The 54735-nt window shown below is 66.6% G+C and carries 60 protein-coding genes, 1 tRNA gene and 2 pseudogenes (1 of these 63 only partly in view); 28 read left to right on the top strand and 35 right to left on the bottom strand.

The window, feature by feature from the left end:
• Positions 1 to 106 carry the end of a rhomboid-like protein gene (locus A5747_RS14180; protein WP_233148046.1) on the top strand. The gene continues 635 nt to the left of window position 1, outside the view, so the window shows 106 of its 741 coding nt (coding positions 636-741); its start codon lies off the left edge, out of view; it ends in the stop codon at positions 104 to 106.
• Here A5747_RS14180 and A5747_RS14175 read toward each other — a convergent pair.
• Positions 54 to 2381, bottom strand: a complete 2328-nt coding sequence (locus A5747_RS14175; protein WP_233148045.1) for an alpha/beta hydrolase-fold protein — start codon at positions 2379 to 2381, stop codon at positions 54 to 56. The genes A5747_RS14180 and A5747_RS14175 overlap by 53 nt on opposite strands.
• Positions 2382 to 2500: 119 nt before the next feature.
• Between A5747_RS14175 and A5747_RS25495 the strand changes: the two are divergent.
• Positions 2501 to 3049 (top strand): annotated as a pseudogene (locus A5747_RS25495) (DUF998 domain-containing protein); the annotation flags it as partial.
• 33 nt (positions 3050 to 3082) lie between these two features.
• Here the strand turns inward: A5747_RS25495 and A5747_RS14165 are convergent.
• Complete coding sequence (locus A5747_RS14165) at positions 3083 to 4222, bottom strand: glycosyltransferase (RefSeq protein ID WP_076125213.1); 1140 nt, start codon at positions 4220 to 4222, stop codon at positions 3083 to 3085.
• A gap of 93 nt (positions 4223 to 4315) precedes the next feature.
• Here A5747_RS14165 and A5747_RS14160 point away from each other — a divergent pair, with 93 nt between their 5' ends.
• Positions 4316 to 5083, top strand: a complete 768-nt coding sequence (locus tag A5747_RS14160; protein ID WP_076125211.1) for a class I SAM-dependent methyltransferase — start codon at positions 4316 to 4318, stop codon at positions 5081 to 5083.
• A gap of 14 nt (positions 5084 to 5097) precedes the next feature.
• Here the strand turns inward: A5747_RS14160 and A5747_RS14155 are convergent, their stop codons facing one another.
• Both A5747_RS14155 and A5747_RS14150 read right to left on the bottom strand, forming a co-directional pair.
• The gene (locus tag A5747_RS14155) at positions 5098 to 6576 is read right to left on the bottom strand and encodes an ATP-binding protein (protein WP_076125209.1); all 1479 of its coding nucleotides are present in this window, start codon (positions 6574 to 6576) and stop codon (positions 5098 to 5100) included.
• On the bottom strand, positions 6573 to 7268 hold the full coding sequence (locus tag A5747_RS14150) for a response regulator transcription factor (protein WP_076125207.1): 696 nt from the start codon (positions 7266 to 7268) through the stop codon (positions 6573 to 6575). Before A5747_RS14150 ends, A5747_RS14155 begins: the two co-directional genes overlap by 4 nt.
• A 1037-nt stretch (positions 7269 to 8305) precedes the next feature.
• On the opposite strand from A5747_RS14150, the gene A5747_RS14135 reads away from it, so the two are divergent.
• Both A5747_RS14135 and A5747_RS14130 read left to right on the top strand, forming a co-directional pair.
• Complete coding sequence (locus A5747_RS14135; RefSeq protein WP_083700426.1) at positions 8306 to 9295, top strand: sulfotransferase family protein; 990 nt, start codon at positions 8306 to 8308, stop codon at positions 9293 to 9295.
• Between the two features lie 68 nt (positions 9296 to 9363).
• Complete coding sequence (locus A5747_RS14130) at positions 9364 to 10002, top strand: cutinase family protein (RefSeq protein ID WP_076125201.1); 639 nt, start codon at positions 9364 to 9366, stop codon at positions 10000 to 10002.
• Here A5747_RS14130 and ligD read toward each other — a convergent pair.
• Entirely contained in the window at positions 9999 to 11033 is a 1035-nt protein-coding gene (gene ligD / locus A5747_RS14125; RefSeq protein WP_076125199.1) for a non-homologous end-joining DNA ligase, read from the bottom strand. The two genes, A5747_RS14130 and ligD, sit on opposite strands and share 4 nt — an antisense overlap.
• 37 nt (positions 11034 to 11070) lie before the next feature.
• On the opposite strand from ligD, the gene A5747_RS14120 reads away from it, so the two are divergent.
• The 3 genes from A5747_RS14120 (at position 11071) to A5747_RS14110 (ending at position 13268) form a co-directional block, all read left to right on the top strand.
• Positions 11071 to 12138 (top strand): ATP-dependent DNA ligase, encoded by a 1068-nt coding sequence (locus tag A5747_RS14120; protein ID WP_076125197.1) that lies wholly within the window; start codon positions 11071 to 11073, stop codon positions 12136 to 12138.
• A 166-nt stretch (positions 12139 to 12304) separates the two neighbouring features.
• Positions 12305 to 12781, top strand: coding sequence for a hypothetical protein (locus tag A5747_RS14115; RefSeq protein WP_142245583.1), 477 nt, complete (start codon positions 12305 to 12307; stop codon positions 12779 to 12781).
• Between the two features lie 121 nt (positions 12782 to 12902).
• The gene (locus tag A5747_RS14110; RefSeq protein ID WP_076125193.1) at positions 12903 to 13268 is read left to right on the top strand and encodes a hypothetical protein; all 366 of its coding nucleotides are present in this window, start codon (positions 12903 to 12905) and stop codon (positions 13266 to 13268) included.
• 13 nt (positions 13269 to 13281) lie between these two features.
• Here A5747_RS14110 and A5747_RS14105 read toward each other — a convergent pair whose 3' ends face one another.
• From A5747_RS14105 to A5747_RS14085, 5 genes are read right to left on the bottom strand one after another with little or no spacing between them, the layout of a single operon-like run.
• The gene (locus A5747_RS14105; RefSeq protein WP_076125191.1) at positions 13282 to 14187 is read right to left on the bottom strand and encodes a haloalkane dehalogenase; all 906 of its coding nucleotides are present in this window, start codon (positions 14185 to 14187) and stop codon (positions 13282 to 13284) included.
• 1 nt (position 14188) lies between these two features.
• Positions 14189 to 14674: an NUDIX domain-containing protein gene (locus A5747_RS14100; RefSeq protein ID WP_076125189.1), complete on the bottom strand. Its 486-nt coding sequence runs from the start codon at positions 14672 to 14674 to the stop codon at positions 14189 to 14191.
• 8 nt (positions 14675 to 14682) lie between these two features.
• Positions 14683 to 16038, bottom strand: coding sequence for a wax ester/triacylglycerol synthase family O-acyltransferase (locus tag A5747_RS14095; RefSeq protein WP_076125187.1), 1356 nt, complete (start codon positions 16036 to 16038; stop codon positions 14683 to 14685).
• A 49-nt stretch (positions 16039 to 16087) separates the two neighbouring features.
• Positions 16088 to 16471, bottom strand: coding sequence for a DUF1330 domain-containing protein (locus tag A5747_RS14090; protein ID WP_076125185.1), 384 nt, complete (start codon positions 16469 to 16471; stop codon positions 16088 to 16090).
• A 10-nt stretch (positions 16472 to 16481) separates the two neighbouring features.
• Positions 16482 to 17339 (bottom strand): SDR family NAD(P)-dependent oxidoreductase, encoded by an 858-nt coding sequence (locus A5747_RS14085; RefSeq protein ID WP_076125437.1) that lies wholly within the window; start codon positions 17337 to 17339, stop codon positions 16482 to 16484.
• Positions 17340 to 17428: 89 nt separating this feature from the next.
• On the opposite strand from A5747_RS14085, the gene A5747_RS14080 reads away from it, so the two are divergent.
• From A5747_RS14080 to A5747_RS14060, 5 genes and pseudogenes are all read left to right on the top strand, one after another.
• Positions 17429 to 18502: a dihydrodipicolinate reductase gene (locus A5747_RS14080; RefSeq protein ID WP_076125183.1), complete on the top strand. Its 1074-nt coding sequence runs from the start codon at positions 17429 to 17431 to the stop codon at positions 18500 to 18502.
• A pseudogene (locus A5747_RS14075) lies at positions 18499 to 19001 on the top strand (VOC family protein). Before A5747_RS14080 ends, A5747_RS14075 begins: the two are co-directional and overlap by 4 nt.
• Positions 18998 to 19771 carry an SDR family NAD(P)-dependent oxidoreductase gene (locus tag A5747_RS14070; protein WP_076125181.1) on the top strand — a complete coding sequence of 258 codons (774 nt, stop codon included), beginning with the start codon at positions 18998 to 19000 and terminating at the stop codon, positions 19769 to 19771. The pseudogene A5747_RS14075 and the gene A5747_RS14070 overlap by 4 nt, the downstream one beginning before the upstream one ends.
• On the top strand, positions 19768 to 20388 hold the full coding sequence (locus A5747_RS14065) for a TetR/AcrR family transcriptional regulator (RefSeq protein WP_076125179.1): 621 nt from the start codon (positions 19768 to 19770) through the stop codon (positions 20386 to 20388). Before A5747_RS14070 ends, A5747_RS14065 begins: the two co-directional genes overlap by 4 nt.
• A 4-nt stretch (positions 20389 to 20392) precedes the next feature.
• On the top strand, positions 20393 to 21274 hold the full coding sequence (locus A5747_RS14060; protein WP_076125177.1) for a PfkB family carbohydrate kinase: 882 nt from the start codon (positions 20393 to 20395) through the stop codon (positions 21272 to 21274).
• On the opposite strand, the gene A5747_RS24865 is transcribed toward A5747_RS14060, so the two are convergent.
• The 7 genes from A5747_RS24865 to A5747_RS14030 all read right to left on the bottom strand — a co-directional run bounded on the left by A5747_RS24865 (position 21271) and on the right by A5747_RS14030 (position 26666).
• Positions 21271 to 21426, bottom strand: a complete 156-nt coding sequence (locus tag A5747_RS24865; RefSeq protein WP_139333546.1) for a hypothetical protein — start codon at positions 21424 to 21426, stop codon at positions 21271 to 21273. The genes A5747_RS14060 and A5747_RS24865 overlap by 4 nt on opposite strands.
• Positions 21427 to 21513: 87 nt before the next feature.
• Positions 21514 to 22485 (bottom strand): LLM class flavin-dependent oxidoreductase, encoded by a 972-nt coding sequence (locus tag A5747_RS14055; protein WP_076125175.1) that lies wholly within the window; start codon positions 22483 to 22485, stop codon positions 21514 to 21516.
• Between the two features lie 9 nt (positions 22486 to 22494).
• The gene (locus tag A5747_RS14050) at positions 22495 to 22974 is read right to left on the bottom strand and encodes a VOC family protein (protein ID WP_076125174.1); all 480 of its coding nucleotides are present in this window, start codon (positions 22972 to 22974) and stop codon (positions 22495 to 22497) included.
• A 16-nt stretch (positions 22975 to 22990) separates the two neighbouring features.
• Positions 22991 to 23740, bottom strand: coding sequence for an SDR family NAD(P)-dependent oxidoreductase (locus tag A5747_RS14045; protein WP_076125172.1), 750 nt, complete (start codon positions 23738 to 23740; stop codon positions 22991 to 22993).
• A complete protein-coding gene (locus A5747_RS14040) occupies positions 23737 to 24975 on the bottom strand; it encodes an MBL fold metallo-hydrolase (protein ID WP_076125170.1) in 1239 nt (412 codons plus the stop codon). The genes A5747_RS14045 and A5747_RS14040 overlap by 4 nt, the downstream gene beginning before the upstream one ends.
• Before the next feature lie 14 nt (positions 24976 to 24989).
• Positions 24990 to 26258 (bottom strand): sulfotransferase, encoded by a 1269-nt coding sequence (locus A5747_RS14035; protein ID WP_076125167.1) that lies wholly within the window; start codon positions 26256 to 26258, stop codon positions 24990 to 24992.
• Positions 26259 to 26279: 21 nt separating this feature from the next.
• Positions 26280 to 26666, bottom strand: a complete 387-nt coding sequence (locus tag A5747_RS14030; protein WP_076125165.1) for a DUF2237 family protein — start codon at positions 26664 to 26666, stop codon at positions 26280 to 26282.
• 196 nt (positions 26667 to 26862) lie between these two features.
• Here A5747_RS14030 and A5747_RS14025 point away from each other — a divergent pair, with 196 nt between their 5' ends.
• Together A5747_RS14025 and A5747_RS14020 are read left to right on the top strand one after the other, a co-directional pair.
• On the top strand, positions 26863 to 27354 hold the full coding sequence (locus tag A5747_RS14025) for a TM2 domain-containing protein (protein WP_076125164.1): 492 nt from the start codon (positions 26863 to 26865) through the stop codon (positions 27352 to 27354).
• Between the two features lie 131 nt (positions 27355 to 27485).
• Complete coding sequence (locus A5747_RS14020) at positions 27486 to 28640, top strand: 1,4-beta-xylanase (RefSeq protein WP_076125163.1); 1155 nt, start codon at positions 27486 to 27488, stop codon at positions 28638 to 28640.
• Here the strand turns inward: A5747_RS14020 and A5747_RS14015 are convergent.
• On the bottom strand, positions 28637 to 30148 hold the full coding sequence (locus tag A5747_RS14015; protein WP_076125161.1) for a serine hydrolase: 1512 nt from the start codon (positions 30146 to 30148) through the stop codon (positions 28637 to 28639). The two genes, A5747_RS14020 and A5747_RS14015, sit on opposite strands and share 4 nt — an antisense overlap.
• A gap of 126 nt (positions 30149 to 30274) precedes the next feature.
• Here A5747_RS14015 and A5747_RS14010 point away from each other — a divergent pair, with 126 nt between their 5' ends.
• Positions 30275 to 30889, top strand: a complete 615-nt coding sequence (locus A5747_RS14010; RefSeq protein WP_083700438.1) for a M15 family metallopeptidase — start codon at positions 30275 to 30277, stop codon at positions 30887 to 30889.
• 859 nt (positions 30890 to 31748) lie between these two features.
• Here A5747_RS14010 and A5747_RS14005 read toward each other — a convergent pair.
• The 3 genes from A5747_RS14005 to A5747_RS13995 all read right to left on the bottom strand — a co-directional run bounded on the left by A5747_RS14005 (position 31749) and on the right by A5747_RS13995 (position 32844).
• Positions 31749 to 31838 (bottom strand) — tRNA-Ser (locus A5747_RS14005).
• Between the two features lie 29 nt (positions 31839 to 31867).
• The gene (locus A5747_RS14000; protein WP_076125159.1) at positions 31868 to 32326 is read right to left on the bottom strand and encodes a nucleoside deaminase; all 459 of its coding nucleotides are present in this window, start codon (positions 32324 to 32326) and stop codon (positions 31868 to 31870) included.
• Positions 32323 to 32844: a tRNA adenosine deaminase-associated protein gene (locus A5747_RS13995; RefSeq protein WP_076125156.1), complete on the bottom strand. Its 522-nt coding sequence runs from the start codon at positions 32842 to 32844 to the stop codon at positions 32323 to 32325. The genes A5747_RS14000 and A5747_RS13995 overlap by 4 nt, the downstream gene beginning before the upstream one ends.
• A gap of 131 nt (positions 32845 to 32975) precedes the next feature.
• On the opposite strand from A5747_RS13995, the gene A5747_RS13990 reads away from it, so the two are divergent.
• Entirely contained in the window at positions 32976 to 33920 is a 945-nt protein-coding gene (locus A5747_RS13990; RefSeq protein ID WP_233148051.1) for a prephenate dehydrogenase, read from the top strand.
• On the opposite strand, the gene A5747_RS13985 is transcribed toward A5747_RS13990, so the two are convergent.
• The 5 genes from A5747_RS13985 to A5747_RS13965 are packed head-to-tail and all read right to left on the bottom strand — an operon-like array spanning position 33883 to position 37969.
• Positions 33883 to 34482 (bottom strand): putative glycolipid-binding domain-containing protein, encoded by a 600-nt coding sequence (locus A5747_RS13985; RefSeq protein ID WP_076125151.1) that lies wholly within the window; start codon positions 34480 to 34482, stop codon positions 33883 to 33885. The two genes, A5747_RS13990 and A5747_RS13985, sit on opposite strands and share 38 nt — an antisense overlap.
• Positions 34483 to 34486: 4 nt before the next feature.
• The gene (locus tag A5747_RS13980; RefSeq protein ID WP_076125148.1) at positions 34487 to 35233 is read right to left on the bottom strand and encodes an ABC transporter permease; all 747 of its coding nucleotides are present in this window, start codon (positions 35231 to 35233) and stop codon (positions 34487 to 34489) included.
• Positions 35230 to 35919, bottom strand: a complete 690-nt coding sequence (locus A5747_RS13975; protein WP_076125146.1) for an ABC transporter permease — start codon at positions 35917 to 35919, stop codon at positions 35230 to 35232. Before A5747_RS13975 ends, A5747_RS13980 begins: the two co-directional genes overlap by 4 nt.
• A gap of 2 nt (positions 35920 to 35921) precedes the next feature.
• Positions 35922 to 37025 (bottom strand): ABC transporter ATP-binding protein, encoded by a 1104-nt coding sequence (locus tag A5747_RS13970; protein ID WP_076125143.1) that lies wholly within the window; start codon positions 37023 to 37025, stop codon positions 35922 to 35924.
• Entirely contained in the window at positions 37022 to 37969 is a 948-nt protein-coding gene (locus A5747_RS13965) for an ABC transporter substrate-binding protein (RefSeq protein ID WP_076125140.1), read from the bottom strand. Before A5747_RS13965 ends, A5747_RS13970 begins: the two co-directional genes overlap by 4 nt.
• A gap of 93 nt (positions 37970 to 38062) precedes the next feature.
• On the opposite strand from A5747_RS13965, the gene A5747_RS13960 reads away from it, so the two are divergent.
• Positions 38063 to 38413, top strand: a complete 351-nt coding sequence (locus A5747_RS13960; RefSeq protein ID WP_076125137.1) for a lipopolysaccharide assembly LapA domain-containing protein — start codon at positions 38063 to 38065, stop codon at positions 38411 to 38413.
• 3 nt (positions 38414 to 38416) lie between these two features.
• Here A5747_RS13960 and A5747_RS13955 read toward each other — a convergent pair whose 3' ends face one another.
• Together A5747_RS13955 and A5747_RS13950 are read right to left on the bottom strand one after the other, a co-directional pair.
• On the bottom strand, positions 38417 to 39463 hold the full coding sequence (locus A5747_RS13955; protein ID WP_076125135.1) for a phosphotransferase family protein: 1047 nt from the start codon (positions 39461 to 39463) through the stop codon (positions 38417 to 38419).
• A gap of 9 nt (positions 39464 to 39472) precedes the next feature.
• Positions 39473 to 40081 carry a histidine phosphatase family protein gene (locus tag A5747_RS13950; protein WP_076125132.1) on the bottom strand — a complete coding sequence of 203 codons (609 nt, stop codon included), beginning with the start codon at positions 40079 to 40081 and terminating at the stop codon, positions 39473 to 39475.
• Positions 40082 to 40157: 76 nt separating this feature from the next.
• On the opposite strand from A5747_RS13950, the gene A5747_RS13945 reads away from it, so the two are divergent.
• From A5747_RS13945 to A5747_RS13920, 6 genes are all read left to right on the top strand, one after another.
• The gene (locus A5747_RS13945) at positions 40158 to 40841 is read left to right on the top strand and encodes a class I SAM-dependent methyltransferase (RefSeq protein WP_076125130.1); all 684 of its coding nucleotides are present in this window, start codon (positions 40158 to 40160) and stop codon (positions 40839 to 40841) included.
• A gap of 64 nt (positions 40842 to 40905) precedes the next feature.
• The gene (locus A5747_RS13940; RefSeq protein ID WP_076125433.1) at positions 40906 to 41952 is read left to right on the top strand and encodes a phosphotransferase family protein; all 1047 of its coding nucleotides are present in this window, start codon (positions 40906 to 40908) and stop codon (positions 41950 to 41952) included.
• Between the two features lies 1 nt (position 41953).
• Complete coding sequence (locus tag A5747_RS13935) at positions 41954 to 42718, top strand: SDR family NAD(P)-dependent oxidoreductase (RefSeq protein ID WP_076125128.1); 765 nt, start codon at positions 41954 to 41956, stop codon at positions 42716 to 42718.
• 71 nt (positions 42719 to 42789) lie between these two features.
• A complete protein-coding gene (locus A5747_RS13930; protein WP_076125125.1) occupies positions 42790 to 44073 on the top strand; it encodes an acyl-CoA dehydrogenase family protein in 1284 nt (427 codons plus the stop codon).
• Complete coding sequence (locus A5747_RS13925) at positions 44054 to 44677, top strand: TetR/AcrR family transcriptional regulator (RefSeq protein ID WP_076125123.1); 624 nt, start codon at positions 44054 to 44056, stop codon at positions 44675 to 44677. Before A5747_RS13930 ends, A5747_RS13925 begins: the two co-directional genes overlap by 20 nt.
• Positions 44677 to 45645 (top strand): NADPH:quinone oxidoreductase family protein, encoded by a 969-nt coding sequence (locus A5747_RS13920; RefSeq protein WP_076125121.1) that lies wholly within the window; start codon positions 44677 to 44679, stop codon positions 45643 to 45645. Before A5747_RS13925 ends, A5747_RS13920 begins: the two co-directional genes overlap by 1 nt.
• A 119-nt stretch (positions 45646 to 45764) precedes the next feature.
• On the opposite strand, the gene A5747_RS13915 is transcribed toward A5747_RS13920, so the two are convergent.
• The gene (locus A5747_RS13915) at positions 45765 to 47645 is read right to left on the bottom strand and encodes an alkyl/aryl-sulfatase (protein WP_198938192.1); all 1881 of its coding nucleotides are present in this window, start codon (positions 47643 to 47645) and stop codon (positions 45765 to 45767) included.
• 166 nt (positions 47646 to 47811) lie between these two features.
• Here A5747_RS13915 and A5747_RS13910 point away from each other — a divergent pair, with 166 nt between their 5' ends.
• The gene (locus A5747_RS13910; protein ID WP_076063435.1) at positions 47812 to 48285 is read left to right on the top strand and encodes a lipoprotein LpqH; all 474 of its coding nucleotides are present in this window, start codon (positions 47812 to 47814) and stop codon (positions 48283 to 48285) included.
• On the opposite strand, the gene A5747_RS13905 is transcribed toward A5747_RS13910, so the two are convergent.
• The 6 genes from A5747_RS13905 to A5747_RS13885 form a co-directional block, all read right to left on the bottom strand.
• On the bottom strand, positions 48278 to 49795 hold the full coding sequence (locus A5747_RS13905) for a cell wall metabolism sensor histidine kinase WalK (RefSeq protein ID WP_076125116.1): 1518 nt from the start codon (positions 49793 to 49795) through the stop codon (positions 48278 to 48280). The two genes, A5747_RS13910 and A5747_RS13905, sit on opposite strands and share 8 nt — an antisense overlap.
• Entirely contained in the window at positions 49773 to 50477 is a 705-nt protein-coding gene (locus tag A5747_RS13900) for a response regulator transcription factor (protein WP_076125114.1), read from the bottom strand. Before A5747_RS13900 ends, A5747_RS13905 begins: the two co-directional genes overlap by 23 nt.
• Positions 50478 to 50599: 122 nt before the next feature.
• Positions 50600 to 50755 (bottom strand): DUF6131 family protein, encoded by a 156-nt coding sequence (locus tag A5747_RS25280; protein WP_175611381.1) that lies wholly within the window; start codon positions 50753 to 50755, stop codon positions 50600 to 50602.
• 26 nt (positions 50756 to 50781) lie between these two features.
• Positions 50782 to 51006, bottom strand: coding sequence for a hypothetical protein (locus A5747_RS13895; protein WP_076125112.1), 225 nt, complete (start codon positions 51004 to 51006; stop codon positions 50782 to 50784).
• 114 nt (positions 51007 to 51120) lie between these two features.
• A complete protein-coding gene (locus A5747_RS13890) occupies positions 51121 to 51531 on the bottom strand; it encodes an MmcQ/YjbR family DNA-binding protein (protein WP_076125111.1) in 411 nt (136 codons plus the stop codon).
• Positions 51524 to 52468 carry a class I SAM-dependent methyltransferase gene (locus A5747_RS13885; RefSeq protein ID WP_076125109.1) on the bottom strand — a complete coding sequence of 315 codons (945 nt, stop codon included), beginning with the start codon at positions 52466 to 52468 and terminating at the stop codon, positions 51524 to 51526. The genes A5747_RS13890 and A5747_RS13885 overlap by 8 nt, the downstream gene beginning before the upstream one ends.
• 82 nt (positions 52469 to 52550) lie before the next feature.
• Here A5747_RS13885 and A5747_RS13880 point away from each other — a divergent pair, with 82 nt between their 5' ends.
• Genes A5747_RS13880 through A5747_RS13870 form a run of 3 tightly spaced genes read left to right on the top strand, consistent with a single transcriptional unit; the run spans position 52551 to position 54512 of the window.
• Positions 52551 to 52898: a nuclear transport factor 2 family protein gene (locus tag A5747_RS13880; RefSeq protein ID WP_076125107.1), complete on the top strand. Its 348-nt coding sequence runs from the start codon at positions 52551 to 52553 to the stop codon at positions 52896 to 52898.
• A 29-nt stretch (positions 52899 to 52927) separates the two neighbouring features.
• The gene (locus tag A5747_RS13875; RefSeq protein WP_076125431.1) at positions 52928 to 53926 is read left to right on the top strand and encodes a phosphotransferase family protein; all 999 of its coding nucleotides are present in this window, start codon (positions 52928 to 52930) and stop codon (positions 53924 to 53926) included.
• Between the two features lie 19 nt (positions 53927 to 53945).
• Entirely contained in the window at positions 53946 to 54512 is a 567-nt protein-coding gene (locus tag A5747_RS13870; protein WP_076125105.1) for a hypothetical protein, read from the top strand.
• Positions 54513 to 54735: the final 223 nt, after the last annotated feature.

The following is a 54735-nucleotide window of genomic DNA, read 5'->3' as shown; positions in this document are numbered from 1 at the left end:
CGTGCTCTCCGGGCCGTCGATGGTCGCGCCGGTCGCAGGCGTGGCGGGCGCGCTCATCGCGGTTCTAGCCGGCCACGCCCTAAGGCCCCGCCCGCAGCAAGCGTGATCCGGTGTCGCCCCTGTGGCACCGCGACGGTCGTATCCGTAAACGCACCATCGATCCGCGCGACGGTGCCGGGCGCCAGCTTGTCCAGGGTTAATTGCACCGGGCAGTCGGTGATGACCGTGACCGTGCTGTAGGGCAACGCCGCAACCCCAGCCCGGCCGGCGTCGACAGTCAGGGCAGCGACACCGGTGAGGCGCAACGTCAGCCGGGGTTGCGGTCGGGGGTGCGGACCCAGCCGCCAGGTCCGCTCCGCGTAAAACCCCGGGGTCGGCTTGAAATTCAGGATGAGGCCGCCACGCCGGTGCGTGCTCCGCGTCCGATCCGGTCGGGCGTATGACCGGGCGTCCACTGTGGCGACCGCGCCCCGCTTGGAGGCGGTCTGCGGATCCGCCTGCAGACCCGATATCCACCAAACCCGGTGTGGCCCAATACCCAGGTCGGTGCGCACCAGCTGCGGGTACCAGGAGAAGGTGATATGGCCGGGGTCCGGGTGACGGTTTGCGGTGCCCATATGGGCGACCGCGTCGTCGAACTTGCCCTGCGCCGCAAGAACGATGTGGTCTTCAGCCAGGTACGCCACGAAGCGGTAACGGTACCCAAGCCGGTCGAGCCGCAGCACCTGCGGCACTACCGAGAAGATTGGCACCAACTCATCGAGCACACCGTGGGCGATGACGAAGGGCAACCATCGGGCGTTGTGGAGCAGCGGCCAGGTTTCGCCCTCACGCGCGCAGTGCGAGTCCGGGTTTCGGTCGGCCGCCATTTTGATCCCGGGCAGTAGGCGCACCCCGCAGGTGGGAGCCCCGGCGAGAACGACGGCCTGCGCAAACGCCGTCGGGTATGTCAGCGCCAGCCGATAGGCCGCATAGCCGCCCATCGAAAAACCGGCAATCACAGTGCGATTGGGATCCGTACCGAGCTGTTCGGCGACCCGCGCCCAGACCTCCCACAGGTCGAGCTCACCCTCGTCGAGAAACCAACACGCCGGGCCACGACCCAGCGGCGTGGCGACCACCGAGTCGCGCCCGTCGCAAATCTGTTGCACCAGGCGGGGATTCACCGCGGCGAACTGGTTCTTGCCCATCGCTATCGAGTGCAGGAGCAGCGTCAGCGGCAGCGCCTTACCCGGTGCGAAGGTCTTCGGCAGGCAGATCGAGTAAGGCTGTACACGCCCGAGGAACTGCGGCTCGGTGGACAACAAGTCCGCGTCGGCGATCCCCTGCCCAAGCTCCACCGAGGAGACGTACCACCGCGTCGACGGGCCCGTCACCACTGGTTCGTCGGTCGTTGTGCCAGCGGCGAGTTCATCCCACGCCACCGCCAGCGAGAACTGCGACACGTCGCCGTCGTCGAGCGCCTCAGCCTGCGCCTTGTCCAGCCAGAAGTTGTAGCGTTGCGGCTCCTGCTCGTGGCGGCGGAACGCGATGTTGTAGACGTTGGGTTGACGCGGCCGCGCCCCACGCTCGGGAGGCACTTCCGCGAACCCGTCACCCGCCGGGTTGGCCAGGCCGGACACCAGCCGCACCGTCCATTTCCCGGCCGGCTCCACCAGCTCGCGCGGAATCTGCGCCAGAAACGACCGCGCGTTCCCGTCGACGGAGTGTCCGACCGCTGTGGTTGTCCGCGTCACCAGGTCGATCAGCCACGCGCCCGCACCCGAAATCAGCAGCGCCGAGTCGATACCGGCCGAGCGAACACCCGCGCCTGCGGGCCACTGCCCAGTGCCACCGGGATCCCGGCCGGTGTCGAATGCGAACAACGCGATCGGCACCGACGGATCCTGCAGCGTGTTCCAGTCGACCCGCCACCAGGTGTGGGTTTCGGTGAGGCCGACCGCGACGCGGAAGATATCGGCGCCGTTGCGGCCCGCTGCCCCGTCGGGATAGAGATAGGTGCCCTTGGGCGGCACGATGCGTCCCGCCGCCGGCAGCCTGACGCGCGTGCCGGTCGCGCCGTGGTCGTCATAGAGGAAATCCGTCCAAAACGACGCGCCAGCGGCCAAGCGGCCGGTGCCGCAGGTGCGCGGAAAGTGCTCACCGAACGGCCAGCCGACCGGTGACGGTAGCTGCGGCTCGGGCCGCCGCGCCGCCGGAGGTGCCCCCTCGGGCATGCCGTCGACCACCACCAGGGGGGCACCCGGCGGCGGTTCCACCTGCGCCTGATTCGGCGCCGCACCGAGGAGCCGGCCCACAGAGCGCACGGGTAGCTGCGCTACATCAAACAACGACACCGGCAGTCGACGGCTGATCCAGCGGGCCGGGGGTTTCATCACCATCCAAGCGCTAGGCATCCTTTGCGGTGCCTACCCGGTACCGCGGTTCGCAACCTTGAGGAAGGCTGAGAACCGTGCCGCCGATTCTGTTCGGCGGGCGTCAGCCCGGGTAACCACCCACAATGGCAAGGCGGGTGACAACGCCTTGGTGGGCTGTGGTATCGGCGGCGGCTGCGCCGACCGTCCTGCTGGCGTGCGCCAGCATCGCGCGCTCGATGCGGATCGATTCCTACGACCCGTTCACCCAGACTCTCAGCGCCCTGGCCCTGACCGGCCGCGGCGACTGGATCATGACGGCGGGGTTCGCGGTCAGCGCCGGCTGCCTGATCGTCACCGCCGCCGGGCTACGAGTGCTGCCCGGCCTGCCCCGCATCGCGTTGGCGATCGCCGGTTGCTGCGGTCTCGCGACCGCCGCGCTGCCCGATCGGCTTGGCACCGCCACCGCTCACATAGCGGCCACCGGGCTGGGCGTCATCCTGTTGGCAATCTGGCCGGTGCTCACGGTTTCGCCGGACCCAACGATGCCTTGGCCGCGGCGCAGGCGTTGGGCCATTTCGGTGTCGGCGCTGCTGTTCGGACTGGTGGTCTGGCTGTGTTGCGACGCGTGGAGCGGCATCGATGTGGGGCTGAGCGAACGCGCCGCCGCGACGGCGGAAATGCTTTGGCCGCTGGTCGTGGTTGTCAGCGTTCGCCACTTGACCGAACTAGGCACGGCGACCCAGGCGGGCGGCGTCTTCCAGCAGATCGGCAGCGGCGGTGACGCTTTCGGCGGGTGTGGTCATCTGGGCGGCGACCTCGCGGGTCCGCCTGACGCGGTGCGGAGTGAGGATGGACCGCAGATCTGCGACCAGCAGCTTCTGGGTGGTCTCGAAGAAGGGGCGCGCGGTCCCGACATCTAGTCGGCTGACCGCGGCACCCCACATCGGCTGATCGACCGAAACCCAAAGGATCAGCGTCGGGGCTCCGGCCCGGATGCCCGCGAACGTGGTGCCGGGTCCCCCGTGGTGGACGACCGCACGGCAAGCGGGAAAGACGGCCGAGTGGTTCACCGCGTCCACAATCTTGACGTGCTCGGATTGCGAGATGTCGGTGAAATCGCTTGCGCCACTGCAAATCAACGCCCGCTCGCCTAGCTCGGCGCAGGCCGCGCTGATCATCGCGACCGCGTCATCGGGAGACGCGACTCGCACGCTGCCGAAGCCGAAGTAGATCGGCGGCGTGCCCGCGTCAATCCACGACGCGACCTCGTCGTCGACGTCCATCCGCAACTCCAGCGTCAGCCCGCCAACGAAAGGCCGCCGGAGGCCCCGCTTCGCCCATTCGGCGGCCAGCCCGGGAAAGAACAGCTCGTCGTAGGCCTGGATCTCCAGCCATTCCGAGGGCCCTGTTTCCTCCGGCAGGCCCAGTTCCCGCCGATGGGCGTCCTCCGCGTCTTTGGTTATGCCCGGACCACCGGCCTCGATCGGGTAGAAGTGCAGGGTGGCCAGCGGAATGCCGTAGTACTCCCCAACATTGGCGGCCAGCCCTTGTTGACTTGGGTCCGCCAGCAGCAGATCGGCCCCGTCTGCCAACGACGTCAGTGCCGTACCCACCTCCGGCCAGTATTGGGTGACATCCCGCAAGATTTCCCACATCATGCTGATCGGATTCGGCATCGGCGCGAATTTGCGGACCAAGTTCGCGCCGTGGGGAACCGCGGCAAGCCCGGCCGATTCGACGAACTCGAGATAGGCGGGCGGGACCGCCATGCGTACTTCGTGACCTCGACGCTGCAGCTCCCGACCGACGGCTGCGTACGGCTCGGCATCGCCCCGACTTCCCAGGGTTGCCAGCGCAAATTTCATCGCGGCAAATGTAACGCAGCGATGCCCTTCGCCCCAAAAGATCGCTGCGAGAACCCGTTTCAGTGCACAGCGCCGAGTTGTACGCTTGCATCAATGCTGAAGCTCGAGACCGCCGCACGATATGCGCGCGCGTCCGCACAAATTCCCGGCTTCTTCTACCCCGCCGACTTCATGCTGTTTGATTTCATCCTGGGCCACCAGCTCGACGGCGGAGTCGCGGGAGACATGCTCGAGATCGGAGTCTACCTGGGTAAATCGGCCATATTGATGGGCTGCGGCCTGCGCCCGGATGAGCGCCTCATCGCGTGCGATCTGTTCGAAAAGGTGATGTCGCAGGAGGACATTCCCATCCAGGACCGGGAACCCTACGACGGTCTGGATGTCGCGGCGTTCCGGCGCAACTGGGAGCAGTTTCACAGCCGACGACAACTCGACATCAGAATTTGTGACTCAGCGCAATTAACCGACCTCCCGCCGTTGCGTTTCGTGCACATCGACGGCGGCCACAGCTATCAGCGCGCCAGGGGCGACATCAAGCTCGTCGCCAAGCACGCCGGCCAGCGGGGCGTGATCAGCCTGGATGACTACCGGATAACGGAAAAACCCGGCGTCGCGACGGCAATCGCCGAAGCCGTCGCCGCCGGCGAGCTTTTTCCGTTCTGCGCGTCAGACATGAAGCTATACGCCGCCACCAACAACGACGATCAAGCACATTGGGCTGCCGTCTTGAAAACGATGCCGGGAGCAGGCGTGTCCACGTTCCCCGACTATGACGTGGTGACGGTGGCCATGCAGGTAAGCCAGCCCGTCGTGTTCGCAAATCTGTTGTTTTGCATGTCCGGCCGTCGCGGCGACGTGTGACTGAGCAGCCCCGCTTATGGCGCTCCGGGATGCGGCGGCAAGGTGAGCCGGAACCGCGCCCCTCGATCGTTGGGCACGCAGACGAGATCTCCGTGATGAGCGCGCGCCAGCGCCCGGGCGATCGGCAGGCCGAGCCCGGCGCCGCCGTGGTCGCGATCGCGGGCTAGGTCCAGACGGACAAGCCGGTCAAAGATCCGCTCACGGTCGGAGTCTGCGATACCGGAGCCCGAATCGGTGACGGTCAACTCGACATGCGGCCCAGCCCTGCACACATCGATCACGATGTGCCCGCCGGATGGGGTGTGTCGGCGGGCATTGTCGACGAGATTCGACACGATCTGGGCAACGCGGGTCCGGTCGGCGCGCACGGGCACACTCGGCTCACCGGTGCGCGTGATGGCGATATCCGGAGAGAGCACGGCCACTCGCTCGCATTCGGCTTCGGCGATCTCGACGAGGTCGGTATCGGAGAGGTCCAGTGTCACCCCGGCGTCGATGCGGCTCAGATCCAGCATGTCGGCGACCAGTCGACCGGCCCGTTGGGATTCGGCCAAAAGCATTGCTGCGCGGCGGTATTGGGCTTTCGCGCGAGCATCTTCGCCGCCTTGGGCGGCGGCCCCCATCAGCTGTTCGGCAGCGACGCCGATTCCGGCCATGGGTGTGCGCAGTTCGTGGGCGGCATCGGCCAGGAACTGGCGAGTGCGCTGTTCGGATGCTTCCAACGCGTCGAGCATTCCGTCGAAAGCCGCTGCTGCGCGGCCGAGTTCGGTGCCGACGCGGTCGGGTCGCAGTCGCCTGCCGCGGTCGCCGCTGGTGATCGATCGTGCGACGGAGGTAAGCCGATCCAGAGGCCGCAGGGCGGCGCGGGAGACGGCGGTGACCAGTAGACCGGCCACCATCAGCGTGATCAGGCCGCCGGCCAGCAGAACTTCGCGCAGCCGTCGGATCAGCGCGGTGGTTTGGGTAGTGTCCGCGACCAGGATCACCCGGCCGCCCGATGTCAGTGAGTGCACCACCACGGTGGCGGTGGCGTCGGGTGGCGCGACCGGTGGTGGTGGGGGCGGGGGCCACCCCGGTGGTGGCGGCCAGCCCGGTGGTGGCGGCGGCCAGCCCAATGGTGGTCCCGGCCAACCCGGTGGCGGCGGCGGAGGCGGAGGTTCCGTGGGTCCGCTGGTCGTGTCGGGGTGGATGCCGTGATCACCGTAAGTGGTTCCGTCCGCGGCGACGAGCAGCGCGCGAATTCCTCCGCCCTCGAGCTGAGCCACCAGGCGATCGGGCGGGACATTGGCGGCGGCCAACGCGTCGGCACGGGCGGCGGTGGCCATCAGCCGATCGTGGAGATCGCGGCGGGTCTGCGCCCCGAGCATCAGGTCAATGGTCAGGCCCAGCACCAGCAAAAGGACGCCGAGCACACCGAGGACCATCAGGGCGACCCGCCGGTGCAACGAGGGCGTGCGGGTCTGCGCCGGGCCCGCGGCGCGCCGGCCACTCATTGCCGGACTGGTTGCAGGCGGTAGCCGATGCCGCGCACCGTCTGCAGGATGCGGGGTCCGTGCGCCTCCAGTTTGCGGCGCAGTCCGCTGACGTGGACATGCACCAGGTTGGCGTCGTAGGCGTCATAGCCCCAGAGGGCGGTCAGGATCTGCCCGGTACTCACGATGCGGCCGCGCTGCTCGACCAGGAACCCGAGCAGCCGCAGTTCGGTGGCGGTCAGGTCCAGGGGCGATCCCGCCCGAGCGGCGACCGAGGCGCCGAGGTCCAACGTCAGGTCGCCGCATTGGATAACGGCGGGTAGCCGGCCGCGGCGGCGCAGCACCGCGCCGACACGCGAGATCACCTCGGCGAGCTCGAAGGGTTTGACCACGTAATCGTCGGCGCCGCCGTCGAGCCCGCGCAGCCGGTCGGGCAGCCCATCACGGGCAGTGAGCAACACGATGCCGGCGTGGCCCCAGTCGCGGATGACATCGATCAACGCGAAGCCGTCGCGCCCGGGCATCATCACGTCCAGGACCACCAGATCGGGACGAAATCCTTCCAGGACATCCTCCAGCCCCGCCCCGTCTGTACGGGCCGCGGTGATGTACCCGACCTCGGTCAGCGCCTCCCGCACCATTTCGCGGATCGTCTCTGAGTCCTCGACGACCAGCACGCGGGCCCCTGCGCCTGGGCGGGATGTTTGTTTCATGCCCTCATTCTCGGCCGCTTCCTGAAATCCACCTGAAGAAACCGGGCTCCTGCGCGATGTCTTCAGGTTGGCTTCAGATTCGCTTCCTAGCTTCGCCCGCATCGCAACAATTCGCACACCGGGAGGAAGCTATGGCCGACGAGCAACCGTTACACACACCCGAGGCGCCGAGGGGCTCTGCGCCCCCACCGTCCGTCGTGCAACGGCACCCCGTCGGCGTCGCGGTCGGCGCGGGCGTCGGCGGCCTGATCGTGGGGGCGATCCTGACCGCGCTGTTGCTTCCGTTGGCCTGGGGACCACCGCCCGGTCCCTTCGGCATGCCACCGCCACCGCCACCACCGGCGTGGGCAATCCCACCGGGCTGGGGCCCACCACCGCCCGGGCCGGCCTTCGCACCGCCCCCGCCAGCGGGGCGCCCGCAACTGCCGGAGCCCGGCCTTCCGCCGGCTGGACCGCCGCCAAGCGCGTCCCAGCCCGCACCAGTTGGACCGACAAGCAGATAGGAGTAACGGCCGAACATGAAGATCAAACAGGTAATCGCTGGTTCCTTGCTCGCGGGTGCCCTTGGGATAACCGCGGCGGGCTTCGGTATTGGGATAGCCAGTGCGGATCCCCCGCCCCCACCGCCGGGGCCCGGCCAACCTTGGCTGCCACCGCACGGGCCTGGTGGTCCGGCTGGACCGTTTGCGCCACCGCCGCCGCCTGGCCCGGATGGGCCGCCACCGCCTGGAGCGCCGCACCCGCCGGGCTTTTAACTTCGGCGTGCGGTAGCTGGATCGAGGATGGCCGTCCCAAGCGCTGTTGAGGGGCGGCCACCGCTCACCAGGAAACTGAGCATCATAGTTTTTGTGCCAAACAAGACAAATTGTATTAATTTCACCGTTACACATGCATCGTAGTATGTAAATGTTTACTTCAGACACAGCGGCACCAAACACGGAGGGCTTGGTGGGCAAATGTCGTCCCGCGCTGTTTTTCATGCGAGCGGCTATCGGATTGGGCGCAATCGGCGCGCCACTGCCGGGCGGCCACGCTTAATGCCAAGCCGGCAGTTGACCACAGTCGCCGCGCAGAGCGGGCCTGCGGCCCGCTCGGTCATTCTGTTCGTGTTGGGGATGAACCGATCCGGAACGTCGGCGCTCACGCGGGTTCTCTCGCTGTGCGGTGGCGCACTGCCCGACAAGTTGGTGGGCGCCATGGCGGACAATCCGGTCGGCCATTGGGAGCCGCGCGCGGCCAATTACCTCAACGAAACAATTTTGCGGCGCCACGGCAGCACCATGTTCGACCCGACACTACGCCTGCACGAGGACGGTCCGTTCGATGCCGAAGCGAAGGCCGCCTGCATCGCCGAGATCCGGGCGTTTTTGACCACGTTGCCGGCCGCGCCGCTGGTGCTGATCAAGGACCCGCGGATCACGGTGCTGTCCAGTGTGTGGTTCGACGCGGCACGTCAGGCCGGATTTGACGTCGTGACCGTGATCGCGGTGCGCCATCCGCAGGAAGTCATCGCCTCGGTCGCGGCAAGCAGTGGAGCCTCGGCGGAGCTATCGAGCGCCTTGTGGCTGAAATTCAATCTGGTGGCCGAAAGACACACGCGCGGCATGCCGCGAGTGTTCGTCGATTACGCCAACCTTCTCGCGGATTGGCGCCGGGAGGTAAAGCGGATTTCCGTGGCGCTTGCCATCGACCTCGATGCCCGGGACGAGGACGGCGCAATTGAGGAGTTCCTCCAAGACGATCTCCGTCGGCAGCGACACTGCGGCCCGGTCACAGACTCCTTCGGCACGGACTGGATTTCCACCGTCTACGAAACCTTGGGCGCTGCCGCGCGGAATGAGTCCTGGGATGAGTCTGCGTTGGAACGCGTTTACGCGGAGTACCGAGCGAGCGAACAGGATTTCCGAACGGCATTCGAGGATTTCCGCCGCTTCCATAAGCTCAACCGGCTGGTGCGGCCATCCATTTTTAAGCTGATCATGGAAGCCTGGGCGCTGGCTCACCGGCGCAAAGGCACTTGGGCCTAAACTGGCCCGGACGGGCCGACTACACTTTCATTCGGTCCCAACGAATTGCAGCGATACGGCATTTGGCAATGCGCGCACGAACCGTCGCTCGCATCCTGTGTGCGGCGGTGGTCATCACATGGACGCCGCTGAGCGCGTTCATCGATACCCGCTACGCCTTCGCGGGCCCGTGTTCCGACGTCGAGGTGGTATTCGCTCGCGGCACCAACGAACCTCCCGGCGTCGGAGGGGTCGGCCAGGCATTCGTGGACTCCCTTAGGTCGCGTGTTGGCGGCCGGTCCGTCGGCGTATACGCGGTCAACTACCCCGCCACCGACGATTTCGTGCGGAGTTCGTTGGCCGGGGCCGGCGATGCGGGCGGTCATGTCCAGTCAACGGTTGCGAACTGTCCCAACACCAGAATCGTGCTCGGCGGGTACTCGCAAGGCGCGGGCGTGATCGATATGACCACCGACAACCTGCCGCCCCAGGCAGCGAGTCATGTCGCCGCGGTGGCCGTCTTCGGCAATCCAGAAAGTAACTTCGCGAGAACGCTTGGGGGCGGCCGGCTTCCGACGATCAGCCCGCTCTACCGCCCCAAGACGATTGACCTGTGCGTTCCCAACGATCCGATCTGCTCCGAAGGGAGAAACCCGACCGCACACGTTTTGTATGTTCAGTCCGGGATGACCAACCAGGCCGCGGCATTTGCAGCCGATCGGCTCTAGTTTCGCTGGCCCTTGAGATCGGTGTCGCGGCTCGGCTGAACACGTTTCGGTTCGCCCGGCATTTTCGGGTAGTTCGGCGGGTAGGGCATATCGCCAAGGCCGCGTCGTTCGTCGGCCTCGACCATTTCCAGCAGCGGCGCAATGGACTGAGCAACGGAATCCATTGCGGCCCAAGGGTCGTCGCGGCCGGCCACGAGATCGGGCACCGTCGCCATCGTGTAGTCGTCGGGCTGGGCGCCGGCCAGCTCGTCCCACGCCAGCGGCGTCGACACGGTGGCGATCGGGGTGCGCCGCACCGAATACGCCGACGCCATGGTGCGGTCCCGGGCGTTCTGGTTGAAGTCGATGAAGATACGCTCGCCGCGCTCCTCCTTCCACCATGAGGTGGTGACCAAATCCGGTGCACGGCGTTCGACCTCACGGGCCAGCGCGATGCCCGCCCGGCGGACTTGAATGAAGTCCCAGTCGGTGGCGATCCGTAGGAACACGTGGATGCCGCGGCCCCCGGACGTCTTGGGATAACCGATCAGACCCAGCTCGTCGAGCAGGGGCCGCAGCACGTCGACCGCCACCGTGCGGGCCTGCTCGAAGGCGACGCCGGGTTGCGGGTCCAGATCGATGCGCAGCTCGTCGGGGTGCTCGGTGTCGGGGCAGCGCACCTGCCATGGGTGCAGCGTGACGGTGCCCATCTGCGCGGCCCACACAATCGCCGCCGGGTGGGTCACCTTCAACGCGTCGGCGGTTCGTCCCGACGGAAACGTCACCCGGCAGGTCTCGAGGTAGTCGGGATGATGCAGCGGCACCCGCTTTTGATAGATCTCCTCGCCGTCGATGCCGTCCGGGAAGCGCTGCAGGTGGGTGGGCCGATTGCGCAGCGTGTCCAGCATCGGCCCGCCCGCCACGGCGCGGTAGTACTCGACGAGCCGCCGCTTGGTGCCGTTCGACCCGAGTTGGGGGAAATACACCTTGTCCGGATTGGTCAGCCGAACCGCGATGCCGTCGACGTCGACCTCTTCTGCTGGTGCGGCCACACCACGATTCCAACATGCCGCAGGCCACAATGAACCAATGGACTTGCCCGTGATGCCGCCGATCTCGCCGATGCTGGCCAAGTCGGTGCGGTCGATCCCGCCCGATGCGTCATACGAGCCGAAGTGGGACGGGTTCAGGTCCATTTGTTTCCGCGACCACGATCAAGTGGAGCTGGGCAGCCGGAACGAGCGGCCGATGACCCGCTACTTCCCCGAGCTGGTCGCGGCGGCACAGGCCGAGCTGCCGCAGCGGTGCGTGATCGACGGCGAGATCGTCATCGCCACCGACCACGGCCTGGACTTCGAGGCGCTGCAGCAGCGCATCCATCCCGCCGATTCGCGAGTGCGGATGCTCGCCGAGAAGACGCCGGCGTCGTTCATCGCGTTCGACCTGCTCGCCGTCGACGACGAGGACTACACGCAGCGGCCGTTCGAAGAGCGGCGCGCGGCCCTCGTCGACGCCCTGGCCGATTCCGGGCCCGCGTTCCATGTCACGCCGGCCACCACCGATCTCGGGACGGCAGAGCAATGGTTCGAGGAATTCGAGGGCGCGGGCCTGGACGGCGTCGTCGCCAAGCCGCTGGCGATCACCTATCAGCCGGACAAGCGCGTCATGTTCAAGGTCAAGCACGAGCGGACCGCGGACTGCGTGGTCGCCGGGTATCGAGTCCACAAATCCGGCGGCGACGCCATCGGCTCGCTACTGCTCGGGTTGTATCAGGACGATGGCCAGCTGGCGTCGGTCGGAGTCATCGGGGCCTTCCCGATGGCCGAGCGGCGGCGGCTGTTTTCCGAACTGCAGCCGCTGGTCACCGACTTCGACGACCATCCCTGGAACTGGGCGGCCCACGAAGCCGGCGAGCGCACGCCGCGCAAGAACGAGTTCTCCCGCTGGAACGCCGGCAAGGATCTGTCGTTCGTCCCGCTGCGGCCCGAGCGGGTCGTCGAGGTGCGCTACGACCACATGGAAGGCCAGCGCTTCCGCCACACCGCCCAATTCAATCGCTGGCGCCCCGACCGCGATCCACGGTCATGCACCTACGAACAACTCGAACAGCCGGTCAGTTTCAGTCTGGGCGACATCGTTCCGGGCCTGGGGCACTGAGCGCGCGTTCGGAGTCGATGCGCCGCCTGAGGCCGCCGCAAGAATCGCACAAGGATTAGGCAAGGCGGCTGCCAGACTCTTTCCACGAATGGCCGTCACATGCGGCAACAGCTAACGACCCGCGCCTGGCACGGCACATCCAGGAGCTACCCAGAAGGGACATTCCATGGCGAAAATTACTGCCCGCTCGATCGTGGCGCTCACCGCAGCAGCGGCCGCCCTCATTACGGGTGCCTCGGTCGCCAACGCCGATCCGGCGGACATCCCGCCGATGCAGACGTCGCGTGGCGACTACGTCGGAGACTGGCAGAGGCACCTAAGCGCGATGACGATCGCGCCCGACGGCACCGGAACAATCCTGCTCGGGTCCAGCGCCCGCGACGGCGAGAGGTGGACCATGCGCTGGACTCAGGGCGACGGCCCGGGACTCGCGATCAGGTTGGAGCAGCGCATCGGTGCCTGGGGCGACGGACTGGACGGCGACATCAACGAGCAGACCGCGTGGAAGGCCGAGCTCGTCGTGGCCCCAGACGGTGTCACCGTCCTCCACTTAGCCCACAACGACGCCGAACTCACCGATGCGCACGCAGGTGACATCTGGTGCTCACAGAAGTATGGCCACAGCCGCTTCTGTGGCGCCTAACGAGCGTTGCCGGCCCAAAATCTCTTCAGCAAATGACGCCCACCTGTGAATGAAGCGCCAACTGTGGATTAACCGAGCAACCCCGGGTTTAGCCCCAAGGCGCGGCGGGCACGCGAGGTACATGTCTGTAACCGCGTTCAAGGATCTGCCGCTGGCGGACCGCGACCGCAAGTGGGACGGCGGCGCCGCCGAAAAGCGCGTCCGGAAGTGGGCCGGAGCGGAACACAAACCGAACCAGAAGTACCGCGATGCCCACATCTGGTACGACGCCGGCAACAAAGATAACTTCACCGCGTACAAGCTGCTGTTCGCCGACGTCATCGGCGGCAAGCTCAAAGCGGTACCGCGAGGGGTGATGATCGCCGGCGCGATCATGGACGGCGCCCGGGGCGGCATCGACTTGCCCAAGAGCGACATCGACCGGGTCCGAAGCCACCTGGCGAAGTACTACAAGAAGATGGACGAAAGCGCGCCGTGGGAGCGCTGAAACTTCGAAAGCCCTAGCGGCTCAAGAATTCCGCGATGTGGTTGGCGAGCTCTTCGCCCGCATCCTCTTGCACGAAGTGTCCGGCGTCGCGAATCAGCGGATGGTCGACGCCCTGCGCGCCGCGCATCGCATGCCGGAAGATCTCGCCCATCGGCCCCGTGATGGGGTCGCTGTCGCTGAAGGCGACCAGCATCGGCGTGGGGCTCACCGACAGCTTCGCCCAGGCCTCTTTGTTGGCCGCGGACGCGGGATCGTCCGGTGCGGTCGGCACCAGGCCGGGCATGGCGCGCGGTCCCGCGCAATACTCGTCGTCCGGAAACGGCGCGTCGTAGCCCGCGCGCACCTCGTCGCTCATCGGGCGGCGACAGCCACTCTGGACGAACGCGCCGATGTTCAGCTCCGGTGCCGTCGTGATGGCTTCGCGAAAACGCCACCAGACCTCGGGCAGTGGCTGCTCGCCGTCGGGCAGGCCGGTGTTGGCGACGACCAGGCGGGAAAACCGTTCGGGATGCTCTGCGGCCAGGCGCAATCCGATCAGCCCGCCCCAATCCTGCCCGACCAGGGTCACGTTGCGCAGGTCCAGCACATCGAAGGCCAGCGCCCGCATCCACTCGACGTGGCGTGCGTAGCTGTGGTCCGCGCGGCGGGTCGGCTTGTCCGAACGGCCGAACCCGACTAGGTCGGGGCACACGACGCGATGCCCGGCGGCTGCGAGTATCGGAATCATCTTGCGGTACAGGTAGGACCACGACGGCTCACCGTGCAGCATGAGAACGGGGTCGGCGCTCTCCGGGCCATCTTCGACCCAGGCGACCCGCAGCGTAGCGCCGTCGCCATCGGGGATGTCGCAATACCTTGGGGCATAGGGGAATTCGGGCAGATTGTCGAATCGTTCGCCGGGTGTCCGTACCGTCTGCATTTCAGATCCCTTCGTCCAAGCCCGCCAACTCGGGCAGGGTCATCAATCGCTCCAGAAACGGCCGCTGTCCCTTGAGCAGCTTGGTGCGGGCCTGCGTCACCGGGAACCAGCCGACGCGATCGACTTCGGGGAACTCCCGCAACTTGCCCGAGCCCTTCGGCCATTCGAGTTCGAAGGTGTTGCTGCGCGTATCGGTGACGTCGAGATCGGCCCGCACGCCGAAGGCCGTAACCACTTTGCCGCTGGGCTGTTTGAGCCGACCGAAATCGACGCGCGGCCCCGCGGGCGTCGGCAGCCCGAGCTCCTCGGAAAACTCCCGCTGCGCGACCGTCCAGGGGTCCTCGCCGTCGGTGTACTCACCCTTCGGGATCGACCACGCCGCGTCGTCCTTGCGCGCCCAAAACGGGCCGCCCGGATGCACGATCAGAACTTCGACGACGCCGTCGCTAACCCGGTACAACAGCACACCGGCGCTGAGTTTGGGCATCTAGTTACTCAGACCCCGACGGCGCGTTCCAGGTCTTTGAGCGACGACTCCAGGTGGGCGAGCAGGCGCTGCAGGTGCGGCACGCTGCGCCGGCATCCGGTCAAACCGAAATCGAGATTGGCGCCGTTGCTGACCAGGGTGATGTTCAGCGCCTGGCCGTCCACGATCGCCGATAGCGGATAGCTGCCGTCCAGCCGCGCACCCCCGTAATACAGCTGCTCGTGCGGCCCCGGCACGTTCGATATGACCAGGTTGAACGGCGGCGACGTCGACGACACCCACCCCGGAACCGCCGCCAGAGCCAGGGCACCCATGTTCATCGCGGACAACGCCAGCGCCTGGAACCGGGGCAATTCAGAGAACACCTTCTTGTTGTTGCGCATCGACTCGCTGACGATCTCCAGCCGTCTGGCCGCATCCTCGATGTCGGTGGCCAGGTTGCACAGGATGGCTCCGACGAGGTTGCCGCCGGCGTCGGCCTCGTGTTCCTTGCGCAGGCTCACCGGAACCATCGCGACCAGCGGGGTGTCCGGCAGCGCGTTCTGCTCGAGCAGGTAGTAGCGCAGCGCTCCCGAGCACATCGTCAGGACCACATCGTTGAGAGTCACGCCCGCGGCCTTCTTGACGTTCTTGATCCGATCGACCGACCACGACTGCGCCGCGCACCGCCGGGCGCCCCCGATCTTGACGTTCAACATGGTGCGCGGGGCTCCGAACGGCAGCGTCACCCGCTGCTCGAACAGCGCCGCGCGAGCCAGTGAGACCGTCGAAGGAGCCAGTGCGGCAACGCCTCCCGCGGTCCGTTTCAGCGTGCTCAACGGCGACGACGGGACGGACTTGCGTTTGGGTTTGAGCAGGCCCCATGGCGCCCGGATCTCGCGATCGTCGGGGTCGGACGACAGCGAGCGTTGCATCAGCTTCAGGGCCGAGACGCCGTCGATGAGTGCATGGTGCATCTTGGTGTAGACCGCGAAGCGGCCGTCCTTGAGACCCTCGATCACGTACGCCTCCCACAGCGGACGGTGGCGATCGAGCAGGCTGCTATGCAGCAGCGAGGTCAGTTCGAGCAGATCGCGAACCCGCCCCGGAGAAGGCAGCGCCGAGCGCCGCACGTGATAGTCGATGTCGAGGTCGTTGTCGTAGGACCACGCGAGATTCGCGATTCCACCGAAGAACGTCGCGGGACGCTTGAGAAAGGTGGGCTGGAAATCCTGCTGTGCGACCAGCCGGTCGTAGAACTCGCGGACGAATCCCCGATCGGCGCCGGGCGGCGGCTCGTATAGCGCTAGGCCCCCGACGTGCATGGGGTGCTCACGGGATTCCCCCAGCAAAAACACCGAATCGGTGGGCATCATCAGTTCCATCCACCAATTAGACCCCCACGGGGAAGCAACCCGCTAGCGCCTCAGGAGATCACTCCGACGCGACCGACCACGCCGACGTCGCGATCAGGTCCCCGCGCTCCAAGCCCGCGGCACGATTCTCGTGGATCTTGGCGTACTCCTGAGTGGTCACCATGTCGATGAACGCCTGGGGCGACGGGTATTGGACGACGAGAACCGCGTCCCACCAAGGCCGTTCGCCGTCGCCGATGACCACCGCCGGCGCGCCTCCCGCGTAGAGCACCGCGGCGCCGACGCGTTCGAGGTGCGGGATGACGTCACGGCCGTACTGTGCGTAGCGCTCGAGGCCGCCGTCAGCCTTGAACGTCAGCAGGTTGACCATCACCACCGGTTCGTCCGCCGGCCGCGCGGCCAGCGCGGCGAACTGTTCGGGAGTGGGTTGCAGGCTGCTCACGTGAATCTCCTTACAGCAGATCGGTGATCGTCTTCAGGCCCGCGTCGTAGAGCACGCCGGGCAGCATGCCGCCGTCGTGCTCGATCGTCGTGCCGTTGACGAAGTCCGCGTCCCCGCTCGCGAGAAAGACGCACACGCGGCCCACCTCCGCCGGTTCCCCCGCGCGGCGCAACGGGACGGCGGCGAAGTACTTTTCGCCGGTCGGATCGTCTTTGGGCAGCACGAACGACCGGAAGTTCTCGGTCATGGTCGGGCCCAGCGCGACGCAGTTGACACGAACCTTCGGTCCCCACTCCTCGGCCAGCGACCGCGTGAGGTGATTGAGCCCGCTCTTGGCCGCGCCATAGGAGACCAACGTCGGTGACCCCGCCGGATGCCCGGCACCGCTGGAAATGTTGATGATGCAGCCGGTGCCGTCCTGGGTGGCCATCTGCCGGTACACCCGGATGGCGAACCACAGCGGGCTGATGAGGTTCATCTGCACCGCATAAGCGTGAAACAGCGCCGTGCGCTCGAAGTCGTCGTCGCTTCGCGGCGCGCCCTGAATGCGTTGGACGAGTTCGGGAATGCTCTCCACATGCGGCGCCGGGACGGTGCCGCCGGCGTTGTTCACCAGGATGTCGATTCGGCCGTGGGTCGCCACGACGTCGGCGACGAGAGAGTCGATCGAGTGGTAGTCACCTTGGTCGCACACTCGTTGCGAAGCTCGGGCCGCCCAGCCGGCTTCCACGCCGGGGATGGTGTCCAGTGGCGAGCGTGAGCATCCGACGACCGTGGCGCCGGCGCGGAGCAGTTCATGCGCGATCCCGACACCGACACCGCGGCTGGTCCCGGTGACGATCGCAACCTTGCCGTCGAGAACGCCCACCGACCGACCTTCCTCATTGACAGTCACTGCCAGGTAGTCATACCGTGCCATCTCGTTGGTGCGATGTAAAGGCGTGCGGGAGGTCAGCCATGAGCAAGCTTCGCGTCATCCAGTGGGCGACCGGAGGTGTCGGCAAGGCCGCCATCGAATGCGTCGTGAATCATCCGCAGCTCGAGCTCGTCGGGTGCTGGGTGCACAGCGCGGAAAAGGACGGCGTCGACGTCGGCCGGATCATCGGAACGGACGACCTCGGCGTCACCGCCACCTCCAGCGCCGACGAGGTGCTCGCCCTCAACGCCGACTGCGTCGTGTACAGCCCACTGATCCCCAACGACGACGAGGTCGTCGCGATTCTGCGGTCCGGCAAGAACGTCGTCACACCGGTCGGCTGGGTATATCCCGACCTCGACAACCCGGCCGTCAAAGCAATTGCGGACGCCGCGGTCGAGGGTGGGGTGACGTTGCACGGGTCCGGCATCCATCCCGGCGGCATCACGGAGCGATTCCCGCTGATGCTGTCCGGACTGTCATCAGCGGTCACCCATGTGCGCGCCGAGGAGTTCTCCGACATCCGCACCTACAACGCGCCGGATGTCGTGCGCCACATCATGGGCTTCGGCGGCACCCCCGAGGAAGCCATGCAAGGGCCCATGGCCACGCTGCTCGAGGCGGGCTTCAAGATGTCCGTGCGAATGGTGGCCGAGCACATGGGTTTTCGCATCGATCCCAACATCAGGACCGTCCAGGAGATCGCCGTCGCGACCGCCGACATCGACTACGACCCCTTCCCAATCACCGAGGGAACCGTGGCCGCCCGCCGATTCCGCTGGCAAGCGATCGCCGACGGCGAACCGGTCATCACCGCGGCGGTCAACTGGCTGATGGGTGAAGACAACCTGGAACCGGACTGGAACTTCGGCGGGCTCGGCGAACGCTTCGAGGTCGAGATCACCGGCGACCCCACCGTGTCTCTGACCTTCAAGGGCCTGCAACCACCATCCATCGCCGAAGGGCTCAAACGAAACCCCGGTGTCGTCGCCACGGCCAACCACTGCGTCAACGCGATTCCCGACGTCTGCGCCGCCGGCCCCGGCATCAAGACCTATCTCGACCTACCGCTTTTCGCCGGACGCCCCGCCCCCAAACTTGCTGCGCCGCTATGACATCCGGCGTCCTAGACGATGTGTCGTTCTGCCACCTCGTCATCGGCGTGACCGACATGGACCGCTCGCTGGCGTTCTACCGCGACGTGATCGGCATGGAGGTCATCTTCGAGACCCTGATCTCCGGGGAACCCTTCGACGCGGTCCTGCATGCCAAGCGAAAGCAGGAGGGCCGGGTGGTGGGCGGCTTGCTGGGCGGGTTGATGGTCGAGCTGCTCTCCCTCGGCGCCAAGCCGCCCGCGGACCAGCCGGAGCGCCGACGCGTCACCGGCATCCACAACGTGTCGCTCTCCGTCCCGGACCTCGACGACACCCACCGTCGCATCACCGCCGCGGGCTGTACGCCCGACCAGGATCCGTTCGAAATAGGCGGGTGCGAATGTTTTTCGTCAAGGACCCGGACGGAACGCCGGTGGAGTTCATCGAGCTGCCCGGCGGCGCGCGCAGCACCTACGAGATGCACCGGGGCGTGCCGCTACGGATGGGGCCCGTGACATGACCTACACCCATCCCGAGTCGATGCGCGGCCACGTGGCAATCGTCACCGGTGCCGCGCAGGGCGTGGGCAAGGGCATCGCCGCCGCGCTGCTCGAACGCGGTGCGGCGGTGCTGCTGGTCGACATCCAAGCCGATGTCCTGAGCACGACGACCGACGAGCTGGGGTCGACGGGCCGGGTCGAGAAGTTGGTCGCCAATCTGCGCGATCCCGACAGCGCCCAGCGGATCGTGGCGGCTGCGATCGACGCCTTCGGTACCGTGCATGGCCTGGTCAACAACGCCATCGCCACCAACGAGCCCAAGGCGTTCGTCGACATCACCACCGAGGACCTGGCGCTCGGCTACGACGTCGGGCCCCGGGCAACATTCCTGCTCATGCAGGCGGTGCACCCGGTGATGGTCGAGGCCGGCGGCGGATCGATCGTGAACCTCGGCTCGGGGACGGGCACCGGGGGCGAACCCAGGTGGGGCGGGTACGCAACCGCCAAGGAGGGCATCCGGGGACTGTCGAAGGTCGCCGCCCTGGAATGGGGGCGCGACAACATCCGCGTCAACGTCATCTGCCCGTTCGCCGAGTCCGACGGCGTCAAGCTGTGGAAGCAATACGCGCCCGACGATTACGCGAAGGCGGTGAGACGCGTTCCGATGAAGCGCATCGGAGACGTGCGCACCGACGTGGGCGCGCTGGTGGCGTTCCTACTCAGCAGCGACGCCACGTTCATCACGGGTCAAACCATTCACGTCGACGGTGGTATCGGCAGCTTCCGATGAAAGAGTCGCTGCGCGATCGACAGCGCGCACAGGTCCGGGCCGACATCAGGCGCGCGGCGTTCCGGCTCTTCGTCGAGCGTGGGTACGACGCCGTGACGACCGAGGAAATCGCCTCGGCCGCAGGCGTTTCGCCACGCACCTTCTTCCGGCACGTGCCAACAAAGGAGGATCTGCTGCTTGCGCCGGTTCGCCACGGTGGCGCCGCGATCGTGAACCTGCTCGAACAACGCCCGGCGGGAGAGGCGCCGGATGTCGCACTGATCAACGCCATCATTGTCCGAACCCGGTCATTCGACGAAGCCGACTGTGAGGAGTGGCGCGAAGCCCTGCTGGTTGCGCCTAATCTGCTCGGCAAGGTCACGCTGCACACACCCGCGGACAAGGAACGGGCGACGAAACTGATCGGCGAGCGCATGGGCGCCAACCCCGACGCCGATATCCGACCAGGCCTTCTGGTCCAACTCGGCTTTGCCGCAGGCGATTTCGCATTCCAGACCTGGGTGCGCCAGTCGAGCAAGAAGCCGCGCCCGCTGGACCGCTACGTCACCGACGCCCTCGAAGCGATCAAGAGCCATCATTGGCAGCGCGCATACGTTGGGCGGAAACGGGCACAGTAACCCAATGAGTGTTGTGGTGATCGGCCAGATCGGCCGGGACCTGGTACTACGCACCGATGGGCCACCGTCGGCGAGTGAGTCCAGAACAATTCTGCAGCGCGAAGAGCTGCTGGGCGGCAAGGGCGCCAACCAGGCAGTCGGTCTCGCCCAGCTCGGGGTACCGGTCGCACTAATCGGCGTGGTGGGCGACGACACAGCGGGAACTTTCGTGCTTGAGGAAGCGGAAGGTGACGGTATTGACATAGGGGGCGTCGTGCGACGCGGGACCACGGCACTGCTGGTTGATCTGGTGGCACCGCCGCCGGAGCGAATGCTTCTCGAACACATACCGGAAAGCTCGCTCGTGCGGGTCGACGACCTCGACCGGTCGGCCGAGCGGTTAAACGGGGCGGAGATCGTTTCAATTCAGCTGCAGCAGCCGGCGGAGACGGCGCTGGCGGCCGCGCGCCGGGCCCGGCGGCGTGGTGTGCGCGTCGTCGCGGATGGTGCACCGCCGCAGGATATTCAAGCCGATTTGCTTGCATCCGTGGACGTGATACGGGCCGATGCCACAGAGGCCGCGCTTATCGGTGGAAAAGCCGTTGGCACTGTGGACGAAGCGGCCGAGCTGGCCGACAATCTTTTGACGTGCGGGCCTGAGCTCGTTGCGATTGCGGTTCCCGACGTGGGCGACCTCCTGGCGTGGCGTGGAGGCAGCGAGCTATTCGAATTCGCCGACGTAGACGTGGTCGATCCGACCGGCGCCGGCGATGCCTTTGTTGCCGGGCTTATTTCCGCATTGCGTGACGGCGCCGGGCCTCAGCATGCAGGACAGCAAGCCGCTGCCGCCCCCAGCTCCACGGTGCAGCGCCTTGGCGGACGCCCATCCCTTGACGAAATCGGCTAGAACCAGACCCTTCTGCCGGCCACCGGGCGCCCGACCGCGCCGAGGATCCACAAGATCACACCGATGACCACCAGGATTCCGCCGATCGTGTACAGGATCGACAGGCTCGTGAAGTAACCGATGATCAAGAGAATGATGCCCAGGATGATCACAGCACACTCCTCTCCATTACGCGCACGTTGAATTAGCCCGAAATGCCCGAGTACCCGCCCCGGAGGGCTTCAATCAGGACGACAGACTTAGTCGAGCGCCGGCAGGACCACGTCGGTGAGCAGCTGAACCGACTGCCATGCTTCGTCGACGGGCATGCCGCCGACCAGCGGATGCATCACCAACGGCCCGTAGTGTTCGGACTCGCGGACTTCGGCGATGAGCTGCTCGGGAGTCAGGAATCGGTATCGTCCCGATGCCTTCACCTCGTCCAGCGTCCGGACTCCCGGCAGGTGCATGAGTGAACGATGGTCGGTTGCCCATTCGCCGTAAGTGACTGCCTCCCAGAGGATGTGCTCGCCGAGTTCCGCCCACGCCCGGTCCGGATCCTCGTGCAGGTAGATCATGCCGCGGTTGATCGGGCCGGGCATGATGACGAACGGCGTCAGGCCGACGTCGGAACACAGCTCGCGGTAGTAGTCGGCGATGTCGGGCAGGTGGTCGGCCAGGCTGAGCGGTAGCCGGAAGCGCGCGGCCCGCCGCGCTGTCGCACGCGCGCCCCCGCCGATATACAGCGGTGGGTGCGGCCGGGTCCAGGTGCCGGTGCAGATTCCTGAGTCCGGGTCGCCGCCGGACCACACCGACAGCATTCGCTCGATCAAGCCGTCCATCAGCTCGCCCCGCCGGCCGAAATCGACCGCCAGCGCGTCGTATTCGACGGTCCGGTAACCCAACCCCACCGTGGTGTGCAGCCGTCCTCGGCTCATGTTGTCAACCAGCGCGATGTCCTCGGCCAGGCGCACGGGATTCCACAACGGGCCAAGCGCGCAGTCCACGCTGGCGATCAGAGTCGTCGTTCGCGCCAAGAACATCGACGCCGCCATGATGGGGTTGCAGCTCCATCCGTGGCCGGTCGCGTGGTGCTCGTCGACGCTGACCGTGGTGATGCCTCGGGATTCGCCCCACTGCGCCAGTTCGAGTGCGGCGGACAAGATCCCGCTCTGCGTCCTCGGCTCGCCCTGCGGCGAGGCGAAGTTGAAGCGCAGCACGGTCAGCACCATGTCCGGCCCTCAGCCCTGGACCGGCGCCGCCGCCGACCGCAGGAACGCGGCGAAGTCGGGAAAAAGTGCGCGGTCGACGATTTCGATGCGGGTGCCGAAGGCGTCGACGTAGTACGCGAACAGCGCCAGGCCCGGCGGTGAGACATCGGCGGTGGCTTCGAAGGTGAAGCCGTTGGCCTCTAGCATCTCTGCGCTGCCGGCAAGGTCGTCGGTGAAGTAGCCGAGGTGATGAGCGGAGTTGCCGGGCGCCGCCTTCCACGGGCTATCGGGAACCTCTTGGATGAGTTCGAGGTGCGGGCTCTGCAGGGAGTAGACGAATGTCGAGGTGAGTTCGTGTGTTTCGGTCGCGGTGCGGAAGGGCAGCGTGTAGGTCAGCGGCGTGATCCATCGGTAGCCGGCCAGCGTGCTGAGCCGGGCCATCGCGGCTTCGAGGTCGGGCACGACGATGCCGGTGTGGTAGAAGTCCTCGGGTCGAAGCGCGAGTGCCATGGTCTTGTCCTTAATCTCAGACGCAGTCCGACGCGCCGTCGACGACGAAGACCGCGCCGCTGGTGTAACTGCTCTGCTCGGTGCACAGGAATGCGATCGTGGGAGCGATCTCAGTGACGGACCCGAAGCGGCGCAACGGAATATGTGCCAGCTCGGATTCCACGATGTCCGCCGCGGCGTGCATGGGCGCGGTCATCGGCGTGTCGATGGTTCCCGGTGCGACGGCGTTCACCCGGATTCCCTTGGTTGCCCACTTGACCGCGAGATTCCTGGTGATGTCGACGATCCCGGCCTTCGCGGCCCCGTAGCCGGGCACCAAGGGAACCGCCCGCAGCGCAGACATCGACGCCAGATTGACCACGCTGGCGCCTCCCGCCGCGGTCGATGCCCTCAAGGCTCGGTACAGTCCCACCGTAAGCCGGTATGGCCCAACGAGGTTGAGGCCCACCGACGCCTCGAAACCCTCCGGCTTCGATTCGTCCAGGCCGCCTGGGAAATTCGCGCCCGCATTGTTTATCAAGACGTCGAGGCTGGCGAAGCTGGCGGCCAGCGCATCCACCGAGTCATGGTCGGTGATCTGCAGCGAGCGGTAGGCCATGCCGGCCAGGTCGGCGTCATAGTCCGTCGCCGCCGGTTTGGTGCCGGTGATGGTGACCTCGGCTCCGGCATCCCGGAACAGCACCGCGGTGGCGTGCCCTATCCCGCTGGTGCCACCGGTGATCAACGCGGTCGTGCCGGTGAAGTCGAAGCCGACACGGGCCGTCATGAGTTCCTCGCTATTTGTTCGGAGAGCCATGCTCGTTCCCAGAAATTGGTGCTGTCCGCGAGCAGGACTTCGTGTGCCTCCCGCAGTACCGCCCGGGCCGCGGGATCATCCGACGAGACGAGCTCGGCGAGATGGATGGCGTGCAGGGGGCGGCCTGCGGCAAGATGCTCCCGCGCGCGATCCACGAGGGCCTCGGCGCCGGCCAGTTCGATCACGTCGGCGCCGACTGCATCGAAGCCGACTGGGTAGAGCTCGGTGGTCGAGCGGTGGTGGAACCAGCCCGAGTAGTTCTCCCAGATCGCTCTGACATCCCAGGCGACCTTCCCATAGCCTTGTCCCACTTCGTATTCCGCGGGCAGCGTGATCTCGCGCATCAGGGTCTGGACGTCCTTGCCGGCGTTCATCCCGGCCACGGTCTCGTCGTGGACGTACTGGATCGCGTCGCGCAGCCTCGTAAGCTCGACGTCGATCAGATCGGCGCCCGCGATAGGTGCGAAGTGACCGGTCACCAGCAGTTCGGGCCGAAGTGCGCGTACCCGCTCGACCGATGCGATGGTGGTCAGGGCGTCGCGGTAGCGGTCGCCTCGTATGGTGACGAGGTTGGGAATGTGTCCGAAGATCGGACCGAAGGTGTTTCCGCACAGGCAAATTCGCTCGTCGGGCAACCAGACCACCAGCGAGTCGGTGGTCTCGCCGCCGGGCACCGAGATCAGCTCCAGCCGTCGACCGCCCACCTCGAGGGAGAGGGTGTCCTCGAAGTCGAGATCGACGGCAGGGACACTCTGGCCGGGCAGGTGCTTGGTTCCGAGGCGCCGCTGGATCGCCCGAATGCCGGACGTCAGCGTGTCTTTGAAGGCGAATGCGCTGCGGCTGGCGCGGTACGGGATCAGCCGCTCGTTGTCGTCCCGCCACGCCGTCCAATTAGCTTGCGCGACAACCGTTGTTTCCGGATCGCGGACGCTGTCCAGGCCGCCGACGTGGTCCACATGGCCCTGCGTGAAGATGATGTAGCGCACCGGCGAGGAGTCGACGGCGTCGAAGTTCGCGCGGTGCACCGGCCCCTCGAAGCCCATCCCGGTGTTGACGATCACCCGGCCGTCGGCGGTGGTCAGCATGTACGCGTTGGACAGGCCCGGCGAGCACCACAGCCCCGGGGCGAGCCGCTCGGCTTGTTCGGCCGACGCCGGGCGCATGGCCTCGGCGCCGGGCCTGCCGCGATAGACCGGTCCGGGCATCGCTGTTGACTCCTTCATTCGGGGCGGACGTCGAATCTATCGAAATAGAAGTCGAACCGCCCACGGAGTTCGTCCGCCGAGATGCCGAAGTGCCGTTGCAGGTCGTAGCGGATGCGGCCGTGCTTTCCGCGAGGGTTGCCGTCCAGGTAGCGCCGGAACCGTTCGCGCACCTTCGGTGTCAAGTCGACGTTGCCGCGGCGGTAAAGCTCGTCGAGCAGCGGCATTTCGTTGCCGTTGAGGTGGTGGAAGCTGACGTCGAGGCTGCGATCGGCGGGCACCAGGTCGCGGTCGCGCACGCACGCGCTGAGCAACCGGTGCACGCGGTCGCTCCAGTAATCCAGGAGCCAATCCGGGTCGATGCTAGTCCGGCGCAACCGATCGGAGTAGGCCATCATCGTGATCGCCGATTGGATCACGGCGACGGGATCGCGGTGTGTGAAGGCCACCGTCGCGTCCGGAAATGTTGCCACCAGCGGGCCGAGCTGCTCACAGTGCTGCGGGCTCTTGAGGATCCAGGTCCGCGGGCCGCGCAGGAACGTCAACGCCTGCAAGACTTTCTTCATGTACGCGTAGTGCTGGGTTTGGTCGAGCGCCAGGTAGAAGTCGCGCCAATCGGGAACGCGCGCATGCCATTCCAGCACATAGGCGGCCAGATCGAGGTCGAGGAGCTCGACTTCCTCCTCGATCGCCTCGGGGAACCGGTCGTGCATGGCGGCCACCACCGGGGCACTGGCCATGAGCGCCTCGTGTTCGGATTTGGCCCGCGCGTAGCGCGGGTCGACCCCGAAGATGTCGGGTCCTTCGCCCCGCGCGGGTATCGGCTCCTGGCTTTCCCAATACGGCAGCGCGCGTCGGCGCGGGTCGGCCGCAATGAGATTGACCAGATGGGTGGTGCCGGATCGCGGCATCCCGACGACGACGAACGGTCTCTCGATCGGGATCGACTCGATCTCGGGATAACGCTTGACGAGTTCGGTCAACGACAACCGGTTGCGCAACAGGCGAACGACCCGTTGGCGCAGTGAGGACCGCGTCAGCTCGCGCAGGCCCTCGTCGGCTTCGATCGCGGCCACGTGCGCGCGCAGGCGGTCACCGAAGCCGTCCGTGTCGTCCAGGTCGCCGACACCGGCCATCTCGACGGCCTCGGCCATCATCCGATCGATGTCGAAGTCGACGCGCTTGGCCTCGGTGAATTTCAGAATCTGGCGCTGTACATCGGTGAGCTTGGGCGCCGTCAAGTCGTCGAAGTCGATATCCGCGATGTCGGGGCCCGCAGAGCCCATGCGAGCGCCTCCTAGCGGGCTCTACAAATTGGCCAGGTCGTCGGGAACGTCGACTTTGTGTTCCTTCAGCGCCTCGAGAGGCACGACCTCCAGTGTGCGCTCGTGAGTCGACGCCAAGACCACGGGGGCGGCGCAACCGTCGTGATGGGCCCGAAGCCAGTTCAGGGCGGTGACGCACCAGCGATCGCCGGGCAGCAGGCCGGGGAACCGGTACTCGGGCACCGGCGTCAACAAGTCATTGCCGATGGAACGCTGATGCTCCAGGAATTCGGCAGTCATCACGGCACAGATCGTGTGCCGGCCCCGGTCTTCGGGCCCGGACGAGCAGCAACCGTCGCGATAGAAACCAGTCAGTGGGTCGGTACCGCACGGTTCCAGCGGCCCGCCCAGCACATTGCGATCAGGCACTTGCTCAGTATCGCGCTCCCGGGCACGAAGTTTGCGGGAAATGCGCCATCCACGCCGCGAAAATTGCCCGCCGGATCGCGCCGATCAGGCTGGCGGCAGTTTGCCGCCGCGATGGCTGGGCTCGGCTGAGCACACTGCGGCCAGCTTCGGCCGTTTGCCGGAGTCGACGACGGCTTGCGTGGGCTATGTTCTTGGGATGGCGAGCCCGAACCCACCCGGAAACCCCTCCGACGAACCACCCCAGGGGTGGCAGCCGCAGGGCTATGGTGCGCAGCAGAATCCCCAAATCCCTCCGCCGCCCGGATATCCGGGCCAACCGGGGTACCAACCGGGCTATCCGCAGCCGCAGCCGTACCCGCCCCCCTACCCCGGCTACCCGGGGCACGTCGATCCCCAAGCGCCATTTGGTCGCGATCCCGCCACGGGCGTACCGCTTTCGGACAAATCCGCCACCACGGCCGGCCTCCTCCAGCTGTTCCTGGGAGTGTTCGGCATCGGCCGGTTCTATATCGACTCGACCCAGATCGCGATCGCTCAGTTGTGTGTGGGCATCTTCGGATTCGTCTTCACCCTGTTCTGCCTATTCGGCTTCCCGGTGCTGCTCGGATCGGCCATCTGGGCCATCGTTGACGCCATCATGATGTTCACCGGCAGCGTCACCGACAGCCACGGCCGCAAGCTGCGCTAGGGGATGTCATCGACGGGACGCGCCCGCTCAACACCGCTTGATGACAATGAAATAACGATTCTCAGCTAAACGTATCGCGACGCGCTAAGTAAATACCGGGTTACGGGGCTCGGCCAACTTATCGTCAATTCGTGTACCGCCGAACGGTCTTGAAGCTACCGCTGGTGTTGGCAGCGGGCAGTGCGCTGGCCCACGCACCCCGTGCCTCCGCCGAACCAGCACCCCGCTCGTCCGGGGAGATAACCCGGTGGTCGGCCGAACGCGCCAATCGCTGGTATCAAGCCCAAGGTTGGCTTGTCGGAGCGAATTTCATCACTTCCAACGCCATTAACCAGCTCGAGATGTTTCAGCCCGGCACCTACGATCCCCGGCGCATCGACACCGAACTTGGCTGGGCCCGCGCGGCCGGGCTCAACAGCGTGCGGGTCTTCCTCCACGATCAGCTCTGGGCCCAAGACGCCCGCGGCTTCCTGATGCGTCTGGCGCAGTTCGTCAATATCGCCGCGCGCCACCGCATTAAGCCGCTGTTCGTTTTCTTCGACTCGTGCTGGGATCCGTTACCCAGACTGGGTCCGCAACACGCGCCGAGGCCCGGCGTGCACAACTCCGGATGGGTGCAGAGCCCTGGAGCCGAGCACCTCGGCGATCCCGCCTACGCCCGCCTGCTGCGTGACTACGTCACCGGGGTGTTGACCCAGTTCCGCACTGACGACCGGGTTTTGGGCTGGGACCTGTGGAACGAGCCGGACAATCCGGCGAAGGTGTACAGCAAGGTCGAGCGCCCAGACAAGCTGGACCGCGTGGCGGAGCTGCTCCCCCAGGTGTTCCTGTGGGCGCGTGCTGTCGATCCGAGTCAACCGCTGACGAGCGGTGTGTGGCGAGGTGACTGGGGTGAGCCGGCGAGACTCAGCGCCATCAGCGCCATGCAGCTGGACAACTCCGACGTGATCACGTTTCACTCCTATGCCGAACCCACGGCCTTCGAGTCCCGGATCAACGAGCTTGCCCCCCTTGGGCGCCCGATCATTTGCACCGAGTACATGGCGCGGCCGCAGGGCAGCACCGTCGAGTCGATCCTGCCCGTGGCGAAGCGCCACAACGTCGGCGCGTTCAACTGGGGCCTGGTGGCCGGGAAGACCCAGACCTACTTTCCGTGGGACTCGTGGGATCACCCGTACACGGCACCGCCGAAGGTATGGTTCCACGACCTTCTGCTGCCCGACGGGCGGCCATACCGGGAGAGCGAAATTCAAGCGATCCGCGGACTTACCGGCGCGCAAGGCTAGTGCTGCCGAAGGGGTTTCGGCGTCGATGACGACGGTGCACTGCCATACAGGCCCAACCCCCGGGCGGCCTCCGTGGCCACTTCGCCGCGCAGATCCGAGATCGGGGAGCTGCCGCGCACATGGATCGCGTTCGAGAGCAGGATGACGTAGGTATCCGATTCCGGATCCAGCCACAGCGTGGTTCCGGTGAACCCCGTATTGCCAAAGCTGCCAACGGGAAAGATCGACCCGCGGGGTCTGGAAAAGGGAGTGTCGATGTCCCAGCCGAAGCCGAACAGATTCTGTCCGTTGATGGCCGGATAGCTCGGAACGGTGGCCCTGCGGGCCGCATCGTTCGCCGCTTGAAGTTGTCGGGCGCTATGCCCGGGCTGCTCCGGCGTCGTCATCATCTCGAGAGTCACTTGCTGCAGCGGAAACTTGCTCGGGCGGCCCGCAAGTCGATCAAGCAGGGCCTGCGCAAAAATGCTGACGTCGTGCGCCGTCGCGAACACACCGGCATTCCCGGCCACTCCCCCCATGCGGCGCGCCGTCGGGTCGTGCACGGTGCCGCGAAGCAGGTGACCGTAATCGGGATTCTTGCTTGGATCGGCTCTGTTTTCCTCGTCGAGCGCCGTCGGTGCGATGCGCGGCAAGAGACTGGCCGGAGGAAGGTAGCGGGTGTCCTCCATGCCCAGCGGCCCGAATACGTTTTGCTCTACGTAGACGTCTTCCGCCTGGCCCGTGATCTTTTCGAGCAGCGCCCCGAGTAGCAGGAAGTTGATGTCGGAGTAACGGAACACCTCGCCGGGACCCGACTGCAGCGGCGTGGTGAGCGCACGACGGATGCCCTCCGCCTTGTCGGGTCCGTCCAATCCCCATGGGTCGCCGAGGTTTACGTCTATCGGTTCGCCCGAGGTGTTTGTCAGCAACATGCGCAGCGTCACCCCGGCGCGCTGCGGGTCGTTGCCCGCGTTGAACTCGGGCAAATAGTTCTGAACCGGATCGTCGAAGCCGACCTTGCCTTGTTCGTAGAGCTGCATGACGGCGATCGCCGTCGCGAGGCACTTCGTCAACGACGCCAAGTCGAAGATCGTGTCCTCGGTCATCGGCTCTGCGGGTGCGGGCGATCCGTCCAGCCCCTGTTCGCCCGCAAGCTTGCGCGAGCCAAACGCCTGATGGAAGACGACGTTGCCGGCGTGCCCGATCACGACCACGGCACCCGGCAGCCTGTTTGCGGCGACCGCATTGTTCATCAGCTTGGCGACGGCTGCGAAGTCCCCCGCGGCCCCCGCAGCCGGCGGCGGGGTCGCCTGCGGTGGCTCCGTCGCCTGTATCGGCGCCGTTGCCTGCGGCGGCTGCATCGCCTGCGTTGGCTGCGTCGCCTGCGGCGGCTGCATCGCCTGCGTTGGCTGCGTCGCCACCGCGCTGCCGTGGGCTGCCAGGTGGCCCGGATAGCCACGCGAGGAAGGCAGAGCGAGGATAAGCAGGACGGCTCCAACAGTGATGGCCGTCCGCACGGGCCACGCCATCGACCCGAGTTCGGGCATATCGCAAGGGTAGGCCGACGGTCCAGAGCCGAACGAGGTGGAACCAAGCGTGAGGACTCACCCCAGTTGACGTCTCGCAGGCGGGGGATTGCCGTGCTGGCGAGCGCGATGGCGGCGGGGGTCATGCTGGCGCAGTGCAGCGCCGCGCCCCTGGCATTTGCCGATGACTCGGTTCAGCCGGTCACCGCGGAGGAACTCGGTGCGAGCTGGCGGCCGGGTTGTCCGGTCGAACCCGCGCGGCTGCGGCGGGTCGGCGTCGACCACATCGGTTTCGACGGCCAGACCCACCGCGGCGAGCTGATCGTGCACGAAGACCTGGTGCCGCAGGTCATCGCGATCTTCGAGCAGCTTTACCGACTGCGCTTTCCCATCGAGAAAATCCGCACCGCCGACCACTATCCCGGCGCCGACGACGAGCTATCCATGGAAGACGACAACACGTCGGCGTTCAACTGCCGAGGCATCCCGGGGTCCAGCGAATGGTCTCAACATGCCTACGGTCGGGCCATCGACGTCAATCCCCTTCTCAACCCGTGCGTCTACGCAAGCGGCGTATTCGAACCGCGGAACGCGGCGCCGTATCTCGATCGCAGCCGCACGGACCCGGGACTCCTGCACAACGGCGACCCGGCCGTACGCGTCTTCACCGACCGAGGCTGGCAATGGGGCGGCCATTGGTCGAGTCCCGTCGACTACCAGCACTTCGAGCTGCCTTCACGATGAATTACGCCGGCTCAGATACCGCCGCAGATCGATACAAACGGTATGGGCGCACAGATGCCGATAGAGACGTATGGTCGCGGGCCGTAATACGCGGGCGGAGATGGAAGCGCTGGCGGCGGAGGTGGTGCCTCTGGCGGCGGGGGCGGCAAGGCTGGCGGCGGGAGTGCTTGTGCGAGAACGACGCACGTATCGGATGGCGCGTCATAGGTCCAGGTCGCGTGACCGCCTAGGCATGAGCACGGTCGATGCCCGCGAGCATCCGGCCCGGTTCCAGCCGATGGCCGGCAGGGCGGCTGGTTCTGATGGTTGCTGAAAGCTGCCCGTAATTCTCCTGCGTACTGGCTGCGTACTAGCCACATCACCCGGGCGGCAACGTCACAAAGTGGGACAATTTGTAGGTGACGACAACAACGCGGCTATTAGGGGGGCAGAAAAGGAACAACTAATTTGAAGAGGGCAATATTGGGCGTGTCAACTGCAGCAGCCATAGCACTGGCACCCCTCTGCATTCCACCAGCACAAGCGCACGCCGACGATCCCTGTGTCAGCATCACCGATCCCGCCGCCCACCAGGCTTGCATCGACAAATCCCGGCGCGAGAACCCCCTGCACAGATACCAAGGCAATTGCGATGCCACCGCCCTTTATGGACAGATGGGCCAACTTTGTCGGGACTTCTGGATCCGAAAGTCTGCCCCCCAATGGAGGGTGGGCTGAAGTCAACCCACCGCCCCGGCTGATCAAGAGATCAGGCCCCGGCGGGGCAACTTTCGGGCGGCCTCGTCATCCACGACCGATCGGCTAGCGCTTGCAAATAGAAAAGAAGCCGTTTCACCCGTACTAATGCCCGGCTAGTTTGTGGCGGTGGCGGAGGGATTTGAACCCTCGGACGGTGTTAGCCGTCACACGCTTTCGAGGCGTGCTCCTTAGGCCGCTCGGACACGCCACCGCCGAGCAGCTTACCGAACCGTCCGCCGCTCACCCCAATCGCTGGCGGGCGAAGAAGGCCTCCAGCGGTGCGGCGCATTCTTCCGCAAGCACGCCGCCCCGCACGGCCGGGCGGTGGTTGAGCCGACGATCGCGGACCACGTCCCACAGCGATCCGACCGCTCCCGTCTTCGGCTCCCAGGCGCCAAAGACCAGCCGCTCGATGCGAGCCAGCACCAGCGCGCCCGCGCACATGGTGCAGGGCTCGACGGTCACCGCCAGCGTGGTCCCCTGTAGCCGCCACCCGTCGCCCAGCACGCCGGCCGCCGCCCGCATCGCCAGGATCTCCGCGTGCGCGGTCGGATCACCAAGGGCCTCACGGGCATTCACCGCCCGGGCTAGTTCGGTTCCGTCGGGGCCGACGACCACCGCCCCGATGGGGACGTCGCGGGGTCCCGCCGTCGCGGCGACCGACAGCGCGGTACGGATCAGATCTTCGTCAGCGATCACCGACCGAGGCGGTCGATCACCGCCGACAGCTGGTCGGCAAAGCCCATCTCCCGGGCGATGCGGCCCAACTGCTCGTCGGCGTAAAGGTCGGACTCATCGAGGATGACACCGAGTACCGCCTCGGGCAGGCCCACGTCCGACAGCAACCCGAGATCGCCCTCCTCGAACGGCTCCACGTCCTCGAGATCCTCGGGATCGATATCGGCGTCGAGATTGTCCAGCACCTCGGCCGCGATGTCGTAGTCCAGCGCGGCCGTGGCGTCCGACAGCAGCAGCCTGGTCCCCGACGGAGCCGGGCGCACAATAACGAAGAATTCGTCGTCGACATCGAGAAGCCCAAACACCGCTCCGGCGCTGCGTAGTTCACGCAGCTCCGTCTCGGCCGCCGACAGACTCGTCAACGACTTGGTGGCCATTGGGTAGCAGCGCCACTGGCCCTCTTCGCGCACGACCGCGACGCCGAAGCCGTCCGGCACGTCCGCGGACGGGCCCTGTGCGGAGGCCCGTTGTGCTCCCATGGCCGCATACGCTAGTCGCTGACCAGGCCCCTTGACCAGACAGACGCACCCGTGCGAGCGAACCTGAACCACCACGGCGCGCGGAACTGTGCCAACCTTGGACTGTGGCTCGGACTGCAACGAAGACACCGATATGCGTGCTCGGTCTGGGACTGATCGGCGGCTCGATCATGCGGGCCACCGCAAAAGCCGGCCGCGAGGTATTCGGCTACAACCGGTCGGTGGAAGGCGCGCAGGGAGCCGTCGCCGACGGCTTCGACGCCACCACCGACCTCACCGAAACGCTGACCCGCGCCGCCGACCTCGGCGCACTCATCGTGCTGGCCGTGCCGATGCCGGCCCTGCCCAGCATGCTCGCCCACATCAGCGAATTGGCCCCCGACTGTCCGCTGACCGACGTCACCAGCGTCAAACGCGCGGTGCTCGACGAGGTCGCGGCGGCCGGTCTGCTGCGGCGCTTCGTCGGCGGTCACCCGATGACGGGCACCGCCGAGTCCGGTTGGCCCGCCGGCCATGCCGGGTTGTTCACCATGGCCCCGTGGGTCATCAGCGTCGACGACCATGTGGATCCCGAAGTGTGGTCAATGGTCATGACGCTGGCGCTGGACTGCGGCGCGGCGGTGGTGCCGGCCAAGTCCGACGAGCACGACGCCGCCGCGGCCGCCATCTCACACCTGCCGCATCTGCTCGCCGAGGCCCTCGCCATCACCGCCGCCGAGGTGCCGCTGGCGTTCGCGCTGGCCGCAGGGTCTTTCCGAGATGGCACGCGGGTGGCCGCCAGCGCGCCGGACCTGGTGCGCGCGATGTGCGAAGGCAACTCCAGCGAACTGCTGCCCGCCCTCGACCGTGCCATCGAGCTGCTGAGTCGTGCGCGCGACTCCCTCGACCGGGACATCTCGGTGGCCGAGCTCGTCGAAGCCGGCCACGCGGCGCGAACCCGTTTCGACAGCTTCCCGCGCTCCGACATCTTCACCATCACCATCGGCGAGGACAACTGGCGCGAGGAATTGGCCGCCGCGGGCCGGGCCGGCGGGGTGATCAGATCCGCTCTGCCAACCCTGGATAGTCGACGATGAACCCGTCGGCGTCGACGCTCACGTTGGTGTCGGCGACCGGCGAACGCAGCTTGATCCCGTCGAGACTGCCCGCGCTGGTGTAGCTGACGACGGCCGCGGTGACGGTCATCTCGGGCACGTTCACATAGACCATCGGCAACGCGATCGACTCCGCATGTTCGTGCAGCCCGAGCCGCCGGATCGGCAGGGCGTTGAAAAACGGGCTGAACACCACGTCGACGTCGAGGGCACCGTTATACCCCGCGCGCGACTCGCCCTGATGGTCGGTCACCAACCACATGTTCTCCTCGTCGCGGGCAATGGCCAGCTGCCGTTCCCGCTCGGCCAGCGTCACGGTCAACCCGAACCGCTTGGTTGCGCCCGTCTCGTCGGTCTGCACCTCGTAGAAGGCGCCGAACGCCGGATTTGTCTCGGTGGCCGCGGCCACAATGCGGCCGTGGGCCCTGATTCGCTTGCCGGACACCTGAATTCGCACCGACTCCATCCGGGAGACATCCTGTGCACGCCAGGTCAACATCGCCGTCACGACGCGGGGAGTCGGATCCGTGGGGCCTGCGTTCACCCCCCTACCGTAAAGCGTGTCCACCAACCGCGGCAGGTTTGTCCGGAAGTGCGGCCACCGTCACCCGCTCGCGCCCCCGGGTAGCCCGGCGCAGCCGCCCGGTGCCGGGCACCGAGACCCACACCGCCGACGCCAGCAGACCGTCGAGGATCAGCGCCAACGCCGCCACCGCCAACGCACCGACCAGAGCGAGCTGGAATTCGCGCTGTTTGATCCCGTCGATCAGGTAGCGGCCCAGCCCGCCGAGGCTCGCGTACGCGGCGACCGTCGCGGTAGCGACGACTTGCAGCGTCGCGCTGCGCAGCCCGCCCAGGATCAGCGGCATCGCATTGGGCACCTCGACGCGCAGCAGCACCTGGGTTTCGGTCATGCCCATCGCGCGGGCCGCGTCGACCACCGTCGGCTCGACGCTGGCGATGCCGGCGTAGGTGCCGGCAAGTAGGGCGGGGATGCCCAGCAGCATCAGGGCAACCAGCGGCGGGCCCAGGCCCAGCCCGAACACGAGCACCCCCAACAGCAGCACCCCGAGCGTCGGCACCGCGCGCAGTCCGTTGACCGCGCCGACCACCAGCAGTGTGCCGCGACCGGTGTGCCCGATGATCGCGCCCAGCGGAATGGCGACCAGCGCCGACGCGCCCACCGCGAGCGCGGTGTACTCCAAATGCTCCAAGATGCGCGACGCCAGTCCTACCGGGCCGGTCCAGTTGGCGGCGGTCAAGAGGTAGGAGAGCGCCTGCTGCAGAAAGTTCATCGCGCACCGCCCGCTATCGGTGCCGGCACCGGGCGGCGACGGCGGGCCGGACGCGCGGCGCGCTCCCAGGGTGTGACGAAGCGCCCGGCCAGCACGATCCCCAAGTCGATGGTGATTGCGAGCAGGAGCAACACGATGATCCCCGCGAGGATTTGATCGCTCTTGTTGGTCTGGTAACCCATGGTGAACCAGGTGCCCAGTCCACCGATGCCGATCACCGAGCCCACCGACACCATCGCGATGTTGGTCACCACCACCACCCGCAGGCCGGCGATCATCACCGGAATGGACAGTGGCAGTTCGACTTTCACCACCCGCTTGAGCGCCGGATAGCCGACCGCGGTCGCGGCGTCCCGCACTTGGGCCGGCACCGCGTCCAGCGCGTCCAGCACCGCGCGAACCAACAGCGCGGTCGTGTAGGCGGTCAGCGCGACGACGATGTTGGCCTCGTCGAGGATTCGGGTTCCGATGATGACCGGCAGCACGACGAACAACGCCAGCGACGGGATGGTGAAGACGACGCTGGCCGTCGCCGTCGTCAGCCGCCGGGCAACCGGGGCACGCTGGACCAGCACGCCGACGGGCACCGAGACCGCCAAACCGATCAGCACCGGGAGCAGCGACAGCCGCACGTGCACGATGGTCAGAGCCCAGGCGTCGTGGAGATGGGTGAGCAGGTAGTGCATGGTCAGTCCCGCCGCCGGGCTTCCACCGCGGCCAGCACATCGGCGGCCAAGATGCCGCCGACGACCTTGCCGTCGCGGTCGACGGCGATGCCGACGGCCGACGGGGAGGACAACGCCGCGTCGAGCGCCTGGCTCAGGTTGCCGTCCGGACGCAGCTGCGAACCAATGGCGCTGATGCTGTCCGACAAGGACGCACCACCGCGGTGACGCCGCCAGCCGTCGGCGTCGATCCAGCCCAACGGCGCGCCGTCGTCCTGGACCACCAATCTCCAACCGTGCGTGATAGGCGCGCCGCCACCATCGGCCAGAGCGCTCGGCGAGATCCGCTCGATGTCGTGCAGCGGCAACCCGGCTGCGTCGATGAGCTGCAGCCAGCGATAGCCGCGGCCCAGACCGATGAACCTCGCCACAAAGTCGTTGGCGGGCCGCGACAGCAGGCGAGCGGGTTCGTCGTACTGCTGCAGGACGCCACCGTGTCCGAACACCGCGACCTGGTCGGCCAGTCTGAGCGCCTCGTCGATATCGTGGGTCACGAACACGATGGTTTTGCGCAATTCGCTTTGCAGACGCAGTATTTCGTTTTGCAGCTCGTGGCGGACCACCGGGTCGACGGCCGAGAACGGCTCGTCCATCAGCAGGATGGGCGGGTCGGCGGCCAGGGCCCGCGCCACCCCGACGCGTTGTTGTTCGCCCCCGGAAAGTTGCGCGGGATACCGGGTGGCGTGCTTGGCGTCCAGCCCGACGCGCTCCAGCACCTGATAGGCGGCTCTGCGGGCGGTTCGGCGGCCCTGCCCCTTGAGTACCGGCACGGTCGCGACGTTGTCGATCACCCGCTGATGCGGCATCAGGCCCGCATGCTGGATGACGTAACCGATTCCGAGACGCAGCTTCACCGGGTCGACCTTGGACACGTCCACGCCGTCCACCGTGATGGTGCCGGAGGTCGGTTCGACCATGCGGTTGATCATCCGCAGCGCCGTGGTTTTGCCGCTGCCGGAGGAGCCGACGAAGACAGTCAACTTGCCGTCGGGCACGTCGAGGCTGAGCCGGTCCACGGCGGTCCCGCCGCCAGCGAACACCTTGCTGACGTTGTCGAAGCGGATCATCCCTGCCCCAAGGGGTGATCGAAGCCGTTGTCCCGCACCCAGTTTCGGGCCACCTGGCCCGGATCTCTGCCCGAGTTTCCCGCCACCGCGGCGTTGAGCGCGGCCACCCCCGGTGAGGTCAACTTCGCCGAGACGGCGTCGAGTACTTCCTTGAGGCGATCGGACTTCTTCTGCGAATTCACCAGCGGCACAATGTTACCGGCTAGGAAGTTATGCTCGGGATCCTCGAGTACCACCAGGTGCTCCTGGGGGATGGCCGGTGACGTGCTGAAGATGTTGGCGGCGTTCACCCTGCCCTCGACCAGCGCGCGGACCGTCACGGCGCCGCCGCCGTCCTCGATCGCGACGAAATTGCCCGGGCTGATGTCCAGCCCGTACTTCTGCTTCAGGCCGGGCAGCCCGGACGGGCGAGCCTGGAAGTCCGAGGGCGCGCCGAATTTCACGTCCGGCGAGTGCGCCGCCAAGTCGGCGATTGTCTTCAGGTGCCAGTCCCCCGCGGTTCCACCCGTGACGGTGACGGTGTCCGTGTCGGATGCCGGCGAGGGGGTCAGAATCGACAGATCGCCGGGCAGCCGCTTGTAGAGCTCCAATTCGACGGCATCGAGCATGGTCGCCGTGGACTTGGGCTCGAAGTACTGCAGGAGGTTGCCGATGTACTCCGGCACCAAATCGATGGAATGGTCCTTCAGCGCCGGGATATACGTCTCGCGGCTGCCGATGCCCATCCGGCGCCCGACGTCAAACCCGTTGGCCTGCAACGCCTGTGCGTAGATCTCGGCCACGATCTGGGATTCCGGGAAGTCGCCGGAGCCCACGACGATGGATTTCATGCTGCGGGTCTCTTCGCCCAGCGGGTCCGAATTGCTGCATGCCGCAATCAGGCACGCCGTCGCCAGCAACGCCGTCGCGGAGCGGGTCGCGCTGCGCACGCGCAGCATCCTCATACTGGTGACCCTATCGGCAGAAACGACGGGACGCCGCAAGGTTTCCTGCGTGGTGTGGTTTCAATCCGGGCGCGATGGGTCAAAGATGACACTATGAGCAGCCAAACGCCTGACTCGCCCGACCAGCCGGCCCCCAAGCCCTCGCCACCGGCCAAGGGCGGCGCCAAGTCGGCAGAACCCGCCATCGGCTTCACCCGCGCCGGCGCCCTGTGGACCGCATTGATCGCCGGGTTCCTGATCCTGATCCTGTTGCTGATCTTCATAGCCCAGAACACGGCGTCGAGTCAGTTTCAGTTCCTGGGCTGGCACTGGAGCCTGCCGCTCGGTGTCGCGATTCTGCTGGCGGCCGTGGTCGGCGGCCTGATCACCGTCGCCGTCGGCACCGCGCGGATCCTGCAGCTGCGTCGCGCGGCCAAGAAGCATCACGCCGCGGCTTCGCAATAGCTCCTAGCCGGGCAGCTTGGCAAGTTCGGCCAGCCCGCGCGAGATCAACGGCGCCACCACCTCGGGCGTGAGCTCGGAATCCGTCCCGCGGGCCTGGTCCGACATGCGCCGGCGGAAGTCGATGCCCGCCGCGATGATGGCGAGCTTGAAGTAGGCCAGGGCCATGTAAAACTCCCAGTGCGCGAGCGACAATCCGGCGGCCAGGGAGTACCGGTCGGCAAGCTCGTCGGCCGTGGGCAACAGCGGTGACGTCCAGGCGGCCTGCGCGTTGACGATCAAGTCCAGCGCGGGATCGCGGTACACGCACATCAGCGCCGCGTCGGACAGCGGGTCCCCCAGCGTCGAGAGCTCCCAATCCACGACGGCGCGGACCCGCGTCGGGTCGTCGGAGTCCAAGATGGTGTTGTCGATCCGATAGTCGCCGTGCACGATCGACGTGCGGCTCTGCTGCGGAATCGCTTCGTGCAGACCGGAATGCAACCGTTCCACATCGGCGTCGCGGTGGTCGTCGGGCAGCCGCACCAACTGCCACTGCGAGCCCCATCGGCGCACCTGGCGTTCCAGGTAGCCCGTGGGCTTGCCGAAATCACCCAGGCCCACGGCGTTGGGGTCGACGTTGTGCAAGTCGACGAGCACCCGGATCAACGCGTCGACGCAGCCGTCGATGACGGTGTGGCTGAACGCTTCCAGTTGGGCGCGGCGGCGGACCACTTGCCCGGCAACGAATTCGACGATCTGGAACGGCGCGCCGAGCACCGAGTCGTCCTCGCATAGCGCGATCGCGCGGGCGACCGGTACCGGTGTGTCCTGCAGCGCCGCAACCACCTTGTACTCGCGGGCCATGTCGTGCGCCGACGGCGTCAACCCATGCAGGGGCGGACGCCGAACGAGCCAATTGGTTTTGTCGTCGTAGACCCGGAACGTCAGATTGGAGCGGCCACCGGAGATGAAGTCCGCCCGCAGCTCGCCGTCGCGGTCGATGCCGAGCGAACGCAGATACCGGTCCAGCGCGGGCAGGTCGAGCCCGTCGAGTCGGTCAGCCGAAGTCACCGAACTTGTTTACCATCGCTGGTTGCGCGGCAACAGGTCCCACACGTGTTCGACGGCGTTCACCGTCGCCACGGTTGCCTGGCCGGAGCGCGAGTAGAGCAGGCGCGTGAACGATGCGTAGTCCACGGGGAACGACAACAACCGGGCCGTCCCCAGAATGTGGTGCAGGAGCAGGTTGATCACTCCGCCGTGGCTGAACACGGCGACGGTGTCGTCGGGATCAGTGGCGGCGACGAGATCGTCCACGCCCGCCAGCACCCGCGCCCGGAAGGCGTCTTCGTCGACCGCGCTGGGCAGATGGCCCTGCGCCAGCCGCGCCCACTCCTGAGGGTTTTCCGCGCGGATCTGCTCGACGGGGATGTACACCGGAAGGTCGCGGTCGTATTCGGCGAATCGCTCGTCGATCTCGACGGCCAACTCCCGGGCCGCCGCGACCGGTTCGGCGGTCTGGATCGCCCGGCGCTGCGGGCTGCTGACCACCCGGGAGATGGGAAACCTGGCAAGGGCGTCGGGCAGGCGTGTGACCTGTGCCTTCCCCTCGTCGGACAGATCCGGGTCCGAACCCTGCCCGTGTTCGCTGCGCAGCGGCAACGCGTGCCGGACCAGCAGCACTTGCATGTTTGTTCCCGTCGTCGGATGGTGGGCAGCGCCAGTTTCTCATTGCGCGCAGGAGGCTCGACCTCGAGGAGGACAGATGACCCAGCCGGGCATGGATTGGGACGCCGCCTACCGACAAGAATCGCCACCCCCGTGGAGCATCGGCCGGCCACAACCCGAGCTGGCGGCCCTCATCGATCACGGCAAGATCCGCAGCGACGTGCTGGACGCCGGCTGCGGCCACGCCGCACTATCGCTGGCCCTTGCCGCGCGCGGCTACACGGTTGTCGGCCTGGACGCCAGCGGCACGGCGATCGAGGCGGCGGCCGCGGCCGCGGCCGAACAAGGGTTCACGACAGCGACTTTCGCGCAGGCCGACGTCGCGAGCTTTCGTGACTACCCGCCCGGATCCGAAGGCCGCTTCTCCACCATCCTGGACAGCGGGCTGTTCCACGCGCTGCCGCCCGAGAGGCGCCAGGACTACATGCAATCCATCTTTCGTGCCGCGGCGCCGGGGGCAGCGCTCTACATTCTGGCGTTCGTCGCGGGGGCCCTGGGCCACCAGGGCGAGGACGACGCGCCCGGCCCGCGCGGCTTTACCCAAACCGAGTTGCACGACGCGGTCTCGACCCTGTGGCGGGTCGATGACATCCGACCGGCGAAGCTCTACGGCAACGCCGATGCCGTCGGGTCCGGCACGGTACCCGACGTCGAGCGCGACGACGAGGGCCACTTCATGGCGCCAGGGTTCCTGCTCAGCGCCCACAAGGCCGACCGCTGACGCGGCCCCTTCCCAATCCCGTGGAGAATGCTATTCTCCATACGGAGATTGGGGTGTGCGGATCATGACTGCTGCCGGCGAAACGCAACTGGACCCGGGTGTTCTCGGACGTTGGCTCGACGCCAACGACGCACCGGGCAGCGGCGAAGAACCACTGCTGAACCAGCTGAAGGGCGGTTCCCAGAACACCCTGTACCTGATCGAGCGTGGCCCCGAACGCATGGTGCTGCGGATGCCCGGCGCGCGCGCCGATGCCGCCCGAATCGACGGACTGCTGCGCGAGATCCGGCTGGTACGCGCGCTGTCCGGCACCGACGTACCGCACGCGGAACTCATCGCCGCCGACGACACCGGCACCGTGCTGGGCATGCCGTTCTACGTCATGCGGGCCATCGACGGGTGGAGCCCGATGGACGGCGGATGGCAAGCGCCGTTCGACACCGACCTGGACGCACGCCGCGGCCTGGCGTTCGAATTGGTCGAGGGCGCCGCCAGGCTGGGCCGGGTGGACTGGCGCGCCCAGGGGCTCGAAGGGTTCGGCCGACCGGACGGATTTCACGAGCGACAGGTCGATCGCTGGCTGACGTTCCTGGACGCCTACAAGGTCCGCGAGCTGCCCGGCCTGGACGAGGCGGCCGACTGGCTGCGCCGCCACCGGCCCGCGCACTACAAGCCGGGCATCATGCACGGCGACTACCAATTCGCCAACGTGATGTTCGCCCACGGCGCGCCGGCACGACTGGCCGCGATCGTGGACTGGGAGATGACCACGGTGGGCGATCCGCTGCTGGATCTGGCGTGGGCGCTACTGGGCTACGACGGCGAAAACCCCAGCGACGACGGGTTCTACCTGGACATGAAGGGCATGCCGACGCGCAGCGAACTGCTCGAGCACTACGAGAAGATCAGCGGGCTGTCCACCGAGAACATCGACTACTACCTGGTGCTGGCCAACTGGAAGCTGGGCATCGTGCTGGAGAAGACGTACGCCGCCGGGGTGCGCACGGGCAAGGTTGACCCCAAGATCCAAGACACTTTCGGGGCGATGATTCCGCGGCTGATCGCCACCGCGGCCGAGCTCGCCCGGTCCCTCTCGACAGGAGGCCGCTGAAATGGGTTATGCGGACGACATTTTCGACCTCACCGACCGCGTGGTGCTGATCACCGGCGGCAGCCGCGGACTCGGCCGCGAAATGGCGTTCGCCGCCGCACGTTGCGGCGCCGACGTGGTGATCGCCAGCCGCAACATGGACAACTGCGTGAGCACCGCCAAGGAAATCGAGGCCGAGACCGGCCGCTCCGCCATGCCCTACCAAGTGCACGTCGGACGCTGGGAACAGCTCGACGGACTGGTCGAGGCGACCTACGACAGGTTCGGCAAGGTCGACACGTTGATCAACAACGCGGGCATGTCGCCGCTGTACGACAAGCTGACCGACGTCACTGAGAAGCTCTTTGATGCGGTCGTCAACCTGAACCTGAAGGGGCCCTTCCGGTTATCGGCGTTGGTGGGCGAGCGGATGGTGGCCGCCGGCCGCGGGTCCATCATCAACGTGAGCTCCACCGGGTCGCTGCGACCCAACGGCGGCATCATCCCCTATGCCGCGGCCAAGGCCGGGCTCAACGCCATGACCGAGGGCCTGGCGCAGGCGTTCGGGCCCACCGTGCGGGTCAACACGCTGATGGCCGGGCCGTACCTGACCGACGTCAGCAAAGCCTGGGGTCTGGAAAACGACGACACCAACAGGTTCAGTCACCTCTTCTTGGAGCGCGCGGGAGACCCGCGCGAAATCGTCGGTGCTGCACTGTTTTTGGCGTCCGATGCGTCCAGTTTCACCACCGGTTCGATTCTGCGGGCCGACGGCGGCATCCCCTAGCGTGGCGATCGCAAGCGCGGCGTAGCCGGGCGCTGCGGGCCGCCACCATATGAACGAGACAGGAGTATTCGATGGCTTGGGACTTCTCCACCGACCCGGAGTTCGACAAGAAGCTGGACTGGATCCGCGAGTTTGTGCGTGAAGAGGTGGAACCCCTCGAGGTGCTGTTCCCGGGGTGCGAGTTCCTCCCGCTGAACGACGAGCGCCGCCGCATCGTCGACCCGCTCAAGCAGCAGGTCCGCGACAACGGTTTGTGGGCACCGCATTTGGGCCCCGAGCTGGGCGGCCAGGGCTTCGGCGCGGTCAAGCTGACACTGATCAACGAGATCCTGGGCCGCAGCCCGTGGGCGCCGATCGTGTTCGGCACGCAGGCGCCCGATACCGGCAACGCGGAGATCATCGCCCGGTTCGGCACCCAGGAGCAGAAGGACCGCTATCTGGCCGGGCTGCTGTCCGGGGAGATCTTCTCCTGCTTCTCGATGACGGAACCGCAAGGCGGCGCCGATCCGCGGGTCTTCACCACCCGTGCCGTCCCGGACGGTGACGGCTGGGTCATCACCGGCCGAAAGTACTTCTCCTCCAACGCTTCCGTCGCGTCGTTCTTCATCGTCGTCGCGATCACCAATCCCGACGTGGCCGTCCACCACGGTGCGTCGACGTTCCTGATCCCGGCCGGTACCCCGGGCCTCACGGTCGAAGCCACCCATCACATCGTCGGCGCGGAGCCGCACGAGCCCGGACATTCCCTGGTGCACTACGACGGGGTCCGGGTGGGTTCGGACGCGCTGCTCGGTGAACCCGGCCAGGGCTTCCTGATTCTGCAGACCCGCTTGGCCGGCGGCCGGTTGCACCACGCGATGCGCTCGATCGGAATGGCGCAGCGCGCCGTCGAGATGATGTCGCGGCGGGCGAAAAGCCGGTTCACACAGGGCACCTCGCTGGCCGACAAGCAATTGGTGCAGGAATTCGTTGCCGACTCCTATACCGAGTTGATACCGTTCCGGCTCACCGTGCTGCACGCCGCGTGGCTGATCGACAACGGCGACGAGCACGCGGCCCGCGCCGAGATCGCCGCCTGCAAGATCCTGGCATCCCAGGTACTGAAATCGATTGCGCTGCGCGCCATTCAAGTACACGGCGCGCTCGGCCTCACCGACCAGCTGCCACTGGTCAACGTCCTGCTGGGCGGCATCGCGCTCGGCCTGGCCGACGGGCCGACAGAGGCACACAAGGTCAACCTGGCCCGCATGCTGCTCAAGGGATACGACGCCGAAGACGGCGAGTGGCCCAGTGAAATGCTGGGCGTTCGGCGAGAGGCCGCCCGCGCCAAATACGGTGAGCTCGTTGACCAATAGCCGAGTCACGGCCGCCGTCGAACGGGCGCTCGACGAACGCCAGCGGGAGGCCACCGAGGAGGTGGAGCGCATCCTGGCCGCCGCGGTGCGGGTGATGGAGCGGGTCGCGCCCGAGCCGCCGCGTGTCAGCGACATCGTCGCCGAGGCCGGCTCGTCGAACAAGGCGTTCTACCGCTACTTCGCCGGCAAGGATGACCTCATCCTGGCCGTCATGGAACGTGGGGTCGCGATCGTCGTGTCCTACCTTCAGCATCAGATGGCCAAGGAGTCGAGGCCACAGGACAAGGTCGCGCGCTGGATCGAGGGCACGCTGGCACAGGTCGCCCACCCGCACCTGATCCGGAAAAGCCGCGCCGCGGCCGGTCAGATGGCGACGGGCACCAACTGGCGCACGGTCGACCAGGAGATGATGCTGCCGCTGCGTGACCTGCTGGTCGAACCCGTTGCGGCGCTGGGCAGTAGCGATGTAGACCGCGATGTCGAGGCGGTGTTCTGCTGCACGGCCGCAACGATGCGGCGTTACATGGGTTCCGCGGAGCGGCCCGGACCCGACGACATCGCACACGTGGTTCGGTTCTGCCTGAAAGGGTTGGGGGTCAAGTGATGCGCGCGGTCGTCTGCCAGGCGTACGGGCCGCCGGAAGACCTGGTACTCACCGACGTTGACGAGCCGGTCGCGGGTCCCGGCCAGTTGCTAGTGCGGGTGCACGCCGCGGCGGTCAATTTCCCCGACGTACTGTTCATCGCCGGCAAGTACCAGGTCAAGATTCCGCCGCCGTTCATCCCCGGCAACGAGATCGCCGGCGAGGTGATCGCCGCCGGCGCGGGTGCGGCGTTCAATCCGGGTCAGCGGGTATCCGGAACCACTTTTGGAGCGTTCGCCGAACAGGCGTTGCTCGACGCGAGTCAGGCCGAACTTGTGCCCGACGACGCCGACTTCGCTTCGGCCGCGGCGTTCGGGGTGACATACCGCACCGCCTATCATGCGTTGCGTTCGACTGCCGCTGTGACAGAGGGCGATTGGGTTGTCGTGCTGGGTGCTGCGGGGGGCGTGGGGCTGGCCGCCGTCGATCTGGCGGTCGCGATGAAGGCCCGGGTGCTGGCCGCGGCATCGAGTCCGGAAAAGCTCGAGCTGTGCCGTCAGCGTGGTGCCGAGGCGACCGTCGACTATGACCGGGAGGACCTGAAGACCCGCATCCGCGAGCTCACCGGTGACAGCGCCCGGGTGGTCCTGGACCCCGTCGGCGGTGCCTATTCCGAGCCGGCACTGCGCGGCCTGGCCCGCGGTGGCATCTTCGTCACACTCGGTTACGCGGCGGGCGCGATCCCGGCCATCCCGCTCAATCTCATTCTGCTCAAAGACATCTGTGTGCGCGGCATGGAAATCCGCACGTTTATGGCCGATCATCCCGACGAGGCGATCCGCGACACGCAGGAGTTGACCGAGATGTTCGCCAGCGGGGTCATCCGGCCGTATATCGGCGCGCGCTTCCCGCTGGCCGAAACGGCTGCGGCGCTGCGCTATGTGGCGGAGCGCAAGGTGCTGGGCAAGGTCGTCATCGACGTCGCGTGAGGCGGTGTGCGGCGCACACCGCAGGTGCCGTCGTCGAGATTGCCGTCATGGTCGCGAATTAGGGGCAAAGCACAACCCTCACGGCAATCTCGACAACTCCTCGACCACAGTTGAGTTCGTTACGGCGTGACGATGTTGAAACTCGGGTCCGGTTCGTCGAGCACGCCCAGCAACGCCTGCAGCGCGGTCTGGTCGCCGGATATGTCCAGTCCGGGCGAAGCGAAGTCGCCCATCGCCACCGTCAGAAGACGAAACTTGCTGTCCAGCTTGACCGTAACGTTCGCTGTTGCGGCGTCGGCGGCAACCTTGCGATAGACCAGCACACCGTTGCGTAGCGTGAGCCGGTAGTTGGCGGCCAGGTCGGCGAACGAGATATCGATGGCGATGTCGAGGTCCCACGCGCGCGGCCCGTCTACGCGCAGCGCGAACCCGTCGAAAAGCTGCTCCGGTGTCAGCTGATTGAGCATCGACATCGAGGCGGCGGTGACGGCGGTTCCGAAGTTGCCGTCACGCAATTCGGTTGCCCCACTCATGAAGAAGTTTCGCCAGACTGCGTTTTCGGCGCCGTAGGCGAGCTGCTCCAGCGTATCGGCGTACAACGCGCGGGCGGCCTCGTGGGTGCTGTCGGCGAAGATGGCGTGATCGAGCAACGTCGCCGCCCAACGGAAGTCGCCGGAGTCAAAGGCGGCCCTGGCGAGATCAACCACCCGGTCGATCCCACCCATCGCGTCGACGTATCGGGCGGCCAGCGCCTCGGGCGGGTGTGGCCACAACCTGGCGGGATTGCCGTCGAACCAACCCATGTAGCGCTGGTACACGGCCTTGACGTTGTGACTGACCGAACCGTAATAGCCATGGGTATGCCAGGCGCGCTCCAATACCGGTGGCATCTGGAACATTTCGGCGATTTCCACACCGGTGTAGCCGCGGTTGAGCAATCGCAGCGTCTGGTCGTGCAGATAGGCGTACATGTCGCGTTGCAGTGACAGGAATTCGACGATGTCGTCGCGACCCCAGGTCGGCCAGTGATGGGAGGCGAACACCACGTCGGCGCGGTCGGCAAAGGTGTCGATCGCCTCGGTGAGATAGCCCGACCAGGCGTGCGGGTCACGCACCAGCGCGCCGCGCAGGGTAAGCAGGTTGTGCAGGTTGTGGGTGGCGTTCTCGGCCATACACAACGCGCGGTAACGCGGGAAATAGAAATGCATTTCGGCGGGCGCCTCGGTGCCCGGCGCCATCTGGAACTCGATCTCCACGCCGTCGATGGTGTGCTTCTCGCCGGTCTCGCGGATGTCGATGGTCGGGACGATGACCGCGACCTCGCCGGTGGACGGCGCCTGGCCCAGGCCGCAGCCCACCTGATCCTGCGGTCCGCGCGGGAGCAGCGTGCCGTACATGTAGGTGGCCCGGCGGGTCATGGCGGGACCGGCGTAGACGTTCTCTTTGACCGCGTGCTCGACGAAGCCCTCCGGCGCCAGCACTGCGACCGCACCGGCGTCCACGTCCGCCTGCGACGTAACGCCCAGCACGCCGCCGAAATGGTCGACGTGACTGTGGGTGTAGATCACCGCGACTACCGGGCGGTCCCCGCCGCGGTGCGTGCGATACAGGTCGAGCGCCGCGGCTGCGACCTCGGTGGAGATCAACGGATCGATGACGATGACCCCTTTGTCGCCCTCGACGAAGGTGACGTTCGACAGGTCCAACCCGCGGACCTGATAGACGCCCGGCACCACTTCGTAGAGGCCCTGTTTGGCGGCCAGCGACGATTGCCGCCACAGGCTGGGGTGCACGGTTGCGGGAGCCGGACCCTCAAGGAATGAGTAGGCGTCGTTGTCCCACACCACGCGGCCGTCGGCCGCTTTGACGACACACGGCGACAATGCCGCTATAAATCCACGATCGGCATTGTGTAAATCCGTCGTGTCATCAAATGGCAGGGCATGCTGGCGATGTGCGGACTCGATGACTGCGGTGGGAGGTTTGTGGTCCACCGGCAATACATTGCCATCCATGCGCCCTCCCCGAAAGAACATGGCGAGACCTGGCGGGTTAACCGAAAAGAAACAATTTCGCCGAACCTCTTCTATGCGGTCCGGCAAACCCGCATAATGCCCAAACGACCCTCAATGCCGAGGGTCGCAACGATCGGGCGAAGGAGAACAGGTGAAGCGTGAACTGACGATCGCGGTTGCCGGGGCGGCAATTCTGGCCGCGGCTATTTCTGGTTGTTCGAGTAACAAATCGAGTTCCGGTGGCGGGGCCACCTCGGGCGGTAATGCGTCGGCTAGCGCCGGCGGCGGGCCCACGGTGACCATCGACGGGAAGAACCAGAACGTGAGTGGTTCCGTCGTGTGCACGACGGCCGGCGGCAACGTCAACATCGCGATCGGTGGGGCCGCGACCGGCATCGGCGCCGTGCTCACCGATGCCAACCCTCCTCAGGTGAAGTCGGTTGGGCTCGGCAACGTCAACGGCGTGACGCTCGCGTACACGTCGGGGACCGGCCAGGGCAACGCCTCGGCGACCAAGGACGGCAGCCACTACAAGATCACCGGGACCGCGACGGGCGTCGACATGGCCAACCCGATGCAACCGGTGAACAAGCCGTTCGAAATCGATGTGAATTGCTCTAGCTAGCCGAAGAGCGGGGTGCGGGCGGTTGCCACCCGTTGAGTGGCAACCGCACCGTGAACTCGGTATGGCCCGGTGAGCTGCTCACCGCGATAGTTCCGTTGTGCGCCTTGACAACTGCTGAGACGATCGCCAGGCCCAGCCCGGTGCTGCCGCCCTTGCGGGAGCGCGACGAATCGCCGCGGGCGAACCGCTCGAACACCTCCGACTGAAGCTCGACCGGAATGCCGGGACCGTTGTCGATCACCTGCAGCACGGACTGCGTCGGCTCGGTGCTCAGTCGCGTCGTCACGACGGTGCCCGCGCCGGTGTGAATGCGGGCGTTGGCAAGCAGATTGGTGACCACCTGATGTAACCGGGCCGCGTCGCCGGTGACGACCACCGGCTCCTCGGGCAGGTCGAGCTCCCACTGGTGATCGGGTCCGGCGACGTGCGCATCGCTGACCGCATCGACCGCAAGGCGCGACAGGTCCACCGGTTCGCGTTCCAGCGGCCGTCCCGAGTCCAGGCGGGCCAGCAATAGCAGGTCCTCGACGAGGCGCGTTATCCGCTCCGTTTCCGATGCCACCCGGCTCATCGCGTGCGCCACCGCCTCGCGGTCGTCACCCATGCGTTGCGTGAGTTCGGTGTAACCGCGGATCGCGGCGAGCGGAGTGCGCAGCTCGTGACTCGCGTCGGCGACGAACTGCCGCACCCGCGTCTCGCTCGCCTGACGGGCTTCCAGCGCGGCCGCGATGTGGTCGAGCATCCGGTTCAACGCCGAGCCGAGCTGGCCGACCTCCGTGGAGGGGTTTGCGTCGGATTCGGGAACGCGCACGGGCAACTCGACCTCACCGCGGGCCAATGGAAGATCGGCAACCCTGCGCGCGGTCTGCGCGACGCGGCGCAGCGGTGCCAACGCCCGCCTGATGATGATGACCCCCGCGATCGTGGCCGCGGCCAATGCGATCACGGTGACGACGCCGAAGATGACCAGCATCCGCAGCAACGTGGCGTCGACGTCGGCCATCGAGAGGCCGGTGACGATCAGGTCGCCGCCACGCCGGCTCGGGGCGGCGACCACCCGGTAGCGGCCAAGCCCATCGAGATTCAGGGTCACCGGGTTGCGGCTGCCGGCGATCGCCGCCAACTGCGCCTGCGCCTTGTCGGTCAGGGCGGCCCGGTCACCGCTGCTGGTCGTGTAGCCGGCGTCGACCGTCCTGCCGTCGCTGACCACCGCCGCGACCATGCCCGCCGGCTGACCGGGCGCATCGAGGAACCGTGGGCCGGGACCCGGCCTGGGGTAGTGGGAATGCTCGTGGTGCGGACGGTTCATTTCGGGGTACATCAGCGCCGAGCGATACGAGGTCCCCGCGAGTTGGCCATCGAGCTGCTTCACCAGGTGGTGGTTCAGCGCGAGTTCGGTGGCCGCCGTGATCCCGATACACACCAGGGCGAGCACCACGACCTGCCCGAGCAACAGCCGCAGCCGAAGCGACCAGGCTCGCCGTGTGTTAGCGGGCCGGCTTGAGGACATAGCCCGCGCCACGCAGAGTGTGGATCATCGGTTCGCGACCGTTGTCGATCTTCTTGCGCAGGTAGGAAATGTAAAGCTCGACGATGTTGGAGCGGCCGCCGAAGTCGTAGCTCCACACCCGGTCGAGGATCTGCGCCTTGCTCAGCACCCGCTTGGAGTTGCGCATCATGAACCGCAGCAGCTCAAATTCGGTGGAGGTCAACGAGATTGGTTCGCCCCCGCGCGTCACGTCGTGGCTGTCCTCGTCCAGGACCAAATCCCCGACCACCAGTTGCGCGCCGCTGTCCACTGTCGTCACGCCGGTGCGCCGTAGCAGTGCCCGCAGCCGCAGCACCACTTCTTCGATGCTGAACGGTTTGGTGACGTAGTCGTCGCCGCCCGCGGTCAGCCCGGCGATGCGATCTTCCACGGCATCCTTGGCCGTCAGTAGCAGCACGGGCAGTTGCGGATTGTCTTCACGCAATTTGTGCAGGACGTCGAGCCCACTCATGTCCGGCAGCATCACGTCCAGCACGACCACGTCCGGCCGCTGGGCGCGGGCGGCGGCGATGGCCGACGCTCCATCGCCGGCGGTGGCGATGTTCCAGCCCTCGTAGCGCAACGCCATCGACACCATCTCGGCCAGGACGGATTCGTCGTCGACGACAAGCACGTTGATGGGATTGCCGTCCGCGCGGCGCATGACGACCCGCTCAACGGAGGCTCGGGGCTGCGTCGACACAAGCTCCAGTATCCGCTCGCCACTTGGGCGGCGCTATGCGCTTCCTATGCGTGTCCTGTGAAGCGCGCGCCTGAGGGCTGGTACTAGTACCAGTACCGCCTGCCGGCGACCGGGCGGCCCACGGAGCCCAGGATCCACAGAATCGCGCCGACCACGAGCAAGATGATTCCGAGCACCCATAACAAATGAATGCCGAAGACAAATCCGAGGATAAGCAGGATTACACCTAAAACGATCATGACAACTTCCTTTTCGTGAGGATTTGTTAGGTCAGTGCTCCCATTGAGCTGGGTTGCGGCACATGGCAATCCTTGACTTTCGGGTTGACACCGCCGTAATTCAACGGCCCCGCAACCACGGTCAATGCGATGTTTCCCGCTGTGACACAACTTGTGTCGCCACCCTTGAAGTAGTCGCGCTGCCACGCTGCGAATACCCCGATGAGCAGCCACACCAGAACAACCGCGCCGATAATTCCGCTGCCACGCATGGTGACCTCCGTTGTGTTCGAGAAAAGTTTTCTCGTGGCCGGAGGTTTACCCGTTGAACTCGTGTCTAAACATCAGCGGGGCGCGGTTTCGCGCCGCTCCCAATGGAGTTCGCGTCAGGAATGGCCGGCGAGCCACGTGTCGGCTCGCCTCTTCGAGGCCCGGGACAGCCACGCGTCCTGAATCAACTCGGTCAATTCCGTCTTCGTGATTTCCGCCAGCCGGCAGGCCCGCACCAAGACCGACGGGTGTCCGTCGAAGTGGTCCGTGGTGAAGAACGGCGACGCGGGATCCTGGGTCAGCGCCAGCTTGTCGCTCTCGGACTCCACCCAGAACATGATCACGTCGGCGAACCTTTCTCCTGTTCGCGGATCCGCCGCGTCCGGCTGGGGAGTTCGGAAGAACACGAAGGACTTTCCGCCCACCTGGTAGATGGGGTTACCCTTCGGCCCCTCCAGCCGCTTGACGTGGGGCATCGAAGCGGCGATGCGATGCACGTCGCTCAGCCGGGCGGGCCGATCAGCCATGGCGGCGATGCGCGGAGACGTAGAGGGTCGGCGGCATCGCGTCCTCGGCGCCCCGCGGAACCTCGCGACCGTAGCGAGCCATCAACTCCTCGAACGTCGCCACCGACACGTCCCACCCGTGCTCACGGAGCCAGGCGTCGACAGGTGTGCGTTCCTCGGCGTACCAGAGGTCCTCGAAGTCGGTGATCTCGGTGTTCACCAGCTTGGCGGCCGCGGCCCGCATGCGTTGCATGTCCTCACGCTGGCGCCGCACCCGGTCGGCGTCGGTGAAACCCGCGCTGGGCACATTAGAGGCCACCCAGCTGCCCGGCACGCTGAGCGAATGAATCCGCTCGAACAGCAGGTCCTGGGCCTGCGCCGGCAGGTAACGCACCAGCCCCTCGGCCGACCACACGCAAGGCAGCGAAGCGTCAAATCCGGCCTCCTGCAGCGCTTTTGGCCAATCCTGACGCAGATCGATCGGCACATTTACCAACCGAGCCGTCGGCCGTGCGCCGTGTTCACGCAGCGTATTCGATTTGAATTCAAGTACTTTGGGCTGATCGAGCTCGTAGACGACGGTGCCGTCGGGCCACGGCAGCCGCCAGGTGCGGGCGTCGAGGCCGGCCGCCAGGATCACCACCTGCCGCACGCCGGAGCGGGCCGCGTGCAGAAAGAACTCGTCGAAAAACGCTGTCCGCGTGGCCATGAAATCGATCATCAGGCGTAGCCGCGCCCGCATCTCCGGTTCGAGCTCCATCGCCTTGGCCAGCAGCTTGGGGTCGGCGTAGATGCTCCACATGCCCTCCCCCGCGGCGTCGACGAACACCCGCGCAAAGGGGTCGCTGATAAGGGGGTTCTCACTCTCGGTTTCCGCGGCGCGGGCCGCGGCGACACCCAGCGCGGTGGCTCCCACGCTTTGGGTGATGTCCCAGGAGTCGTCGTCGGTGCGCGGCATGCCATCTCCCCTTCCAGGCCCGAAAGTCGGTTCGTTCCACACACTAGGCTGCTTCGCAGACGTCCCAGGGAAAGGAGTCGCAATGGCGCGCACGCCGCAGGAGGTATTCGCCCACCACGGAAAGGCCCTGGCCGCTGGCGACCTCGACGAGATCGTCGCCGACTACGCCGACGACGCGGTCGTGATCACGTCCGCCGGCGTCGCGCGCGGCAAGGGCGGCGTACGCGAGGCCTTCGCCAAGCTGCTCGACGAACTGCCCGATGCGGCGTGGGACCTGAAGACCCAGATCTTCGCGGGCGACGTGCTGTTCCTCGAGTGGGCCGCCGATTCGGCGGTCAACCGGGTCGACGACGGTGTGGACACCTTCGTGTTCCGCGACGGAATGATCGCGGCGCAGACCCTCCACCACACCCCGGAGCCCAAGGGGTGAGTGTGGACCTACAGGCCGTCGCGGACTGGATGTCGAAGCAGGGGTTGGGCGAGGGGCCGCTGCAGGATGTTTCCGACGTCACCGGTGGGACGCAGAACGTCATGCTGCGGTTCACCCGGTCCGGCCGGCCCTACGTGCTGCGACGCGGGCCGCGGCACCTGCGCGCGCGCAGCAACAGCGTTATTCTGCGTGAAACCAAAGTCCTTGCGGCACTTGCCGGTTCCGACGTGCCGCACCCGCACCTGATCGCCACCTGCGACGACCCCAGCGTGCTCGGCGACGCCGTCTTCTATCTGATGGAGCCCGTCGACGGATTCAACGCCGGGGAGGGGTTACCGCCCTTGCATGCGGGTGATCCGAGCATTCGCTTCCAGATGGGCCTGTCGATGGCCGACGCGCTGGCGAAGCTGGGCGCCGTCGATCACGTCGCCGTCGGTCTCGCCGATTTCGGCAAACCGGAAGGCTTCCTGGAGCGCCAGGTGCCGCGCTGGCTTTCGGAGCTGGAGTCCTACAACGAGTACGAGGGCTACCCGGGGCCGCAGATCCCCGGTGTCGATGACGTCGCGGCGTGGCTGGAGCGCCGCCGCCCAACCGTCTGGACGCCGGGCATCATGCACGGCGACTACCACGCGGCCAACGTGATGTTCTCCCGCACCGGGCCCGAGGTGGTCGCCATCGTCGACTGGGAGATGTGCACGATCGGTGACCCGCTGCTGGATCTGGGCTGGCTCCTCGCGACCTGGCGCCAGCCCGACGGGTCCAGCGTGTTCAGCCACGCGCTCGGCGGGCAGGACGGCCTGGCGAGCACCGGCGACCTATTCCAGCGATACGCCGCCAACACCACACGCGACCTGTCGCACATCACCTGGTACACCGTGCTGGCTTGCTTCAAGCTCGGCATCGTGATCGAGGGCACCCTGGCCAGGGCGTGCGCCGGCAAGGCCGAAAAGGAGGTCGGTGACCAACTCCACGCGGCCACCGTGCATCTCTTCGAACGAGCACTCACGCTTATCGACAACGAGACGTGACCTACTAACATCACCCTTCGTGCCGCCTTCCCCCGAGAACCCCGATTTCTACTCCGAGCCCACCCGGGCCGCAGGATATGGCGATGCCACCGCATACGGCGACGCCGCAGGGTATGGCGACTACGGGTACGGGTACGAGCCCGCGCCCGAGCCGCCGGAGCCCCCGACCCCGTGGTACCGCCGGCCCGCCGCGCTGGTCGCGGCCGGCGCGCTCGGGGTGATTCTGCTCGCGCTGGCGGCGTACGCGGTCTTCAAGCTCGTCAGTGGGTCGCCGGCGCCCAGCCCAACGACAACCACCACGCCCATTCCGTCAACCACCGCGGTGACCACCACGACGACCACGGCTGCCGAGCCGCCGCGCCATCACGGGGGCGGAGGCGGGGCGCCGACTCAGACGGTCACCGAGACGGCCCCACCCCCGTCCACGGACACCGGCACCCCGTCCACCGATACTCCGACGACGACCGTTCCGCCGGAGACGAGCACCGTCACCCTGTCACCGAGCACCGAAACCAGCACGGTCACCCAAACGGTGACCGAGCCCCCACGCCGCGGGCCGTTCGGAGGACCGTTCGGGGGCCGCTAGCGGTCGCCGCCCCAAAACACATGACGCCGCTGAGCCGGCGCGACTGAATACCGCTAGATTTAGCCATCATGACCGGGCCCGCGAGGATCAACTCGACGCGGACCCCACCGTACGGCTGGCTCACTATCGCCGTGTTGTTGATTGCCGCGTTGGTGTTGTGGTTGGTGTATCTGCAGTTTCGGGGGGATTTCACGGAGAAGACGCCGGTGACGATGTTGTCGTC

Origin of the sequence: Mycobacterium sp. IS-836 (assembly GCF_001954275.1) — a bacterium.
Classification (GTDB): domain Bacteria; phylum Actinomycetota; class Actinomycetes; order Mycobacteriales; family Mycobacteriaceae; genus Mycobacterium.
Note: the sequence above shows the minus strand (reverse complement) of the source record. Positions and strands in the feature narration are given on the sequence as shown.

Excerpts from the sequence above, each read along its gene's own strand:
- A5747_RS14025 (WP_076125164.1), top strand. The coding sequence starts at position 26,863 with ATGGCGAGCCCGAACCCACCCGGAAACCCCTCCGACGAACCACCCCAG.
- A5747_RS14175 (WP_233148045.1), bottom strand. The coding sequence starts at position 2,381 with ATGGTGATGAAACCCCCGGCCCGCTGGATCAGCCGTCGACTGCCGGTG.
- A5747_RS14010 (WP_083700438.1), top strand. The coding sequence starts at position 30,275 with ATGGCGGCGGGGGTCATGCTGGCGCAGTGCAGCGCCGCGCCCCTGGCA.
- A5747_RS13995 (WP_076125156.1), bottom strand. The coding sequence starts at position 32,844 with ATGGGAGCACAACGGGCCTCCGCACAGGGCCCGTCCGCGGACGTGCCG.
- A5747_RS13980 (WP_076125148.1), bottom strand. The coding sequence starts at position 35,233 with ATGAACTTTCTGCAGCAGGCGCTCTCCTACCTCTTGACCGCCGCCAAC.
- A5747_RS14160 (WP_076125211.1), top strand. The coding sequence starts at position 4,316 with ATGCTGAAGCTCGAGACCGCCGCACGATATGCGCGCGCGTCCGCACAA.
- A5747_RS14040 (WP_076125170.1), bottom strand. The coding sequence starts at position 24,975 with ATGCCCGGACCGGTCTATCGCGGCAGGCCCGGCGCCGAGGCCATGCGC.
- A5747_RS13970 (WP_076125143.1), bottom strand. The coding sequence starts at position 37,025 with ATGATCCGCTTCGACAACGTCAGCAAGGTGTTCGCTGGCGGCGGGACC.
- A5747_RS14105 (WP_076125191.1), bottom strand. The coding sequence starts at position 14,187 with ATGCAGACGGTACGGACACCCGGCGAACGATTCGACAATCTGCCCGAA.
- A5747_RS13950 (WP_076125132.1), bottom strand. The coding sequence starts at position 40,081 with ATGCAAGTGCTGCTGGTCCGGCACGCGTTGCCGCTGCGCAGCGAACAC.
- A5747_RS13905 (WP_076125116.1), bottom strand. The coding sequence starts at position 49,795 with ATGTCCTCAAGCCGGCCCGCTAACACACGGCGAGCCTGGTCGCTTCGG.
- A5747_RS13940 (WP_076125433.1), top strand. The coding sequence starts at position 40,906 with ATGACTGCTGCCGGCGAAACGCAACTGGACCCGGGTGTTCTCGGACGT.
- A5747_RS13920 (WP_076125121.1), top strand. The coding sequence starts at position 44,677 with ATGCGCGCGGTCGTCTGCCAGGCGTACGGGCCGCCGGAAGACCTGGTA.
- A5747_RS14055 (WP_076125175.1), bottom strand. The coding sequence starts at position 22,485 with ATGGTGCTGACCGTGCTGCGCTTCAACTTCGCCTCGCCGCAGGGCGAG.
- A5747_RS14080 (WP_076125183.1), top strand. The coding sequence starts at position 17,429 with ATGAGCAAGCTTCGCGTCATCCAGTGGGCGACCGGAGGTGTCGGCAAG.
- A5747_RS13935 (WP_076125128.1), top strand. The coding sequence starts at position 41,954 with ATGGGTTATGCGGACGACATTTTCGACCTCACCGACCGCGTGGTGCTG.
- A5747_RS14135 (WP_083700426.1), top strand. The coding sequence starts at position 8,306 with ATGCCAAGCCGGCAGTTGACCACAGTCGCCGCGCAGAGCGGGCCTGCG.
- A5747_RS13975 (WP_076125146.1), bottom strand. The coding sequence starts at position 35,919 with ATGCACTACCTGCTCACCCATCTCCACGACGCCTGGGCTCTGACCATC.
- A5747_RS14150 (WP_076125207.1), bottom strand. The coding sequence starts at position 7,268 with ATGAAACAAACATCCCGCCCAGGCGCAGGGGCCCGCGTGCTGGTCGTC.
- A5747_RS13890 (WP_076125111.1), bottom strand. The coding sequence starts at position 51,531 with ATGGCTGATCGGCCCGCCCGGCTGAGCGACGTGCATCGCATCGCCGCT.
- A5747_RS14155 (WP_076125209.1), bottom strand. The coding sequence starts at position 6,576 with ATGAGTGGCCGGCGCGCCGCGGGCCCGGCGCAGACCCGCACGCCCTCG.
- A5747_RS13965 (WP_076125140.1), bottom strand. The coding sequence starts at position 37,969 with ATGAGGATGCTGCGCGTGCGCAGCGCGACCCGCTCCGCGACGGCGTTG.
- A5747_RS14015 (WP_076125161.1), bottom strand. The coding sequence starts at position 30,148 with ATGGCGTGGCCCGTGCGGACGGCCATCACTGTTGGAGCCGTCCTGCTT.
- A5747_RS13885 (WP_076125109.1), bottom strand. The coding sequence starts at position 52,468 with ATGCCGCGCACCGACGACGACTCCTGGGACATCACCCAAAGCGTGGGA.
- A5747_RS13875 (WP_076125431.1), top strand. The coding sequence starts at position 52,928 with ATGTCGAAGCAGGGGTTGGGCGAGGGGCCGCTGCAGGATGTTTCCGAC.
- A5747_RS14065 (WP_076125179.1), top strand. The coding sequence starts at position 19,768 with ATGAAAGAGTCGCTGCGCGATCGACAGCGCGCACAGGTCCGGGCCGAC.
- A5747_RS14165 (WP_076125213.1), bottom strand. The coding sequence starts at position 4,222 with ATGAAATTTGCGCTGGCAACCCTGGGAAGTCGGGGCGATGCCGAGCCG.
- A5747_RS13945 (WP_076125130.1), top strand. The coding sequence starts at position 40,158 with ATGACCCAGCCGGGCATGGATTGGGACGCCGCCTACCGACAAGAATCG.
- A5747_RS14035 (WP_076125167.1), bottom strand. The coding sequence starts at position 26,258 with ATGGGCTCTGCGGGCCCCGACATCGCGGATATCGACTTCGACGACTTG.
- A5747_RS25280 (WP_175611381.1), bottom strand. The coding sequence starts at position 50,755 with ATGATCGTTTTAGGTGTAATCCTGCTTATCCTCGGATTTGTCTTCGGC.
- A5747_RS14060 (WP_076125177.1), top strand. The coding sequence starts at position 20,393 with ATGAGTGTTGTGGTGATCGGCCAGATCGGCCGGGACCTGGTACTACGC.
- A5747_RS14130 (WP_076125201.1), top strand. The coding sequence starts at position 9,364 with ATGCGCGCACGAACCGTCGCTCGCATCCTGTGTGCGGCGGTGGTCATC.
- A5747_RS13880 (WP_076125107.1), top strand. The coding sequence starts at position 52,551 with ATGGCGCGCACGCCGCAGGAGGTATTCGCCCACCACGGAAAGGCCCTG.
- A5747_RS13895 (WP_076125112.1), bottom strand. The coding sequence starts at position 51,006 with ATGCGTGGCAGCGGAATTATCGGCGCGGTTGTTCTGGTGTGGCTGCTC.
- A5747_RS14095 (WP_076125187.1), bottom strand. The coding sequence starts at position 16,038 with ATGGAACTGATGATGCCCACCGATTCGGTGTTTTTGCTGGGGGAATCC.
- A5747_RS14100 (WP_076125189.1), bottom strand. The coding sequence starts at position 14,674 with ATGCCCAAACTCAGCGCCGGTGTGCTGTTGTACCGGGTTAGCGACGGC.
- A5747_RS14110 (WP_076125193.1), top strand. The coding sequence starts at position 12,903 with ATGTCTGTAACCGCGTTCAAGGATCTGCCGCTGGCGGACCGCGACCGC.
- A5747_RS13960 (WP_076125137.1), top strand. The coding sequence starts at position 38,063 with ATGAGCAGCCAAACGCCTGACTCGCCCGACCAGCCGGCCCCCAAGCCC.
- A5747_RS14115 (WP_142245583.1), top strand. The coding sequence starts at position 12,305 with ATGGCGAAAATTACTGCCCGCTCGATCGTGGCGCTCACCGCAGCAGCG.
- A5747_RS14120 (WP_076125197.1), top strand. The coding sequence starts at position 11,071 with ATGGACTTGCCCGTGATGCCGCCGATCTCGCCGATGCTGGCCAAGTCG.
- A5747_RS14050 (WP_076125174.1), bottom strand. The coding sequence starts at position 22,974 with ATGGCACTCGCGCTTCGACCCGAGGACTTCTACCACACCGGCATCGTC.
- A5747_RS14070 (WP_076125181.1), top strand. The coding sequence starts at position 18,998 with ATGACCTACACCCATCCCGAGTCGATGCGCGGCCACGTGGCAATCGTC.
- A5747_RS13900 (WP_076125114.1), bottom strand. The coding sequence starts at position 50,477 with ATGCGCCGCGCGGACGGCAATCCCATCAACGTGCTTGTCGTCGACGAC.
- A5747_RS13930 (WP_076125125.1), top strand. The coding sequence starts at position 42,790 with ATGGCTTGGGACTTCTCCACCGACCCGGAGTTCGACAAGAAGCTGGAC.
- A5747_RS14045 (WP_076125172.1), bottom strand. The coding sequence starts at position 23,740 with ATGACGGCCCGTGTCGGCTTCGACTTCACCGGCACGACCGCGTTGATC.